At 40.8% G+C, this 57,671-nt stretch carries 43 protein-coding genes (1 of these 43 running past the window's edge); 20 read left to right on the top strand and 23 right to left on the bottom strand.

The genetic code is table 11. The annotated features are described in order from the left end of the window. From Q0954_RS12000 to Q0954_RS11980, 5 genes are all read left to right on the top strand, one after another. Positions 1-795: the 3' portion of a hypothetical protein gene (locus Q0954_RS12000; RefSeq protein WP_299457093.1), read on the top strand. 45 nt of this gene lie to the left of the window's left edge; the window shows 795 of its 840 coding nt (coding positions 46-840); its start codon lies off the left edge, out of view; it ends in the stop codon at positions 793-795. A gap of 633 nt (positions 796-1,428) precedes the next feature. Beyond that, positions 1,429-1,743, top strand: a complete 315-nt coding sequence (locus tag Q0954_RS11995) for a hypothetical protein (protein WP_299457091.1) — start codon at positions 1,429-1,431, stop codon at positions 1,741-1,743. A 37-nt stretch (positions 1,744-1,780) separates the two neighbouring features. Further along, entirely contained in the window at positions 1,781-2,209 is a 429-nt protein-coding gene (locus Q0954_RS11990) for a hypothetical protein (protein WP_299457089.1), read from the top strand. Positions 2,210-2,269: 60 nt separating this feature from the next. Next, positions 2,270-3,739: a hypothetical protein gene (locus tag Q0954_RS11985; RefSeq protein ID WP_299457087.1), complete on the top strand. Its 1,470-nt coding sequence runs from the start codon at positions 2,270-2,272 to the stop codon at positions 3,737-3,739. Positions 3,740-3,771: 32 nt separating this feature from the next. Then, complete coding sequence (locus Q0954_RS11980; protein WP_299457085.1) at positions 3,772-4,839, top strand: hypothetical protein; 1,068 nt, start codon at positions 3,772-3,774, stop codon at positions 4,837-4,839. Positions 4,840-4,913: 74 nt separating this feature from the next. Here Q0954_RS11980 and Q0954_RS11975 read toward each other — a convergent pair whose 3' ends face one another. From Q0954_RS11975 to Q0954_RS11915, 13 genes are all read right to left on the bottom strand, one after another. Next, entirely contained in the window at positions 4,914-8,246 is a 3,333-nt protein-coding gene (locus tag Q0954_RS11975; RefSeq protein WP_299457083.1) for a SpoIIE family protein phosphatase, read from the bottom strand. A gap of 996 nt (positions 8,247-9,242) precedes the next feature. Continuing rightward, positions 9,243-10,421, bottom strand: coding sequence for a phytase (locus tag Q0954_RS11970; RefSeq protein ID WP_299457081.1), 1,179 nt, complete (start codon positions 10,419-10,421; stop codon positions 9,243-9,245). An 80-nt stretch (positions 10,422-10,501) separates the two neighbouring features. Continuing rightward, a complete protein-coding gene (locus tag Q0954_RS11965) occupies positions 10,502-13,306 on the bottom strand; it encodes a TonB-dependent receptor (RefSeq protein WP_299457079.1) in 2,805 nt (934 codons plus the stop codon). A gap of 458 nt (positions 13,307-13,764) precedes the next feature. Beyond that, complete coding sequence (locus Q0954_RS11960) at positions 13,765-14,064, bottom strand: rhodanese-like domain-containing protein (RefSeq protein ID WP_299457078.1); 300 nt, start codon at positions 14,062-14,064, stop codon at positions 13,765-13,767. 178 nt (positions 14,065-14,242) lie between these two features. Then, entirely contained in the window at positions 14,243-16,162 is a 1,920-nt protein-coding gene (locus Q0954_RS11955; protein ID WP_299457077.1) for a T9SS type A sorting domain-containing protein, read from the bottom strand. 183 nt (positions 16,163-16,345) lie between these two features. Further along, a complete protein-coding gene (locus Q0954_RS11950; RefSeq protein WP_299457075.1) occupies positions 16,346-17,530 on the bottom strand; it encodes a D-alanine--D-alanine ligase family protein in 1,185 nt (394 codons plus the stop codon). A 159-nt stretch (positions 17,531-17,689) separates the two neighbouring features. Continuing rightward, positions 17,690-18,388, bottom strand: a complete 699-nt coding sequence (locus Q0954_RS11945) for a LytTR family DNA-binding domain-containing protein (protein ID WP_299457074.1) — start codon at positions 18,386-18,388, stop codon at positions 17,690-17,692. Positions 18,389-18,560: 172 nt separating this feature from the next. Next, complete coding sequence (locus tag Q0954_RS11940; protein WP_299457073.1) at positions 18,561-20,294, bottom strand: histidine kinase; 1,734 nt, start codon at positions 20,292-20,294, stop codon at positions 18,561-18,563. A 40-nt stretch (positions 20,295-20,334) separates the two neighbouring features. Further along, positions 20,335-20,739 carry a hypothetical protein gene (locus Q0954_RS11935; protein WP_299457072.1) on the bottom strand — a complete coding sequence of 135 codons (405 nt, stop codon included), beginning with the start codon at positions 20,737-20,739 and terminating at the stop codon, positions 20,335-20,337. 21 nt (positions 20,740-20,760) lie between these two features. Next, positions 20,761-22,047, bottom strand: coding sequence for an adenylosuccinate synthase (locus Q0954_RS11930; protein ID WP_299457071.1), 1,287 nt, complete (start codon positions 22,045-22,047; stop codon positions 20,761-20,763). Positions 22,048-22,143: 96 nt separating this feature from the next. After that, the gene (locus Q0954_RS11925) at positions 22,144-22,497 is read right to left on the bottom strand and encodes an STAS domain-containing protein (protein WP_002704923.1); all 354 of its coding nucleotides are present in this window, start codon (positions 22,495-22,497) and stop codon (positions 22,144-22,146) included. Between the two features lie 368 nt (positions 22,498-22,865). Next, on the bottom strand, positions 22,866-23,351 hold the full coding sequence (locus Q0954_RS11920) for a Fur family transcriptional regulator (protein WP_002704921.1): 486 nt from the start codon (positions 23,349-23,351) through the stop codon (positions 22,866-22,868). A 366-nt stretch (positions 23,352-23,717) separates the two neighbouring features. Beyond that, on the bottom strand, positions 23,718-25,994 hold the full coding sequence (locus Q0954_RS11915; RefSeq protein ID WP_299457064.1) for a bifunctional (p)ppGpp synthetase/guanosine-3',5'-bis(diphosphate) 3'-pyrophosphohydrolase: 2,277 nt from the start codon (positions 25,992-25,994) through the stop codon (positions 23,718-23,720). Positions 25,995-26,503: 509 nt separating this feature from the next. On the opposite strand from Q0954_RS11915, the gene Q0954_RS11910 reads away from it, so the two are divergent. Both Q0954_RS11910 and Q0954_RS11905 read left to right on the top strand, forming a co-directional pair. Further along, positions 26,504-28,630 (top strand): caspase domain-containing protein, encoded by a 2,127-nt coding sequence (locus tag Q0954_RS11910; protein ID WP_299457061.1) that lies wholly within the window; start codon positions 26,504-26,506, stop codon positions 28,628-28,630. A gap of 247 nt (positions 28,631-28,877) precedes the next feature. Beyond that, entirely contained in the window at positions 28,878-30,278 is a 1,401-nt protein-coding gene (locus tag Q0954_RS11905; RefSeq protein WP_299457060.1) for a C1 family peptidase, read from the top strand. 398 nt (positions 30,279-30,676) lie between these two features. Here Q0954_RS11905 and Q0954_RS11900 read toward each other — a convergent pair whose 3' ends face one another. Continuing rightward, positions 30,677-31,630: a DnaJ domain-containing protein gene (locus Q0954_RS11900; RefSeq protein ID WP_299457058.1), complete on the bottom strand. Its 954-nt coding sequence runs from the start codon at positions 31,628-31,630 to the stop codon at positions 30,677-30,679. Between the two features lie 19 nt (positions 31,631-31,649). Continuing rightward, a complete protein-coding gene (dprA, locus tag Q0954_RS11895; RefSeq protein ID WP_299457057.1) occupies positions 31,650-32,765 on the bottom strand; it encodes a DNA-processing protein DprA in 1,116 nt (371 codons plus the stop codon). A 188-nt stretch (positions 32,766-32,953) separates the two neighbouring features. On the opposite strand from dprA, the gene Q0954_RS11890 reads away from it, so the two are divergent. Further along, entirely contained in the window at positions 32,954-33,838 is an 885-nt protein-coding gene (locus tag Q0954_RS11890) for a hypothetical protein (RefSeq protein ID WP_299457056.1), read from the top strand. Between the two features lie 3 nt (positions 33,839-33,841). Then, on the top strand, positions 33,842-34,252 hold the full coding sequence (locus Q0954_RS11885; protein WP_299457055.1) for a hypothetical protein: 411 nt from the start codon (positions 33,842-33,844) through the stop codon (positions 34,250-34,252). A 20-nt stretch (positions 34,253-34,272) separates the two neighbouring features. Here Q0954_RS11885 and Q0954_RS11880 read toward each other — a convergent pair whose 3' ends face one another. After that, positions 34,273-34,959, bottom strand: coding sequence for a hypothetical protein (locus tag Q0954_RS11880; RefSeq protein WP_299457054.1), 687 nt, complete (start codon positions 34,957-34,959; stop codon positions 34,273-34,275). Between the two features lie 483 nt (positions 34,960-35,442). On the opposite strand from Q0954_RS11880, the gene Q0954_RS11875 reads away from it, so the two are divergent. The 9 genes from Q0954_RS11875 to Q0954_RS11835 all read left to right on the top strand — a co-directional run bounded on the left by Q0954_RS11875 (position 35,443) and on the right by Q0954_RS11835 (position 46,209). Then, positions 35,443-39,504, top strand: a complete 4,062-nt coding sequence (locus Q0954_RS11875) for a hypothetical protein (protein ID WP_299457053.1) — start codon at positions 35,443-35,445, stop codon at positions 39,502-39,504. Between the two features lie 14 nt (positions 39,505-39,518). Next, entirely contained in the window at positions 39,519-40,379 is an 861-nt protein-coding gene (locus Q0954_RS11870) for a hypothetical protein (protein ID WP_002706123.1), read from the top strand. 228 nt (positions 40,380-40,607) lie between these two features. Next, positions 40,608-41,117: a hypothetical protein gene (locus Q0954_RS11865; RefSeq protein WP_299457052.1), complete on the top strand. Its 510-nt coding sequence runs from the start codon at positions 40,608-40,610 to the stop codon at positions 41,115-41,117. A gap of 211 nt (positions 41,118-41,328) precedes the next feature. After that, positions 41,329-41,556 (top strand): hypothetical protein, encoded by a 228-nt coding sequence (locus Q0954_RS11860; RefSeq protein WP_299457051.1) that lies wholly within the window; start codon positions 41,329-41,331, stop codon positions 41,554-41,556. 56 nt (positions 41,557-41,612) lie between these two features. After that, positions 41,613-41,744: a hypothetical protein gene (locus tag Q0954_RS11855; RefSeq protein WP_299457050.1), complete on the top strand. Its 132-nt coding sequence runs from the start codon at positions 41,613-41,615 to the stop codon at positions 41,742-41,744. Beyond that, positions 41,737-43,098, top strand: a complete 1,362-nt coding sequence (locus Q0954_RS11850) for a tetrahydrofolate dehydrogenase/cyclohydrolase catalytic domain-containing protein (protein WP_299457048.1) — start codon at positions 41,737-41,739, stop codon at positions 43,096-43,098. The genes Q0954_RS11855 and Q0954_RS11850 overlap by 8 nt, the downstream gene beginning before the upstream one ends. A 7-nt stretch (positions 43,099-43,105) precedes the next feature. After that, positions 43,106-43,609 carry a hypothetical protein gene (locus Q0954_RS11845; protein ID WP_299457047.1) on the top strand — a complete coding sequence of 168 codons (504 nt, stop codon included), beginning with the start codon at positions 43,106-43,108 and terminating at the stop codon, positions 43,607-43,609. Positions 43,610-43,631: 22 nt separating this feature from the next. Then, positions 43,632-44,723, top strand: a complete 1,092-nt coding sequence (locus tag Q0954_RS11840) for a hypothetical protein (RefSeq protein ID WP_299457046.1) — start codon at positions 43,632-43,634, stop codon at positions 44,721-44,723. Positions 44,724-44,730: 7 nt separating this feature from the next. Further along, entirely contained in the window at positions 44,731-46,209 is a 1,479-nt protein-coding gene (locus Q0954_RS11835; protein WP_299457045.1) for a leucine-rich repeat domain-containing protein, read from the top strand. Here Q0954_RS11835 and Q0954_RS11830 read toward each other — a convergent pair. From Q0954_RS11830 to Q0954_RS11820, 3 genes are all read right to left on the bottom strand, one after another. After that, positions 46,196-46,414, bottom strand: coding sequence for a hypothetical protein (locus Q0954_RS11830; protein ID WP_299457044.1), 219 nt, complete (start codon positions 46,412-46,414; stop codon positions 46,196-46,198). The two genes, Q0954_RS11835 and Q0954_RS11830, sit on opposite strands and share 14 nt — an antisense overlap. A gap of 76 nt (positions 46,415-46,490) precedes the next feature. Then, a complete protein-coding gene (locus Q0954_RS11825) occupies positions 46,491-49,229 on the bottom strand; it encodes a GAF domain-containing SpoIIE family protein phosphatase (RefSeq protein ID WP_299457043.1) in 2,739 nt (912 codons plus the stop codon). 293 nt (positions 49,230-49,522) lie between these two features. After that, on the bottom strand, positions 49,523-49,945 hold the full coding sequence (locus tag Q0954_RS11820; protein ID WP_299457042.1) for a hypothetical protein: 423 nt from the start codon (positions 49,943-49,945) through the stop codon (positions 49,523-49,525). 150 nt (positions 49,946-50,095) lie between these two features. On the opposite strand from Q0954_RS11820, the gene Q0954_RS11815 reads away from it, so the two are divergent. Together Q0954_RS11815 and Q0954_RS11810 are read left to right on the top strand one after the other, a co-directional pair. Continuing rightward, positions 50,096-50,560 carry a ribonuclease H gene (locus Q0954_RS11815; RefSeq protein ID WP_299457041.1) on the top strand — a complete coding sequence of 155 codons (465 nt, stop codon included), beginning with the start codon at positions 50,096-50,098 and terminating at the stop codon, positions 50,558-50,560. Between the two features lie 951 nt (positions 50,561-51,511). Then, the gene (locus Q0954_RS11810; protein WP_299457040.1) at positions 51,512-53,719 is read left to right on the top strand and encodes a tetratricopeptide repeat protein; all 2,208 of its coding nucleotides are present in this window, start codon (positions 51,512-51,514) and stop codon (positions 53,717-53,719) included. A gap of 33 nt (positions 53,720-53,752) precedes the next feature. Here the strand turns inward: Q0954_RS11810 and Q0954_RS11805 are convergent, their stop codons facing one another. The 4 genes from Q0954_RS11805 to Q0954_RS11790 form a co-directional block, all read right to left on the bottom strand. After that, positions 53,753-54,829 (bottom strand): histidine kinase, encoded by a 1,077-nt coding sequence (locus Q0954_RS11805; protein ID WP_299457039.1) that lies wholly within the window; start codon positions 54,827-54,829, stop codon positions 53,753-53,755. After that, complete coding sequence (locus Q0954_RS11800; RefSeq protein WP_299457038.1) at positions 54,826-55,887, bottom strand: sensor histidine kinase; 1,062 nt, start codon at positions 55,885-55,887, stop codon at positions 54,826-54,828. The genes Q0954_RS11805 and Q0954_RS11800 overlap by 4 nt, the downstream gene beginning before the upstream one ends. A 262-nt stretch (positions 55,888-56,149) precedes the next feature. Beyond that, positions 56,150-56,698 carry a DUF2911 domain-containing protein gene (locus tag Q0954_RS11795; RefSeq protein WP_299457037.1) on the bottom strand — a complete coding sequence of 183 codons (549 nt, stop codon included), beginning with the start codon at positions 56,696-56,698 and terminating at the stop codon, positions 56,150-56,152. Between the two features lie 158 nt (positions 56,699-56,856). Continuing rightward, on the bottom strand, positions 56,857-57,486 hold the full coding sequence (locus Q0954_RS11790) for a TetR/AcrR family transcriptional regulator (protein WP_002701787.1): 630 nt from the start codon (positions 57,484-57,486) through the stop codon (positions 56,857-56,859). Positions 57,487-57,671 lie beyond the last annotated feature (185 nt).

Here is a 57,671-nt window from a genome sequence, read left to right as displayed (position 1 = left end):
ACCAGAGAGTATAGCTTAGGTGGGGAGTTGATACACGAAACAGAAAACAGAAACAATGATTTTGTGAAGACTAAGGCAGACAGGTTAGAAATACAGGACTTTATTGTAAAGGATAGAGTGTACTTTGATTATAATGGTATGACTAATTATCAGGTTTGTCACAATATTAAGTTTTCAAATAAAATAGAGTCTATAAGTAATATTGTGGTTGATAGTGTCAAGCAAGATTTGTATATCGAAAGACCCGTTTTTCCTCAATCTGGGAAATATTACTTACCTATTGAAAAATGGTTGAAAAATAAAAGGAAAGAACACCTTAAATTGATTCTTCCAGATAACTTAAATACTGGAGAGGATGCTTTGAAAAGGCAAGAATATATAGCTTATTTTTCTGAGATAAACCTGATCAGTTATGATGAATTAAGTACTTATAAATGGAGGTTGGTTCATGTCGATGAAAATGGTTACCTGTATGTTTTTGGTTATGATAGCAGCGGCATCATTATGTTAAGAGTATTGTATAATGTGCAGGGAGACATTGTCAATATTTATAAAGGAGAGAAATGTGTTTCTACTGAGCTAGGTTATACAAACAAAAACTATGAGTTAAATAGAAAACTTTCCTGCATTGAAAAGTCGCCACATTTTACAATTTTTCCAGATCAGAATATTTGTCTAGTAAATGAACTGCAATCAAGTAATACCTGGGGAGGAAATACTGAGGAAGGGTTGTTAATGCCAGTAATGGGAGATGATTTTTTTTACATCATCAAATGCTCTCCCCCTCAGATTTAAGGTGTGCTGAGATACGGCATAACCCAAAGTTACTCTTGCTGGGTCAAATCTTCCGCAAGGCGGCTTGGCACGATTAATTAGTAGAAGTCCTCAGCCTGCCCCAAAAGCAAGCCTGGAAACTTGCCTTCATAAAAAGCTTTCAAGTCTCCTTTGGAAGACACTCTTAACAACCGACCCAGATTCCAGCATCTGAGGGTGCTTTTCAGTATCTGTCTGGTTGCTTGTGAAGACACAAGCAACGGCGTAAAAGTAGCGCCAAAACCCATTCAAATGCCTTTTGTAGGGGCAATCCTTTATGGTTGCCCTAGCCTGGTAAATTTCATCGCTTGGCGCCCCTTAGTATTTGGAGAGGTTTTGCTACTCAAGTAAGTTGGAGACTTCCATTCACCCAAGCCTTCTACGGAAAGGGTTTTAACTGTCTGATTGCTTGTGAAGACACAAGCAACGGCGTAGATATTCAATGGCTACAGTCATCTGGTAACAAGTTTCGGGTACAAGAACCTTTTATGGGAAATCTAACCGAAACGGTGACCTCAACATTACCGAGTTCTTTTGAAGTTGCGGCTCACTTGATTACAGAAGCTGTCCTACCAATGCAAGTAAAAGAAGGTAGGTGATAATACCCAAATACTTTTGATGGTTCGTTGCCCTTTCTTGAATGATGAAATCTGCATACTAGATTCAGTTGAAGTAACATTAAAATCAGTTACAAAAACGCACTTTCCTTCTACAAGGCTCTATGAAATAATGTTTTTTAAAAACAATAACCAACAAGTGTTCTTGGGAGATATTCCTTGTAAGTTTGCCTCTAATTTTCTACTCAAACTTAAGGAAGTTCAACTTGAAAGAATGGAGTATACAAATGTTATTGATTCAGAAGAAGATTTGCAATTACAAACAATAGAGGTATTGAGTATGACAAATGAGGGTGGCATGGACATATTTTAAAAAAGAAAGGTGGTAAAAAAACTAGACAATAAAAACAGTGAATAAAATCAGAAAAACCGAAATCCCCCTCAGAAACATGCTTGGGCTAAAGTTTAACTTATACCAGACCGAAAGCTTGGAAAACGATTTTAAAGACTTGTACCAACGCTATTACAATGAAGATATAACACTCTTTGTACCTGATTACCCTCCCATTGAATTGGTTGTTGTAAAAATGGGCTATTTGGACTTGGTATTTGAGCGAAAAAACAATACTGAAGATAAATACCTGCACGTGTTGATGACAAGCGAAAATGCGGGCATTCACTTCTTTGATGGAGAGCAATCGATCTATAATTTTAGAGATGCACTTGCCAATTGGGAAAAGGCTTTTGATTCACTCAAAAAACCAGTTGAATTTATAATCAAAGATATTTGTCATACCAATACCAGGCACATCTGGAAAGACAAGTACTTTTATTTGTAATACCCCCTCCTTCCCCACTAATTAACGGCAAAAGTGATTGAAGGTAAAATGTAACAAGCAATGACAGACAATGAGTTTATGATTATAGGTATCACCGCTCACGAAGAGGGAGTCATATTAAATATCCCTTTTTATGTGACCAGAAATATACGCGTATTGTATCCATTTGCGTTGGTTGATGCTGTAATTGAGGAAGTGTTAACTGAAAATAGTCTAGTAAGCCCTCAAAAAAGATTGGAAAAAAGGCAAAAACAAATGCTTGATTATGACTACTACAGCATTTATTACTCATTTATCGAAGACTCGGTAGTGAACTACTTCAGAGTAAGCCACACCACTGCAGAAAATATAAGTACCATATCGCCAGGAAATCACTGGCGAGAACAATTTGAAGAATGGTACACAACACAGAAGCAAAATAACCTATTGGTGAAAGCTGGGCAAAAGAATAATTATTTGATTGCTGCCATTGACGATTTTAATTGCGTGACCATCCCTGATGTGATGATGTCTGTGGCATTGAAAAATAGTCTGGGTATAGAATACTGGTATCTTCCTACTACATTTGAACATATACATTGGAGCGTTGCTATTACCCATGCCTTTAGAACTGGAGAAGCACTTGCCTTTAAAATTGATGAAACAACTAGGGAAGTTATAGCTATAAAGGAGCTAAGGCAAAGACAACGTGATGAGTTGTTGGTAAAAACCAATATTACCCACTTTATTGGGCAAGAGTCGCTAAGCCATGATTATTTCTCTAAAGAACTACAAATATCTGCCATTGATGACTCTTCCAGGTTTGGGACAATAGACCTAAACACTCCAGCATTTTATAGCATCATAACGTTTTTGCTGGAAGCATTTTTTGAAGAAAAAGTTTTTACTGTTTATTTCTTGCCTCCTGTCAAAGAAATAGATGAATTGACCTTTAGTCGGGAAGAATGCAGACAACATGCTAGGGATTATTTTTTATATTATATCAAAGATGAGTTTCACCTATATTGCTCTTGGGAGGACTATACCCATCTAAGTATACAAGAAAAAATAGATTTTTGGCAATTTTTGTTAGGAAACACAGGAAGCATTTTAGATGATTGGGGTTACGATTTTTATGACATGTTTTCTCCTGAAACTTATGCCTTTAGCCTTTCCAAAGAGCCTAAAATTGATTATTATTATCATCAGGTAGCAGAAAGCTATGACTGGGACTTGTCTCGGATAGAGCAAAACATCAACGGAAGGTCAGTAATAAACAAATTGTCTGCCGTTGAAAACAACACTAGAGACCGTATAAATGCTTCATTCATGGCAATGGAAAATGTACTAGTAAAAACCTTTAGCCTAAAAAAGTTTCCCGAAATAAAACTTGAAGTCACATTAATGGGTTGCCAAGATGTATATTACTTTATCCCCAAATACCCTGAGTCTAAGCCTTGGATAATGAAACTCATCCGCGGTTGGCGCGAAAAAGAAACAGTTTCGTTTAGTTATAATGAAGCTACCAGCGAGGTGATGGAGATTTGGTGAGTATCTTTACAAGCAGCTAATCACAAACCAAAATGAGCCTAGACAAAATAGATTTTTTGCATCACAAAGATACCCCCAGGCATTTTGGTGCCCACCAATACAAGGTATTTGCAGAGAAACTGCTCAAACACGTAAAACACACTAAAGACTTTGTGATTGTTGCAGACTGGAAAGATATTCGAGAAAACAGTTTAATTATAACGTATGCACACAAACACCTTCACGACGAATTGGCAAATTTACCCCAACAAAATACTCATGAGTTTTATAGGAGAATATTTGTAATCAATTGGAGTAATACTCTCCCAGAAACACCGCGTGGTTATCAAAATAAAGCTTTTGCAGGACACTTAATCAGTCTTGCCTATCAAATAATTATGGATGAGCGGAAAGCCTTCATACAATATGCAGATTTTTTTGGAGATAGTGCTGCCTTAAATAACTTAAAAGCAGCAGCAAAAAATACAAAGCAACAATGGGGAGTAAAGACGATACGCGAAGCGGGCTTGTATGAGGCTGTTCACTGTGCAATCAATGTATTAAAAGTGTTGGGCATGTACCTTGATGAGTACATGGAAAAATATGATTGGTTGAAAAAGTTAGACCCCTGTGCTACCAATCATGCAAGAACACAACAATCAGCCATTGACATACTCGATGAACATAGCTTAGAAGTGGAAAAACCCAGTAGTTTTGCCCTTAAAATATTGGGCTTGGCTAGTAATGTATTGGCAAAAGGTGGAGTAAGTAATCTGTCAGATGATGATACGTCTAAGATTTTAATGCATTATACCTCAGAAGAAATAGCACTTTGCATAGCTCAATACCAAGAAGACTTACGGAGTCATATCCCTTTGGAAGAAAAGTTATACCTAGATCAAGAAGCATCACTTGTCAAACTCATGGCGTATGCTTACAACACCAACAAAAACCTCATTTTGAGCGAGTACCCTGAGTATATCGCCAAAATGAAAAAACATATAAAAACGCCCGAAGACCTCAAAGAAATAAAGTTTGGGTATCCCAAAATATATTCGTTTATGGCACAAAAAGCATACAAGTTGGGCAAGAGATTGGAGAAGGATTTATTGGGCGAGTAGGGGGTTGTTTTGCCTTCTTTACTGGGTCAAGAAGCTTGGCATAATGAAAGGCAAGTAGCGTTAAAACAACCCTATTATAGTCTCACCCCAATCACCAAAATATCATCACGTTGGTCTACACCTGCTATATGAGTTTCCAGGGCGTACTCCAGGGCTTGTTGTTGTTGGGGCAGTGGCTGGTGCGCCTGTGAAGCCAATAATTCTTGAAAACGTTGTGAACCCAACCTCTTTCTTGCCGCATCGTTCTGATCACAGTATCCATCGGTACTTAAAAATATTAAATCACCGGGTTGTAAAATCAAGCAGTGCTCCTCAAAGTTTCGTGGCTTTGTTCGACGTACCCCAATAGATATTCGGCTACCTTTTAACTCACACAATTCCTGAGACGCATTTCTAAAGTAATACATAGGGCGCTTGGCACCCGCAAACGCCACCTCGGCAGTGTCGTTGGGCAGGTATTGAATGCTGCACACCCCCATGTCCATTCCTGATTGATTGCCGGTTTTTTCTCTTTTCAAGGCGTGTTTTAAATTGGTGCGAAGGCACTCTAATATTGAAGCAGGTCGGGTAATATTTTTTTGATGCACAATTTCGTTGAGCAAAGTGTAGCCCATCATGCTCATAAAAGCCCCTGGTACCCCATGCCCAGTACAATCCACTGCGGCCACTAATTTTATATCCCTTCCATCGTTGGTTTTGTCTACCCAATAAAAGTCACCTGATACAATGTCGCGAGGGCGGAAAAGGACAAAGTAATGCCGAAATATTTCTTGCATTCTGTCTTCAAAGGGTAATATGGCGTCTTGGATAAGTTTGGCGGCTTCAATGCTCTTTCTTACTTGGATATTTTTTTGCTCTATGGCATCACGTTGAGCCGTAATTTCCTCTTGCTGTTGCTGAAGCTCTTTGTTTTGCATAGAAATTTCTTCTTGCTGTTGTTGAAGTTCTTCGTTTTGTTGGGCCACTTTTTCTTGCTTCTGCCTGAGCGCTATAGTACGTTCTTGTACCTTATCTTCCAATCGTTCTTTTTGTTTGATCAACCTCCGGGAGTTAAGGCGCAAAACAACCCACATGAATAGTATAGTACCGCTCACATACAACACATACGCCCACCAGGTGCGATACCAGGGTGGCTCAATCTGAAAACTAAAGCGGGCGGTTTGGCTTAAATCACCATACACGTTTTTACCCCTTACTTCAAACAGGTATTTGCCTTCGGGCAAATTGGTAAAGTTGGCATGGCGCTCTCTACTCCAGGACGACCACTTGTCCTGAAAGCCTTTGAGTCTAAACTGGTATTGATTTTTATGGCTATGCGCATAAAACAGCGCCACATAGTCGAACCGAAGCGTGTTGAAATCATAAGGAAGCGAAACCGCCCGCAGATTGTTTTCATTGAACAGCAAAGAATCGTTATTAATGATTACTTTGCGAATAATGGCAGAGTAAGCAGGTGCTTGTTGCTTAGGCCACAAGGCATTGTATACTACCAAACTTGTACCTTTGTTTATGACAAACTGTCCATCTTTTTCTATAATGGCTAAATATTCTTTATCAGAGGAGATTTGAACATCCATAAATGTTTTTTTTACGAATACATACTCCTTCTTTTTAGTCATTTTTAACATCACCAGTTCAATCGTACTTTTGTCTCCCATTTGTACAAAAATGTGCCCTTGTTGGGTTTCATAGAGGTGATATACCTGTTTGCCTTTTACATAAGGGTTCAATACAGGGTGAGGGTAAAAATACTCTTTTACCTGATCAAAGGCGTATATGCCATTGCTTGTACCAAAAAGTAACTGACCATTTCGAAGTTGAAAAATAAAATTGAGCGTATTAGAAGGCAACCCATTCTGGATGGTATAATGCTCTTGTTTGACTACACTGTCTTTGGCAGCATTGAGCCATACCCTAAAAACCCCAAAACGCGTGTCGGCTGTCCAAAGGCTTTCATCTTTGCCTTCTTTAATCGTGTATATTCTTGGCGATATTTTATAGCCTTTCACCTTTTGTTTTGTCCACCGCCCCTGTTGGTGAGTCATCAAAAACAATCCTTGCTGATAGGTGCCTAATAATAGTTTAGAAGAGTCACTTTTAAAGGCAGTCAATGTGGTGGCTTGAAATTGTTTGACCAGTGGCTTGACTTGTCCGTTATGCACTTCATAAACATCTTCTAACCCTACTGCATACAATTGCCCCTGATGTTTCAAAAAACTTGAAACCCACCCCTGTCTATTAGTCACCTCTTTTATTTTTTCAAAACGCCCTTGTTTGTTTAAATGTAAAAGTTTCTTACTGGTTCCTACATAAAGAGTTTGGTGGCCATACATTATACTAAAGATAGTCTCAGAAGAAACGCCCTGCCTTGTGTCCCAAAACGTACATGGGCTCTGGTTATGCACTTGCCCAATTCCCTGCTCACCCACAGTCCATAAGTTACCTTGTTTGTCTTCCATAAAACTATAAATAGAAATAGTAGGGATGTCTTGGCGGGCTTTGATCATACGTTGTATTTGACCATTTTTATCCAATACTCGAAGGTTATGATAGTCTGATAAGGCAATCATTCCACTTTCTAACACCTTAAAATGCCTATCCTTGAGGTGTTTTTTTGCAAACATCGTGTCCAGTTGAGTCTGAAATACTTTTGTTGCCTTAAACTTCCCTTTTTGCAAATAGAGCCAGCGCATCTGCCTGGTTTTACGATCGTACGCCAATAAGGTATCTTTCCTATAGTTTTTTATAATTGCGATGTTTGCAAGGTGCTTCAAGCCTTGCAACTCGTTGGTCTTCGTAAACCTCGCTCCATTCCACACAAACAGGGACTGCCCAACGACTACATATAAATGTTGGTTAAAGTATAACAAGCGCTTAGGGCTTTTGGCAACCAGTGTAGCTTGTTCTTGCTCATACATAGTCAAGTCCCGATAGTTCACATAAGTGCATTTACCCTGTTGATAAACCCAAACAAACCCACGTGAATTCATAAAAGCGACTCCTTTGTCTAAGGGTAAAATATCGTCAACCCTTCCATTTTTTCTTTGTTTGGGTGGGATCAAATGCATCAGCGATACATACCGACGGTTTTTCCGGGTAGAATCATACCCCAAATAACCAATACTGTTGTGTGTCCCCACAAAAAGAGTATCATTATGAGACCTAACCGCAGTAGCCTGCTCATTAATATTTAACGAGAACTTACGCCATTGTACCCCATCATATTGTAATACACCTACATTGTCGGCTATGTATATCAGCCCTCGCTGATCTTGTGTTGCTCTCCAGCTTTGACCTCCTCCTCCATAATGTTTGGGTAAGTGTTTGGTCACATAAGGGGTTTGTGCCCAAAGGGGGGCAATAATGCTCACAAATAAAATGATTGCCAGTAAGAAGTATTTCATCATAGTAATGTTGCCGAAATAATGTCAGCAAATTTAAGTAAATATTTTTTCGCCTTGTCTAGCGACTAAAATATACAGTTAAAATGGGGAAGTTATTTTGACTGCATTACATAGTAGTAAACCGGTAAGATTTTTTCAAAGAATACTTACACAAAGGATTTATCCATCATCGTCTTCATTGACGACCTTACAAGCTGGTAGAAATCTGGAAACAAATTGTCGTTCAATCTTTACAATTAGAGCTTGTTTAAACAAGCTCTTAGCGGTAAAGTACTTAGCATCAAGTAATTAGCTATAAGCTACAAGTAAAGATAACTCTTTCATAATATGATAGTTACACTTGCATATTAGGTATATTTAATTTTGTCTTGGTACATAATATACAAAATAAACACTTATTAAAAGGCTATCCTGGCTAAATATCTAAAACCACCATATCATCGTGTGGGTCTCCTCCACCTGGCACCCGTTTTAATGCCACCATTTTAGCAACACCAAGCATATATTGACAACATACAAAGCCTAAACTATGTTGTTAAAAAAGACTGCACCACACAAAATAGGCGCATTTTCATTCTTTACACCGCCTGTTCTAAGTAGCAGCAAGCAATCAGCTACAAGCAAAAATAACTCTCTCATAATATGATAGTTATACTTGCATATTAGGTATATTTAATTTTGTCTTGGTACATATCTATAAATATTGGTTTGTCAGTTTCACAGAGTTTGTTCCTTTAAGTGTTCATATATTATCCCGCTACTTTAGATCTTCTGTAGGGCTTTCTTATAAAAAGTGAGAAACCTCTCTGATGCTTGCAAAGCACAAGGTTTCGATCGGGCGTGGAGGCATTGCCCTCCGAGGACAAGCTCGGAGCAGGTGAGGCGGAGTATTTTTCAATAAATGCGGTTCAATAAACATTACCCAGGTACACCAAAAAAAATGGTCACGCAATTTCTTACGTGACCATTTCAAGTTAAGCAGTTAGCAACAAATATAACTTACTTCCGGGGGTTTTGCTTATTGTCCAACATGAACTTACCTTTCGAAGATTGCACAATCTTGTCCCAGGCAACCACCTTAAAATTTTGATTGGCTTTGCCGTCTACCTCGTCGTTGGTGCCATCTTGGGCAATAAAAAAGCCATTGGGAAACTGCTTACCCAAACCAAAGCTCACTACGTCTATACCATCAGTGTCAGAAGTACCATCAATCTTGTCGCCGTTGCCAATGCGAAAGCTGCCCAAGTAAGCGTTGCCTTCACCCCGGTCAAACACCGCATAACTATTGTTGCCCTGGCTTGAAGCAATCAAGTAGCCTTTTTTGTCAGCAGCATAATAAATAGTCAACCCTTCGAGGTCTTCGGCAAGTTGGGATTGGTTGGCAAGATCGACAATCAATTTTCCTTTAGAAGCACTCGGTTCGGCGTTGTACTTCCAAATACCCTTGGTTTCTTCGGCAACGTACAAAAAACCCAACTCATCATCTGCCACCATTCCTTCGGCTTGAGTTTCCAGCTTAAAAGAGCGGACAATTTTACCGTCTATTTTGCCCGCCTTGTCAAACAACTCCCATTGTTCTACTTGTCCGGTTTTGCTCACCACAAAGGCGTAAAACTTTTGGGTTTGGGCGCTTTTATACAAACAAAAGCCATACACTTCTTCTACCTTAGAGGGCAGTTCACGTGCCAGTACTTCTTCCAGTTCCTTGGTTTCAGGGTTTACCTTCCAAACTCCTACACTGTTTTTGCTGCGATTGCTGCCCGCCACAATGTCTACTTTTTTTCCTGCCAAAGGAAACCCATAGCGTACATCTACATTATTGATTTTACCCATTGGGTAAAAGAATAATTCTTTGCCGCTAAGGTCATACACCGCCAAACCCTTTTTTTTGTTGGTGCCTATAATGGTGCTCTCACCACTGTTGTTGGGGTGCACCCATATAGCAGGATCATCAGCAGCATCTTTTGCCGAACTCACGGGTTGAGTTTCCAGGTCTGCCAACACTGTAGGTATGTTGTTGGTTGTTGTTTCTGGCGCATTGTGCACCTTTTGTACATTGTTTTCTGTATCAGGGTTGCTTGCCTCTTGTTGCTGGTTTTGGGTGGTACTGTTGCAAGCATTGAGCGTGAGCATAGCCCCGGCAATGCAGGCGAGGTAAATGTTTTTGGTTACTTTCATATCTAAAAAAGGAGGTAGGTATAAGCCACAAGCGCTTACTTTACTTGTCGCTTGTGGCTTATTACTTGTTGCTTTTCAAATTATTTATACAAATCAAACTTAAGTCCGGCGTTGAAGCGTACATTGTACCACTCGGCTTGCATGGTGCGGTCGCTTCTTCCCTGGAAGTAACGCAACGGTTGGTTGGTCAGGTTGTTTACTTCAAAGAAAAAACGCAGCTTTTTGGTAAACGCATAGGAACCATTCAAGTCTACAAACATTTGGCGGTCGTAGTAGCGATCATAATAAGCGCTCTTACCCAACTCATCTATATATGAATCGGCAAAGTTGAACGAAGCCCGCAATACCAACCTTTTGGTTTCAAACGAAAGAGAGGCATTTACCATGTGAGGTGAGGTACCTGGCAGCCTTACATCGGCAGTGCGGTTGTCACCGCCAAAACCTTCGGTAGTAGACTGGTTATAAGTATAGTTTACATACACTCCCAAGCCTTTGAGCACACCCGGCAAAAAGTCAAGCTGACGCTGAAAACTTACCTCAAAGCCCAACAAGGTAGCACTGTTGCCGTTCAATGGCTTGGTAAAATCCTCAAATGTTTGCCCGCTTACCGGGTCGTTGTAGTTGCTTAGCTCTTGAGTATAAATAAAGTTTTTGATGTCTTTGTAAAACACCCCACCCGATACCAAACCAATAGACTTGAAGTAGTGCTCTGCCATAAAGTCAAAGTTCATAGATGTAGTAGGGTTAAGCAATGGGTTGCCAATAGTCAAGGCATTGTCGTCTGAGTTAATCTCACGGTAAGGCACCAGGTCAAAGAAGTTAGGACGGGCAATGGTATTGGTCCAGGCAGCCCTGAAAATGGTGTTTTTAGATAAGTTATAACGCAAGTGCAATGCAGGCATGTAGTTGGTATAGTTTTGCGAACCGTTTACCTCTCTGATGTCTGCCTCTGACGAAGCGGTTTCTACATCAATCTCAAAACCTTTGCTGATAAGGCTCGTGTTTTCTACCCTTAACCCGGCAATGAAAGAAAATTTGCGCCCAATGTTTTGGGTATACATCAAGTAACCCGCCGTAATGTTTTCGGTAGAGCGGTAATTGCCTGGTACATACTCGTCCAGTTTATCAGTACGATCAAACAAAGCTGTGTTATACAGGTTTAAGCTCCCCAAATACTCAGGCGAAGTATACAAGCCCGCCTTGTATTGCTCACCCGCCAAAAAATCACGGGTCACATCAATCACATGAGCGTCGCTCATTGTTTCAAAACCTGCCACCCTTGCTTCATACTCATCAAAACGGTTGTCCCTTACTTTTTCTTTGTTGCGAAACCTTGCCCCTACCTTCAAGCTGCTTTGGTTGGCTCCCGATAATATAGGCAACTCAAGATCTATTCTACCTGCTACATCGTTTTGGTAAGTAAACTGGTTTTCTTCCAGCATTTCGTTAAACTGATAACGACCAGGGGTTAAGTCGCCCGCATTCATTGGAGTGCTAATCGGAAAACGAGGGTTGGTCACATCTACATTTACCATTACGTCTTCTACCTCATAGCGAATGTAACGTTCGTGGGGGCGTTGCTCCGAAGCCCTCGATACAGAGGCATCCCAGGTAAGCTTTACCTTGCTGCCCAATAGGTGTTGCCCTGACAACATAAGGCTTGCCTGACGCTGGTCTTCCAAACGACGGTTTTGCACCCGGTCGTTGTTGATTCCCCCTTTGGTTTGTTTTCTAAACCTGGCGGTATACATTCCCGTCATGTTGCCGTTAGCGTCTAGCTCAGGGTCAATGGTTACATCAGCGCGGTAGCGGTTTTCCCAGTCATCGCGCCAGTTGTAAATTCCTTTAAGAAAAATGGTATGGTTAGGGGCAATCTTATAGTCCAGCGCCAACGAAGTACTGCGGCGAATGCGTTGTACATCATAAGTTCTTTGTTGAAACTCAGCAAGGTAGTCTTCACCATTGTCCGTTTTTTCCCACTCTGCCTCTATATTGTCTGAACCAAAATTGTGGTTATTGTACGAAGCACTCAATATCACCCCTAATTTATTGTTGAAGAAACGGTTGCCCACAATCAAAGAACCTGTCCAGATAGGTTTTTCAGACAAAAAATTATAGCCACTTGCCACTGTACCCGAAATACGCAGTCCATTAGGCGCCGCGCGGGTTACCAGGTTTACGGCTCCCCCAATGGCATCACCGTCCATATCAGGCGTTACGGCTTTGCTTACCTCAATGGTTTGAATCATATCTGCCGGAATCAAGTCCATTTGTACCCGGCGGTTGTTGCCCTCTGCCGAAGGAATACGTACCCCATTGAGCATTACTGAGTTGAGCTGAGGCGCTAAACCACGAATGATGATATCGCGCGCTTCACCCTGATCGTTTTGCATGGTTATTCCAGGAATACGCTTCATAGCATCGCCAATATTGGCATCAGGAAAACGCCCAATCTGGTCGGCAGCCACTATATTAGTAATGTTATAGTTGGTGCGTTGCTGATTCAAGGCTTTGGCTTGCCCCTTGAGGCGGTCGCCCATAATCACCACCTCTTGCCCAACGCTTACCCTGGCTTTCATTGATAGGCGCCCCAGCGACGCAGTTTGTCCGGCAGTTACGTTTATTTGTTGGGTAACGGACTCATAACCTATATAAGACACTGTTACGGTGTGGTTGCCTGCTGGCACATTGAGCAATACAAAGTGCCCTGCATTGTCAGAGGCTGTACCCAGCATCAAAGACTCTATATAAATACTTGCCCCCGGCAAAGACAAATTGTCTTCATCAGTAATTTTACCGCTTATGGCACCTTTTTGCGCCCAGGCATGACCGCAAAAAAGTGTAGCTATCAGTAATAGCACATTTAGTAAAAATAGCTTTTTCATTTCCTTGTTTTCGGGTTTTATATTTTTGTATCAAAAAAAATGATGCACAAATAAAGGAGGAGATGTAGGCAAATTGCAATTTTTGAAAGGCAGCAAAAAGGCAACAACGGAGAAAACCACCGTATACAGAAAGGCAACAATAACAATTAATTAATATTATAAAGCATTGTTTGTGAACAGCTTATGAACTAGAGCGTCGTATATCAATGCAGTATTTTATATAATTGTGTAGTAAGGGAAGCTTCAGTGATTTGATGGCTCAAAAAGTAATTAGGCAAACGTTGGAGGGACTTTTTGTGGGTGGTTAGCTTTGGTTGTTTGCCCTCTGTTGCGTATGCCAACGTAACGAATCACAAGTAAACAATGTCAGCTATTAAAATAAACAAAACCCACTGAACAAATAATTGGGTACTTGTTCAGTGGGTTGTATGATTGATTGTTATACCAAGCGCTGGAGTTTATGATTGCGAAAATTCGTCCATTCCGCCCAATAGATTGCGTACTTTGCTAAAGCCCTGCCCTGTCATATATTGCTTGGCACGTCCGCTGCGTCCACCCGACTTGCAATGTACAATTACCTCTTCACCCTTCAGGTTATCCAACTCGCTCAAACGGGTAGGCAAGTCACCCAGGGGAATCAAAGTACTACCTTCGATGTTGGCTTCCTCATGTTCCCAGTCTTCGCGTACATCTACAATGTGTAAGCTTTCGCCTTTGGCTATACGCTCTTTCAGTTCGTCTACTCTGATATCATCCATAATCTTTTGTCTGTTTAAAAGGTGTGGACAAAAAATAACGCTTTACTTGTGAAACGAATGCTTTACCCTTGAACCAAAACTAACTTATCGCAAGGGCAATCTCCCATCCAAAGCAAGTAGTTTATTTTTAAACCACCCCTCATTTACTAAGTCTTATTAAAAATCAAAAATAGACGGATTACTTCAAAATCACAACCCTTTTTGCCACTGCCCGGTTTTGGCGATCACGGCAATGCAACAAATAAGTGCCTGGGGGCAAATCGTCAATATCCATTACATACCTTTGCGAAGCATTTTGTTTGAGTAAAAGTGTTTTCACTACTTGCCCTTGTAGCGTAAGCACGTGTATTTGCTTAAGCACCAAACCCTCTATGTGCAACCTCCCCTCATGGTTGGGGTTAGGGTAAATATTTACTTGTTTGGGGTCTATTTTGGGGGCAAGTCCTACCACCTCTACTTTACCAAATACCGGGCGCACCATCAAGCTACCCAGCGTATCGGTATTTTGAATCCATTCGCCTGATAGGTTAGAGTAAATCTGATTTGACGATTCAGTATTTTTATCCAGCCCTACCGTTAACATATCGTCGTTGGTTTGTTGCCAGCCCACAAACACCGTATCAGTCACCTTAATTGGTATAAACTTATCAAAGGCTTTTTCAAGGGCTGCTTTTACGCTTACAAACTCATTGATATTAGGCGCATAAATATCAGTAACGCTTACAATTTTTTGTAACAAAACCGAGTCAGGTTCGCCATTTTTGTTGCTCCACACCTTAAAAATGAACGTTTGTCCAGTAAGATCTTTGTTCAAGCGTGCCACATACATTTGTACATCGGTCAGCGTATCTGGCTCATTTACCACATAACGGTAAGCTACTTGCCCCCGGTTTTGGTTTACTCCCGCCAAAAACTCCGCCGAGCCGTCATCATACGCATAATAGTCTGTTAAAACCGTTACCCGCGAAATTGTATCATTTTGGTCAATGTCGTTGCGATTGCTCGCCTCCAGGTAAGATCTAAAGGTATATTTAAGTTTTACCCCGGCAGCATTATTTTTAAAAGGATCGAGCAACGTAGGGCTAATACTAGCCTCCATTTGTTGCGAAGCTCCTGCATTGAGCAATGGAGCAGGTACTACGCTTACCAAAGTACTGATAAAAGTATTGGATTGGGTATCTTCTAAAACACAGTCGTAGTTGTGCAGGGTAAACCCCGAACCATTGAGGTTGGTGGCTTTAGTGCTGATAGTAGCGGCTGTTTCATCCGCTGCATTTGCCAGGTATTGGCTAAACGGCATCGCACTATAGCGTTTTAAAAACGAATTTGGTATTTCACTGATTACAATATCGCTTTGCCCAAAGTCGTTAATGTGTCGGTTTTTGTCCAAAAACACATAGTCAAGGTTCCAGGTATCATAGCTGCCCGACGTACGGGCAAAGGCTATAAACCTGAACTGGAAATTATTATGAAAATATTTGGGGTCGCTTATCGCGAAAATTTCTTGTTTAAACTGCTTGGTATAATCAGTAGGTAGGTTGGTGAGATTATCGCCCCCCATTTGCGACCAAATACTTACCCAATCGCCGTTTACGTCCTTTAATTGTAGTTGTAGCGAATCTTCATTGTCAGGAAACTCGCCCAAGCCTTGAGCCTGCCAATAAAAACTCAGGTAAATATTGTCAGTGGGGGTTTGTATTGATAAATCTATAGGGCACGACACCAACGTATCGGCTCCACCCTGACTGGTACTGCTGCTAATGTCGTAAGGAATGCCGCTACCGTCTACCCCGTCAAAACTTGCCACTCCTATAGTAGGAGGTTTAATTCCCAGGGTGTTATTAATGAATACTCCCACATTTTTCTGCCATACCGTATCGGTTTTTTTGCTACTGGTAAAATCATCCAGAAAGGGCAAAGTTAAGGTGGTGGTTTGGGTAGTGCGCAGGTTTGCCCTGGATAATTGGGTTTTGCTTGCTCTTGAGGCATAATGGGGCTTTACCGTAAGCTGGCTCCAGCCATTGGCAATACAGCTCATACTTAGTAACAATACTATCCACAGGCGATGTATTTGTATATTTTGGGTGTTTTTTTTCATTGGTGGTCGTTTTTTCAACTGCCAAATATAATTGAATTTTGTCTTGCATACAGGCTTTGACACTTTTCATCTATACGGGCAAAGGCAAGCTAAAATGGAGAAATGAGGTAAAGGAATAGGTAGGCACAAGGATGGCTTTAAGCCTAAAAACCATCCTTGTAAAACCAACACAATGACGTTGGTTTAGCTCTTCGACAACTTCATGCCCCCACCTTTGCCGCTCATGCTAAATATGTTGGTTTCTTCGTAGCTAAACGTTAAGTTGTTCTTTTCGCGGTAGTTTTTAAAGGCCGTATCAATCAAGTCATTCACCAATTGTCCGAAGTTTTTATCGGTGGCTTCCCACAAATAAAAAGACAACGACCCTGGAATGGTATTGATCTCGTTTACATACACCTCGTTGGTGGCTTGGTCTAGCAAAAAGTCGATGCGTGATACCCCAGCACAGCCCAAAACCTGAAAAGTATCTACTGCCAATTGTTGTATCTTGTCTGACATTTCGGTAGGTATTTCGGCAGGCAATTTGCGTTTGGTGCCGCTCATTCCTTTGTTGCCGCCTTTGGTGACATACTTGTCCTGGTAGCTCAATATCTCGCCACTCATGAGGGGCTCTTCGCAGGTAGACGCCTGCGCATTTTCATAATTGCCCAATACCGAACAGTTAATCTCCTTAAGATCTACTATAGTTTGTTCTACCAGTAACTTATGCGAAAAACCCGCCGCATAGTCAATGGCTTCTTCCAGCTCTTCGCGGTTGGCGGCTTTTTTTATCCCCACACTAGAGCCCAGGTTGGCAGGTTTTACTATTACCGGGTAACCCAGGGTTTGCTCTACCTTGTCTATATGACTGGCAGTATCTTGTTGCCAGTTTTTGCTATAAAACCAAACATATTTTACTACAGGCAAGCCCGATTCTTTAAGCACCATTTTCATCATAATTTTGTCCATGCCCACAGCCGAAGACAACACATCGCAACCAATGTAAGGAATACCCATCAGTTCAAACAAACCTTGCATAGCACCATCTTCGCCAAACGACCCGTGCAATACTGGAAAAGCAATGTCTATTTTACCCTTCAATGGCTTTTTGAACAAACCCTTGGCTCCACTTTCTACAAAAGAGTAATCTTCAAAGTTGGGAGACATCATAATTTTGGTGCTATTGTTTAGCAACTCATCCAGTTTGCGGTAATTCTCCACATCCAACAATTGCTCTCCAGTATACCATTGCCCCGCTTTGCTTATATATATAGGCGTTACGTCATAACGGCTATGGTCTATAGCCTGAATTGCCTGCAAAGCAGAAATAACCGATATTTCGTGCTCTACCGAGCGTCCGCCAAAAAAAACACCAATGTTTGCTTTCATTTCTCTATATCTAAAAAATCAGGTTGCTAATTCAATCCAGCAAAATTAAAAACTTTTGGGAGTTTTCTTGAGTGGGCAGTCCGTAGTTTTTTATGTGGGTATCTATCCATCAGTCAAAACTTCAGAACCAGATACCTTGCCATCGTCTTGTGTCACCGATCAATTCCATTGTTCTTTCAACTGTTTATAATAGGTACGCCCAATCGGAATAATGACTTCGTTGCCAAGCACAGCTTCATATTTGCTGCCTTGATGAATGAGAATATTTTTTATTTGATGAATGTCTACCATATACGATTTATGAATACGAATAAACTCTGGTGGTAGTATCATTTGCAACTTGTCTAATGATTTGTCGTGTAACTCTTGTTCACCGTTTTTCAAATGCAACGTAGCATACACGTTGGCGGCTTTTATGTACAATACCTCGTTTATGTCTACCAGTTTGATTTTCCCCTTTGACCGGATCGCCAGCTTTTTGGTGGGATGAGGCGCTCGTTTTTCTGATAAGTTCCAACGTTCAAAAGCCTTTTGGAGCCTTTCTTTGGTAAACGGTTTGGGGATAAAATCAAGCACGCCGTGTTCAAATGCTTCAATAGCCCGGTGCTTATTGGCAGATATAATAATGGTATGAAAAGAGGTGGCTACCAACTCCTGTAAAATACCAAAACCATCTTCCCCGTTCAGGTTCAAATCTAGCAAGAGCAAGTCTATAGTGTGGGTGTCGAGGTAGTATAAAGCACTGACCAAGTCTGGAATAATCTTAGTGGCGGTTACTTTATCGCCCAATATGGCTGTTGTAACCTTTTCTATGTATTGGGCTATTTTAGCCTCGTCTTCTACAATGAGTATTTTCATATATTATTTGGTAGTACTTCACAGGGGCAAGCTTTAAGCAACAAGTCACAAGCTTTCTACCTGTTCTGCGGGTAGTTGTCAAGGTTGTAAGGTTGTTTATTTTCAACTGCCTGCAACTTTGATAGTTAGGAAGAACTTGCGACTTGTCGTTTGTTACTTGAGGCTATTAAAGCTACCGACTGCCCACCCCTGTCTCCCGATTATAAATAAAAAACTCGGTTTGCCACCCTCCTTCAATCGGTTTCGACAACAGTTGCCAACGGTTTGGAAAACTTTCCTGCAAACGAGCCTCCATATACTTTAGTCCGGTACCCCCGGTTTTTTTAGCCACAGTTTTTCGGTGTACCCCTACCGACATCAGCGTGTAATGCCTTTGGTAGCGGTTTTGTGCAAAGCTCAAATAAAACGCCATTTTACCATCTTTATCGTGGTTGTGGGTAATGCCGTTTTCTATAGCCGTATGGATCAATGCTGGAGGGATCAAATCATCGGGCTTGACCCCTACTGTATATAAGGTATAATTTACCTCTTTGCGCAAACTCATTACCTCAAGGTAAGATTCACAAAGTTCTACTTCCCGCTGTAGTGGAATGAGTTTTTTGCTCGATACATCAATCAAAATCTCTAACTCTTCGGCAAGTGCTGCAATAAAACGTGTACCTACTGCCGGGTCGTCATCGATCCAGGCAATGATAGACGTCAGCGAGTTCATCAGAAAATGAGGCTGGATATTTTTTTTTAGAATCTCCAGCTCTAGCCGGCTCGAATGCACCAACGATGCTTCATACTCTTGACGCTGTTTGCGCATTTGAATAGACAATGACAAAAGCATAAAAATAATGAGGAAACCAAACCCCAAAAATAACTTCAGATCATAATTATCTAACCATACAAACGCAATGAAAAATACCACAATACCCAACAACGCCTCGGCGCTGCCCTCGATGCGTTGCTGCATGGCACGCAACACCAAAAACAACGACACCCCAAACGACACCAACATAGTATAACTTGTCTTGGGGTCTATGCCCTGGGCAAAAATCCAGATAGGTAAGATCATTGCCAGCATTGCTCCAATCACCCGCAGCTTGTACTTAAACGGAAACCGATGCATAAAAAACAAGGGCAACAATACTGATATACTCAGGGTAAGTAAGGCAATGATAACCAGGCGGGTGTAATGAAAGGTAAAGTGATAATAGTAATAAAAACGCAAATGCTCTACGATAAGTAAGGCAAAAAACGACATACAGATAATGGCAAATAACAAAAAACGAAGATGCCGATTGCTTACTATAAATATAAAAAAATAATATAAGCCAATGACCAGAAAAACCCCCGCTATAATATGAACATACGCCGTACTGATGAGGTTGTCTTGTGCCAAAGCCAGGTAGTTGCCCACGTTCAAGTCGGTATAGTCGCTCTCTAACAAGTGAGGGCTTTTGCCATAATTTTTAAAATATCTGACCCGCAAAGCCACTTCATGCCTGCCTGCTTTGCCCAACGAATCGGGAATAAGAAACAAACCGTGTAAAGGGGCATATTGCACTGTTCGTGTTGTCTTGCGTGGGTTGTAGTTACGCCCCAACAGTTGCCCATCCCAATATACCTCATACACTCCCGTAAAATCTACAGTGATGCCCTGTGGCTCGAAACGTTGGGGTTTTTGGGCAATATTTACCACCAACCTGATCCAAAATACCCCGCTAGAGTCATAAAAGTTACGTTGCCAGTGTGCAGTAGAGTAGGTGGGATTTTTCCACTCAAGCGAATCTCCATAACAAAACCGCACCTCAGTAGCTTTGTAGGTAGCTGGTGCTTGGTTAAGCGTTGACAATAGCGTAATAATGACAACACCTGCTACAAACATACCCAGCGAGAGGTAAGAAAAGCGGTAGTTCATGTTTTTAACATTCTTTGGTCAATGGTCCTTATTTACTAGACTACACAGGCAAATCAAGCGGTTTTTTCTCTAAGTAGCGTGCTGAAGCAGCCAGCTGTTTGAAAAACGACACCCCATAAGCCCTCACATTGATGGCCTTGACATGGGCAAGTATATCCATTTCAGTAACCCCATTTTTGCTGGCTTTGCGCAAAGCAATTAAAGCATTGGCACATCGCTGGTAATTGCTTTCGTTGATCGCAACATCGTACGCCTTAAAAGCTTCATCTACTTGTTGTTGAATGTAGGCAAGGCGGTGGTTGCCTTTAAACTCTTTGGCCATTTGAGCAAGAGCCGCTGATTTTGACACACGCGCTTGCTTTTGGGGCTTCGACGAACAGGCAACGAGACCCAAATACAAAAAAATTACCCAGAAGCCGTAGCTCCTGAGTAATGTTGATATCATTGAATAATTTTGCATGCCTCATTAATTTAATGCCAGCTCTCCTTTATGAATGGTTTGCTTACGGTCGGGCCCGGTAGACACCAAAGTAATAGGTACTCCAGTTTGTTCCTCTATGTAAGCTACATACTCCAGTACCGCTGCAGGCAAGGCATCAAAAGTAGTAATCCCCTCAAGGCTTTGGTTCCAGCCTTTGAAAGTTTTGTATACTGGTGCTGCCACTTCTTCGGTCAGGTCATAAGGCAGTTGATCGGTCAATTCGCCATTTTTGAGTTTGTAATGGGTACAAACTTTTATTTCGTCAAAATCGTTCAACACGTCTGCCTTCATCATAAGCAATTGGGTTACCCCATTGATCATGACGGTGTATTTGAGGGCAGGAAGGTCTAACCAACCACAACGACGGGGTCTGCCAGTAGTAGCGCCAAACTCGTTGCCTACTTTAGCCAATTGTTTGCCGTCTTCGTCAAACAATTCGGTAGGGAAAGGGCCACTGCCTACCCTGGTACAGTAAGCTTTAAAAATACCGTATACTTCGCCAATATGCTTGGGGGCTACTCCCAAGCCAGTACAAGCCCCTGCTACCATCGTATGCGAGCTCGTAACAAAAGGGTAAGACCCAAAGTCAATGTCAAGTAATGAACCTTGCGCACCTTCGGCAAGAATGGGTTCGTTGGCTGCAATAGATGCATTGATCATATACTCGCTATCAACAAAAGTAAATTGCTTGAGGTATTCTACCGCTTCAAAAAACTCTTTTTCCATCTCCGACGGGTCACACTCATACTCAAGAAACTCAAGCAACTTGACGTGTCGGGCGAGGTGTTCTCTGTATTTTTCTTCAAAATTACCGCTTACCAAATCTCCTATCCTTAACCCGTTGCGTCCGGTTTTATCTTGGTAAGTAGGTCCAATGCCACGCAAGGTAGAACCAATTTTTTTGTCCCCTTTGGCTTGCTCATAAGCCGCGTCGAGCAACTTATGGGCGGGTAAAATAATATGCGCTTTTTTAGATATAAAAAGATTGCTCTTTAAATCGAGGTTGTATTTTGCCAACGCTTCAATCTCTTTTTTTAGTACAATAGGGTCAAGCACCAGACCATTGCCAATAATATTTTTGGTTTCAGCCCTGAAAATACCCGAAGGAATCTGGTGTAACACATGCTTGATTCCGTCAAACTCCAAAGTATGCCCGGCATTGGGTCCTCCCTGAAAGCGTGCCACTACATTATACTGAGGAGCCAGAAAATCTACGACCTTTCCTTTACCTTCATCGCCCCACTGTAATCCTAATAAGATATTTACACTCATGTTTATATATTTGAAATCATAGACAATTTTCAGTTTATCAATTTATACACGAGGCTTACCTCGTGCAATAGTTGTACATACCACGTGTGTATGTTGTCAGGCAGAGGCTTCCTCTTCGAGCAGTCTTATGGCCTCTTCTTTGGTTTTGGTAATCGTAAATATGGCCGATAACTTAGTGATAATCAAAAGCTTTTTGATTTGCTCAGAGGGGTTAATCAGTACTACCTCGCCGCCTCGGTTACGAAACTTGGTAAGTACCAGTATCAGCGTATTGATTCCGGTGCTGTTCATGTAACGCAACTTTGAAATTTCGATGGCACATAGTTTAATATCCTGCTCGAGGGCATCTTCTATTACCTCTATCAACTTGGTATCGCGAGGAATTTCAATCAGGTCACCCTCAAAATTCAGGATCAGTATATTGTTTTCAATCGAATGGCTAAAATTCATGGTAAAAATGTTTAATCCAAAGACAGTAAGCACTTAGCAAGTAGCAGCAAGCAATTAGCTATAAGCCACAAGTAAAGATAACTCTCTCATAATATGATAGTTACACTTGCATATTAGGTATATTTAATTTTGTCTTGGTACATAAAATGGAAAAAATAAAGTAATCCAAAAGAAGGCAGTACCTGTTTGCTGAACTAGTTTTTTGGAGAAGCACAACGATCAGAGACAACGTTCGGTGGAGTAGGTTATTTTTGTAGTTTTAAGTAGCAGCAAGCAATTAGCTATAAGCTACAAGTAAAGATAACTCTCTCACAATATGATAGTTATACTTGCATATTAGGTATATTTAATTTTGTCTTGGTACTTACTTACCCCGCCTTTTTAATTTCTAACTCTTCTTTATTTTTACAGTCGGGTTTATTGCATTTGCCATAAAACACCAACGAATGATGCATAATATCAAACTTCAGAAGGTCGCCTACCATGTTCTGAATATTCTGAATGCGAGGGTCACAAAACTCTACTACAGTATGGCAGTCGGTACAAATCAAATGATCGTGCTGTTTGTACCCATAGGCTTTTTCGTATTGTGCCAGGTTTTTACCAAATTGGTGCTTAATCACCAGGTCACAGTCTACCAAAATATCCAGCGTATTGTACACTGTAGCCCGGCTTACCCGGTAATTTTTGTTTTTCATGCTTATATAAAGCGACTCTACGTCAAAATGCCCACCTCTTGTATAAATTTCTTCAAGTATAGCAAAACGTTCGGGGGTTTTTCGCAAAGACTTATTTTCCAGATAAGCAACAAAAATACTTTTTACCTTATCAAATTCTTCATTATTCAATGCCATAATTTCTGCTTTTTGTTTTGTAGTGGTAGCACCTCTTCTCCGCTTTTTTGCACAACGTTTTTCTGCGCAAAGATAGAATAAATTTATTAGTCCAAAAGCTTTATTATAATTGTTACATTTAAACAAAAATGGTTTTGGGGACAGGTTTTGATCAATTGCCTGAATACCAACATTAATCAACCGAAGCTACAGCTTGCTGTGCTCTGCTTCAGCTAATCCTGTAAATCCTAAAACCGAGTCTGCAGCTTGCTGTGACGAGCTCACCGCAGGTAATCACTTTCATCTTAGTATACATTATAACATCGCTCGATTATTAACTGGCTTTATTGTTTTGGCAAGGCTACCTGTATAACAAAGCCGTTGATATTACTCGTCAGTATCACACCTTTTGGTACCTACAATACCCTCTACCTGCATGAGTTCCTCTTTGAGCATTTCTAAATGCTGAGTATCGTATACAAAAACCTTGATAGTACCCTCAAAAATGCCCTCATCAGTCAATCCTATATTCAACGACTTGATGTTTACCTGCAAGTCTCCCGAAATTACCTGAGTGACATCTTTTACCAGTCCTATACGGTCAGTGCCCTTGACCTTTAGAATAGCCAAAAACGCTGATTCGCGTTGCGACTTCCACTGAGCCCGTATAATACGGTCGCCGTGTTGTGCCATCGCCTTGACCATTTGTGGGCAGTCGGTACGATGTATTTTTATACCATCATGAATAGTAATAAACCCAAACACATCATCGCCCGGCAGAGGGTTGCAACACTTGGCCAAAGTATATTCGATCTGAGATTCTCCACCAATAAACAGGGTTTCTATTTTCGATTTTTTCTTCCCAACTGCTTCTTTTTGAGGAGCTTCAGCCATTCTTTTTTGCTCTTCATCACGTTTTTTCTTCCATCCTTTAAACTTGTTGATATGCTGAGGAGTAATATACCCCTTGCCTATAGCATGCAACAAGTCATACGACTTTTTTAGTTCGAGAAATATTTTGATCTGGTCGAGCAAAGTTTCGTTGTAAGTAAGCCCCAGGTCTGCCAATTTCTTTTTCAAAATATTCAGCCCTTTGTTTACCGTGATTTCTTTTTGCCCCTTGAGATAATCTTTGATACCCGCTTTGGCTTTAGAGGTTTGTACAAAACGTAACCAGTCAGCACTTGGCTTTTGCTTTTTCGAGGTGATAATTTCTACCTGATCGCCGTTTGTCAATTGGTAGTTTAGTGGTACCAGCTTTTGATTTACTTTGGCTCCCAGGCAACGATAGCCTATTTCGGTGTGTACATGAAAGGCAAAATCAAGGGCAGTGGCTCCATTTGCCAAAGTGAGCAATTCGCCTTTGGGTGTAAACACAAAAACCTCTTTCTCAAAGAAGTTTTGCCTAAAATCATTGATAAACTCGGTGGCGGTTAGCTCACCATTCTGACTTTTTTCGCGCAAATCTCTGATCAGACTCAACCAGGCATCTAAGCCTGAATTATCGCTGCGTTTTCCGTTTTTCTTAGACGATTTCTTACCGTTTTTGCCTTGCTCTTTGTATTTCCAGTGGGCAGCAAACCCTTTCTCGGCAATTTCGTCCATTCTTTCTGTCCTAATCTGCACCTCTACCCACTTACCATCGGGCCCCATTACGGTAGTGTGCAACGACTCGTATCCATTGGCACGTGGGGTACTTATCCAATCGCGCAGACGGTCGGGGTTGGGATTGTAAGAGTCGGTTACCAGCGAGTATACCCGCCAACAATCCGGTTTTTCGTTTTCGTAGTCTACATCTATGATTATTCTAATGGCAAACAAATCGTACACCTTCTCGAAGGGGATATTTTGTACCTTCATTTTGCTCCAGATAGAATAAATAGACTTGGGGCGTCCCAAAATACGCGCCTTAAAACCCGCGCTTGTAATAGAAGCACGCAAAGGCGCAATAAAGTCTTCGATAAAAGCATCACGCTTTACCTTGGTTTCGTTCAGTTTTTGGGCAATGTCACGGTAAGCTTCCTGATGAGTGTATTTAAGGTAGAGGTCTTCCAGCTCCGACTTGATCTTGTACAAGCCCAGGCGGTGCGCCAAAGGAGCATAAATGTAGATGGTTTCAGAGGCAATTTTGAGTTGTTTGTGGCGAGCCATACTATCCAGGGTGCGCATATTGTGCAGCCGGTCGGCAATCTTCACCATAATCACCCTTACATCGTCTGAAAGGGTCAACAACATTTTACGAAAGTTTTCTGCCTGCTGTGAGATGTTTCGGTCAAACTCAAAGTCGTTGACATCGGTAGACGATATTTTGGTCACTCCGTCTACAATTTTGGCAATCTTCTCGCCAAACTCCCTTTCAATTTCTTCAATGGTTACCTCAGTATCTTCTACCACGTCGTGTAGCAGTGCCGCTGCAATGGCGGTGGGTCCCAAATTAATTTCTCCTACTACAATCTGTGCCACCGCTATAGGATGATAGATATAAGGTTCTCCCGTTTTGCGGCGCATTTCTATGTGCCCGTCTGCCGCAGTTTTAAATGCCTTTTTAATTAGTTTAGCGTCCCCGTCTTTCAGAAAAGGACTAGCCGTTTTTAGCAAGTGGCGATATCTTCTTAAAATTTCTCTTTTTTCTTCTTCAGTCTGGTTATCAATCTTGTGCGCCATTTTTTCTAACATTGATGATCTTAATGGTTATTTACTTACCATTGGGTATATTATAAATTTAAAAATCACAAGTGATTTATTAAAATCCTGATGCTTAAAATGCTGCTTCAAACCTTGTATTGTCTGATAGCGTATGCATAACATAAACCTGCTATGCAATTGGTATTGATTGTCTGACAATGATACAATGCCAGGTATAAAGCTTTTGAACTATGATATACATTTACAAATTGTTGATTATAAAACACTTAGTCACATTTATAAGGCTACTAATTTAAGTTGTAAAACAGATGATTTGATAACTTACCTGAGCAGTATTTTGTAATGATCCTAAAAATTCAATATACTCATTTTTTAAGAAAAAAGGAAATGATTTAAGTAAGATTAAAAAAATCAATCCAGGCAATTTTATAAACAACTTGTTTGTTTTGTCACTGTTACACCAAATATCAATGAGTTTTGTGGCTCATTGCACCAACTAATTGAAAAAAATCAAGTACCCAACAACTATGATGTCAACAAAACCGTTCTCACGCCTACTACACTGGCAGGTAGTAGCCGTTTTTATTTTTTTATTATTGTACACTTTCCCTACCCAAGCCCAAAATAAGTGGGCATTGGTCATGTCAAAATACACACGGTACTCACAACAAGTCTGGTTTCATAAATCCTACTTCCCGCGTGAGTCTATCAAAAAATACTGGAAAATGGGCTACAAAATTACCAGTGTGTCGTATGGAGAGCGCAAGTGGGCAGTGGTGATGTCAAAGGGTGCCAACTACGGGCAACAGTCATGGGCAACCCGCACCTCGTTTCCACGCGAAAAAATCAACGACTATTGGCGTCGGGGTTATACTGTTACAAGCCTGGCTTATGGCAATGGTTTGTGGGCAATAGTAGGCACCAAAAGCAGTGGGCTTACCCGCCAATACTGGACACTCAATGCCAGTTTTCCTGGCAACCGCATCAGCGAATACTGGCGCAAGGGTTATGCAGTCACCAACATGTTTTATGGACAAGGCAAGTGGGCAGTGGTTATGTCGCGAAGTTCAGGCTATGGTAGTCAAACCTGGATCAAAAGCAGTAGTTTTCCTGCCACCCGCATTCGCCAAAAGTGGAGCCAGGGCTACTCAGTCACCAACCTGGGTTATGGCAATGGCGAATGGGTAGTGATGCTGACCAAAAACACCGGATACATTCAATCTTGGGCATTGCGCGACTATTATCCCAAGCAAAGAATTAGCACCTATTGGAACAAAAGATATGCGGTTACCAGCCTGACATACGGTGCAAGCAAGGTAAAAAACAATAACTCGGTAGTGACTACGATCAAACCCAAACCCGTCATTCGCTGGAACGCCCCCCTAAGGTCACTCACCAGCTCCCGCCAACAACTTTACCCTATTGATGTATGCATCAAGTCTTCGTCTGCCCTGCGCAGTGTCAAAGTATATGTAAACGGCCAGTTGCAAATTAACCGTGGATTTGAGGTAGTGGCTACTGGAGGTTGTGCCCAAACCATTCGCAAATCGGTAGCGCTGTCAGAGGGTACCAACAATGTAAAGGTAGTGGCTATCAATGCTGGCGGCTCGGTGAGTTCCAGCCGCAGCATACGCTATACTGCCCGACAGGTAGAAAATACAGTAGTAAAGGCTACAGTAAACTGGAATGCACCCAGCAACTTTTCTGTCAATACCACCGACAAAAATTACACACTCAATGCCTGTATCAAGTCACCTTCAAGGGTGCGGTTTGTCAAGGTATACGTCAACGGCATTGCCCAAAACACCCGAGGGTTTGAGGTAGTGACTGCCGAAAACTGCACCAAAAGTTTAAGAAAGACCGTTGCCTTACGAAAAGGCGCCAATAATATATCGGTAGTAGTAAGCAATGCGGCGGGTACTGTTACATCGCGTCGTACTGTTACCTACCAAAGCCCAGTGGCAAATAATACTGTAGCAGGCAAGCGGGTAGCGTTAATTATTGGCAATGCTGACTATACCAATGCTCCGTTAAAAAATCCAGCAAACGACGCCAGGGCAATGGCCAAGTCTTTACGTGACTTAGGCTTTGATGTAATGGAGCACATCAATGTAAACCAGGAAACGATGGAAACCGCCATTACTCAATTTGGCAATAAGATTAAAAGCGGAAGTGTAGGGCTTTTTTATTTTGCCGGACACGGGCTACAGGTAAAAGGTGAAAATTACCTCATTCCGGTAAAAGCAAAAATAGATAAAGAACAACAAGTGAGGTACCGCTCAGTAAACCTGGGGCTGGTACTTGCCGAAATGGACGCCGCAAGCAATCCAATGAATATTGTTATTTTAGATGCTTGCCGCAATAACCCTTTCAAAACCAGTTCACGTTCAAGTACCCGTGGATTGGCCAGCACTACTGCCCCTACCGGAACTTTTATAGCCTATGCTACAGCACCAGGCTCGGTAGCTGCCGACGGTGAGGGAGCCAATGGTTTGTACACTCAAGAGTTGCTCAAAATGCTGCAAGTACCTGGGCTTACTATAGAGCAAGTGTTTAAGAAAGTAAGAGCAAAGGTGTTGCAATACACAGGTGGCAAACAAACGCCTTGGGAGAACTCATCTATTATCGGAGATTTTTACTTCAGAAAACGATAAGGTAGCCAGCTGGTAAAGACACACAGCCAAGGCGATGATGGTATTTAACTCGACAAAGTGATGCTAAGAACTTGCCCCCTGTCGGGGCTTCTAACTATCAAAGTTGTAAACAGTTGAAGATAAGTGTTTTACAAACTTGATAGTTACCTGTGGAACAGGGTGTACCTAACACCTTGCACCTAGAACCTTGTCGGGGCTTCTAACTATGAAAAACTAAACAAAAATTTACATACCTAATAATTAAAATATGAAACACTATTCTCACTATTGGTTTACATTTTTGCTGGCAATGATGAGTGTTGCCGGATTTGCTCAGGAATATAGCCTGGGTATGGAAATGGATGATGAAAAATACAAAGCCACTCCGATGAAAGCCATGCTCATGACCCGCGACTATGTAAGCGTACCAGCCAAATCGTCGCTCAAAAAATGGTGTCCTACCCCCAAAAGCCAGGGAAGGTATGGCACCTGTGTAGGTTGGTCATCGGCGTATGCTGCCCGTACCATTGTAGAGGCAAAAAGCAATGGTTGGACGAATAAACAAAAAATTACCAGTAATACGTATTCTCCTGGTTTTTTGTACAAACTAATTAAATACAAAACCGATGCGGGTTGCAAACGTGGCTCACACATTTCAGATGCCATGCAAGTAATGGTAAACCGGGGAGTGCCCAAGTATGCCGAGTTTCCTATTAGCTGTGTTACCAGTATACCAAGCAATATTTTTAGCAAAGCAAAACCTCATAAAATACAAGATTACGCCCGTTTGTTTGACCGAAAATATGGCAAAAATTTCAAGATCAGGGCAATGAAAAAATCGTTGGCATCGGGGCACCCGGTAGTAATAGGTATGAAATGCCCTCGATCGTTTTTTAAGGCAAAGGGTTTCTGGAAACCCAGCGAAAACCCCAACATGCGTTATGGAGGACACGCCATGTGTGTAATTGGCTATGATGACAACAAGTATGGTGGGGCATTTGAGATTATGAACAGTTGGGGCACCAAGTGGGGCAATGAGGGGTTTATCTGGATCAAATACGACGACTTTGCCAACTTTACCAAGTATGCTTATGAGGTCATTGCTTTTCCTAAGACGCTGCCACACGAAGCCGACCTATCGGGGGAGCTTAAGTTTATACTGGCATCGGGCAATCAAATGGAAGCCGACTATGTGCGTAAAACCAACAAAGTGGGCTATTATAAAATGAAAAAACCTTATGCATCGGGCACCCAGTTTCGTATCCATATCTCTAACAATGAGCCCGCTTTTGTGTATGCCATTGGCTCCGACCTGAGCGAAAAAACTTTCATGATTTTCCCACACAAACGCAGCATTAGTCCTGCGCTCAACTATAAGTCGAACAATGTGGCCATTCCAAATGAGGATTATTATATCAAAATGGATAATAACATTGGTACTGACTACATGTGCGTGCTATATTCTAAGAAAAAACTCAATATTCGGTCTATACGCAAGCAACTAAGCAGGTACAAAGGTTCGTTTGTAGACCGCATAGAAAAGGTAATGGCAGCAGACTTGGTAAGCAGTAAAAATGCCCAGTTTAGCAGCGACAAAATCAACTTTAAGGCGGCAAGTTCGGGCAAATCGGTCGTAGCAATGGTGGTGGAAATTACACACGTGCGGTAAGCTTTTAGTAGTAATACCAAATAAAAACGACAAGTAGGACTTTATTTATCAAGTACTTATTTGTCGTTTTTTTATGCGTTGTTTTGCAAACATTAAGTAGCTACAAGCATGGCTATATTTCATGCTGCCTCACGGCTGGCGCACGCATCCCGTGTGTGTTCCTAACACATCAAGATCAAGTAACTTTAAAAGGAGCTTATTTTTAATTGAAGGTATTGTTTAGTAAAGCGGAAAAAATAAGGTGTGCCAATAAAACAAAATATTTGTTGAGTGGGCGAGTCAAAAAAACTTTGCATAGCCTAAGCTATGGAACTGTTTTTTGAGGAAGTCCATTCGGCAAAGATACCGTTTTATGGCTCAGATTATTTTTGTAGATTTACTTATCAGTAATTTAAATACTAAAAATCCAGCCCTTGGCTCAAACCAATATTTTGGATGGCACCTGGTGCTATGCTTTCGCAAAAAAACAAGTGTAGGCGGTGGGCTCCTTTTACTCCCTCTTCTTTGGCAGCAGTCAAGTCATTACAAATCGCGGCTTTGTGGTAAGGGTTTACATAATATTGGGCTTGAGCCCGAAAAAAATGAGCTTGAGCTGAATACTGATTTCCTTCGGGATTGTCTGAAATGGTTTGGCTAAAGTCATTGATTGCCCGGCGGTATTTTTGAGCCTTAAAAGCCGCCATTCCCCTCAAAAAAAACACATTGGGCGGCAATGCCTCTTCACTGTATTTGATTGCCTCGCTATAGCCTACGTATGCTTCTGCATAGTGCTTAAAAATCCGGTAGCTCAAGTCTGCCCGCAGCATTTGAGCCTCTACCAGCTGAGGGTAAAATATAACCGCATGGTTGAGTTTTTTGAGGGCTTCTTTGTACTTGTGTGCTGCCACCAACACCACGGCTTCTTCGTAACTGTGCCTTGCCGATATGCGGGGAGCCACTTCGTATAGGTATACTCCAAATGCCAACACAGCAACGCCAATCACCACGCTGGCCAACTGTAGCATACGCCTTACCCTGAGCGGAATATGCTCGTATTTATGTCGGGAAGATGCTTGATAATAGGTGCCAGAGGCGCGATAAGTAGTAGATTTTTTTTGGCGAACGGTGGTAGGTTCCGAAGTACGGTAATGAGTAGATTTGGGGTGGGTAGTTGGGTGATCGTAATCGTATTTTTTGGTTTTGTCAGACAATACCTGATAGGCGGCATTGATGCGTTTAAATACTTCTTCGGCGTGGGGATCATTGTTGTTTTTATCAGGGTGATAACGCTTCGCCATATCCTTATAAGCAATTCTTATCTGCTCGGCCGAAGCGGTTCTCTTCAATCCCAATATTTGATAATGATCCAACATCTATGCTTTTACTATATAACTAAATCAAGGTAAACTTTTTGCCGGGCAGAGACTTAAGGTAACCTTGAATTTCGAGGTTGAGTAAGCAAGCGCTTATTTTAGACAAGGGCATTTTAAGTTGCCAGCTTATTTCGTCCAGGCTTAAGGTTTTTTGAGGTTGCTTTTGCAGCAAAACCACTATTTCTTTTTCCTCAGCGTTTTTGGGTAGCTCATTAAATAACAACGATTGCTGTACCGATTTGTTTTTGCCGTTTAACTCCCAGTTCATAATATATGCCACATCTTTAGCCTTGGTCATGAGGTGGGCTTTGTGTTGTTTAATCAGGTTGTTGCAACCCTCCGATGTTTTTCGATGAATATCGCCAGGCACGGCAAACACATCTTTGTGGTAGTCGTTGGCAATATTTGCTGTAATAAGTGCCCCGCCACTGGCTTTGGCTTCTACCACTACTACCGCGTCGGCCAGTGCTGCAATGATCCGATTACGTGCCGGAAACTTTCGTGCGTCAGGTTGTGTACCAAAGCGGGCTTCGGTCATTACTCCCCCTTGTTGCTGCACCATTTGGCGTGCCGTACCCAGGTGGGGGGCAGGGTACACCACATCTATGCCACTGGCCATTACTCCTATAGTAGGCAAACCATACTTGAGGCTTGCCTGGTGAGCGGCAATGTCTATACCATACGCCAAACCACTTACTATCAGGGGTTGGTAGGGTGTAAGCTCTTTGACTAACTCTTCGGTAAAGGCTTTGCCATATTCAGTGGCCGCCCGTGTACCCACAATTGCCACCGCACGCTCGGCATTGAGGTTAACATTCCCTTTGATATAAAATACAAAAGGGGCATCAGCGTATTGCTTAAGTCTGGCGGGGTAGTAAGCATCGGTATAGGCCACAATCTGTACATCTTGTTTTTGGGCTTTTTCCAGCTCAGCTTCGGCTTGCTGCAGAATGTCTTTTTGCATGATCAAAGACACAATCTTATTGCCCACCATGGGTATTTTCAGCAATTTTGCTTTAGGTGTTTTAAATACGGCTTCGGCAGAACCACAATAGCTCAACAGTTGGCGTGCTTTTACCCCTCCTACCTTGTCTATCAGGTTGAGGGCAATGCTATACAAGGAAGAATTGTTCATGCAAAGAGTTGGATTTGAGTAGACAAATATACTTGTTTTTGGGTAAACCAGGGTAATGAAACGAGGGCTTTTGGTAACCTTTGTACAAAGGTGCATTTAACAATACAACCTAAATTAAATGATTAAAAGATTTATAGTATTATTTTGAAAATTTATTTTTGTACTTATTACACAATATAAAGAAACAAATGCAACAAAAAAAGACACAAAACCCATCCTCTATACAAACGACAAATGGCCAGGACAAAAAGAATAAGAAAAAAAAAGCGGCAATTATCCAAGCCAAAGGTTCTGAAGGAAAGCCTCTTCAACCTATTCAAAGCAAACAAGGAAAATTACCAGTCATTCAAGCAAAACAACGCCCAATACAACGCAGCAATGCTGCTAAAAATAACACCCCTATACAAGCTAAATTTGATGATTCTAAGCTTAATACAACCGATAAGCAAGCATTTACAGACAAGATAGATAGTGTAAAACAGAAAAACGCTTATTTTGAAGTTATTCACGATAGATTATCTACTTCTGGCTTTACTTACTACCTACAAATGGGTGGTATCAAGTCAAGAGGTGGGTTTATTCCAGGAAAACAAGGCGGCGGTACTATCGCATTTTATTCAACAGCTGCCCTCAATGATGACTATGCATTCATGGAAGAGTTTTTTCATGCCTACCAATCTGAGCATTATGGCTATGAAAACATGCTTAAAAAACCAGGGGCACAAAATATTCCGGGGGCATCTAATAAAGAATTTGAGGCACGCTTTTTCAAAGCACTCATCAGCATATTAGATGAAACAGGTGCTGGAGAACTACCAGGACAAGAAGGTTTAATGAAGTTTATTTATGGCTTGTTAGATGATGGTCCAGACTTTTCACTTGTTATGAACAAAACTAGTTTTACCCCTGAACAAAAGGCTGAGTATTTGCAACTAGTCGAAAACTTCAGAAAGTATTGGGAAACCCTTAATAAAAAGGATGGAAAAAATAATGTATATGATGACCCAAAAACTAATGAAGGGCCTGAAGCAACTTTTGATATTATTAGAAAAGTTTTAGAAAAGAAAAAATAACCCATGCGTCTACTCATTTTAGCTATCTTCTGCATCCAGTTTGTTAGGGCTACCAGCTTTGCCCAAACAACATCAGTAGGGAGCGAAAACCTGCCCGAAATACGCTTAAAGAACCCAACAAAAGTAGATCAAATCATTCACAAAGTATTGCCTAAAGATGTGTTCGAGCAACTACAGCCAGGTACCTTGTTGCTTGTTACGTTTAAGCTAAAGCCCAAAGGGACAGTGCAATCTCTGCGTTTTATAGCCTTACCCACCAAACTTAAGGCACGCGATGCCTCCCAAACCATTGCTGGTGAATACTTAAAGAAGCTCCGCACTTGCTTTCGCAAAAAATTGCGTTTTGTGATAGATGCAGCTTATAAAGATGACCGAGTAATGAGCAGATCTTTTGTTATAAAACCTCGCAAATAAACTTTACTGTGATTATTGCTCTAAAATACCTTTATATGCTTAAACCTTCCCTTGTATACCAGCACACCGTTGCTATATACCTTAAATACCAACGGAAACTTTACTCCTTTGCCTATATTTACATACTCCAGTTCATCGGCCAGCACCTCATATTCACCATTTTTTGGGTTGGGCATACCAGTAGTTAATATTTTACCACTGGCTGCTACAAATAAGTCCAGGCGATGAGTAGCATCTGACGCTTTTACAATGGCCACCTTTTGGTTTTGGTAAGTAGTTTCTTTGCGCCACTGCCACTGTACTTTTGGATTGGTGAGCATTCCCAAAAAATTGTAAAAAAACACATTGCTGAGCTTATCCGTCTCATCTTCCGACAACAAACGCTTGTGCTTGCCCCTTCCCTCCCACGCTTTGCCCTTTTTATAGTACTGTGTCACCTTTTTTCCTTGGCGGGTAAATGTTTTCTTAAGTCGCTTTCGCTTAAAATGTATCCATACCTCTTCGCTCAACCTGGCTTGCCCTGGCACCCCCATTTCTAAAGTATAACTCAACTTTCGCACTTTTTTTAAGGCTTTTTTACCCCCTAAAAACTGGATGATTTGTTGTTTTATTACCTGTCCTTTTGGTAGGTTTTGAGCAATCGTTACGTTTGCCCATAACAAGCATAGCCATACTACCAAAGTTGTTTTTTTAATTGCCTGCGTCATTATTTCTTCTGTTTACATTAACAATAGTCCATAGCCCCGACAAGGTTCTAGGTATACCTTGTTTAACTCCGTTGAGCTCATCACAGCAAGCTGTAGATTCGGTTCACAAGTAACCACACTTTTATATCACGTTGATTTTTAGCAACTTATAAAAAGCGTAGTTAATAGTATTTATCGATAATCGTTCACCTTGTTAAATACTGTAAACCAGTGGCGTATATTCAAATTGCGTACTCACTTTATTTTTAAAAGTGTTTCGGCTTTACGCCTAAACACCCCATTAAATAGTTTTTAAATTCATCAATAACTGATCACCAGCAAACAACTTTGACTAAAATCACTACGGAGCATTGCATTAAGGAACGTGATCGTTGGTGACAGTGAGAAAGCCACCATCGGATATTAAAATAATTATATCTTTTTTTATATGCCTAAAACCATTAAATTCACACAAATCATCAACATTATCGGGGCAGCTTCACTATGGAACACAAAAAACGCTATAGCCACCTGACGGGCAAAGAAAAAAAGAAAAACGAGCAAGAAGAAATTTCACCCGAAGAGTTTTGGCAACGTTTTGATTTTTATAAGAAAAAGTACGAAGACGAGCAAAAAAATACACCACCCGACACGCCTGAGCAAGCCCCTACCTCCAAGCAAAACGAAACCAGTACCACGCCCAAAGACAAGCCCAAAAATGAGCAGGAAAATCAAGGCAATTGGTATACCCAACGCCTGGCTTGGTACCAAAAACGCTACGAGGACGAACAAAAACAACGACAATTGGACAAGGAGGCTAAAGAGCCAGCCCCGGAAAAAGACCCAAAGAAAGACATAGAAAAAACGCTCGAACAAGACCTTAAACAACCAAATAAGACTACTGAAACCTCTGAAGTGTCAAGGCTAAAAGACACTGGCTCGGACAAGGAGACGGTGGATACCCCCTCTAAAAAAACCAAACCTGAGAAAAAAGACCGCGAGGTTACTATCAAATCTGCGACTCAGGCTTCGCCCAATGGCGGCACTGTGCCTCGTTTGCCCAATGGCGATCAACCAAAAGAAAAAGAGGTGCCTACCCAAGGCTCAAACCAAGAACTAAAAGGCGAAGGTGGCAAACGCACCATAGACATTAGTCGCCCCGAACTCTACGGCAAAGAGCAGCTTGTGATAGGTAAGATGACCGAGGAAATGAGTACCTTTAAGGGCGAAAAAGAAGGAGCAACCCAAGCCGGGCTCACCGCCAACGAAAAAAAGACGGTACGAACCCGCGAAGCCGCCAAAAAGAAGGAAGCCGCAGGCACCAAGTCGCGCAAGGCACGCCAAGCCAAACAAGAAACACCCCAAGACAAACTCAACGACGGACGCAAAGCAGGCATAAAAACCCAGATGAACGCCCGCCCTAAAGAAAACTACCGCCAAGACATAGGCGGGGCACAGCAAAAGCTGGCGGAAGAAACCCAGAAAAACATACCAAGCACCAAAGAACAGCTCGAAGATGAGGCGTACATGGAAAAGTTTAACCAAAGTACCATCAAAAGTTTGGAGGGCTTTGGGCAAACCATAGAGGGTGCCGTGGGCGAGGTACGCAACAACCACCTGGTGCAAGAACCTACCGATGTAGACAGTCCTGACCCTGGCACGCCGCTGCGCAACGAAGCCCCTATACAAGCAACCCCCGTGGTAGACCCCAAGGCAATGGAAGTAAAAATCAACGATCAGGACATTGCCTCGATCAAACAGACCAAAGCCGATAGTGTCAATGTATGGAAGGCAGAAGGCATAGGCGAAGGCGAGGAAATTAGCCGAAAGGATGTAGAAGGCGCCGAACCTCTAAAAGCAGCCGAGGCCGCTGACAAAGGCATAGAACAAGGTGCCACCCAAGGACCCGCCAATATAGAAAAAGCCGTCCAAAGCCACAATGCTACGATGGGGCGCCGCCTAAAAAGCAAGGAACAAACCAAGCGAGGCGAAATGCGCAAAAACCGCGACGAGCAACTCAAGGCGAGCCGTGGGCTGCAAGACCGTGCCAAGTCGCAATACGAAATGGAGCGCGCCAGGCTCACCACCGAAATGGACGCGGTGTATACCCGCACCCGCGACACGGTAAACAAAAAGCTGAGCGACCTCGACACCGAAATAAAGCTGCGCTTTAAACGGGTAAAAGACAAGGCAATTGCGGCATTTTCGGAAAATGTAAATACCCGCTTGAGCAAGTTTCATAACGACCGCTACCTCAATACGGGTTGGAACCTGATACCGGGGGCGTTGGTGGTAAACCTGGTGCGCTATGCCTTTGAAGACACCAGCAATTTGCCCGAAGTAATTGCCATTTTTGAGGACGAACGTAAGAAATTTATTGCCACTATAGACCGCGAGGTAAAGCATATCTTGGGCTATGTAAAACGCGAGGTAACGGCGTGCAAGGCGTTGATCAAACAAGCCCACAAAGACTTAGAAAAAATAGTGGCAAAGCAAGGCCCTGCCTTCAAGAAGGTAGCCGAACGTGCCTACGCCGACATTAGCAAAAAACTACAACAGCTCGACCAAAAGGTAAACAAAAAAGCGGCGGAGCTGAAAAAATACCTGGACACTGCCCGCAAAAAGGCCATTGAGGAGGTAGACAAAAAAATAGCCGAAATAAAGGAACGCCTGAAGGGTTTGCTGCACAACCTGGCGAAGTTTCTGGTAGATGCCGCCTACAAGTTCTTTAAGTGGGTACTCTCCAGCAGTGGGTTTAGCACCGAGCAAATCGACCAAATTATTAACCAAGGCAAACAGGTGCTCACCAAGATAGTGACCGATCCGATGGGCTTTTTCCAAAATATGGTCGATGCCGTGGGGCAGGGATTCAACAACTTTGTGGGCAACATTGGCAAGCACCTCAAAAACGGTTTCTTTGCCTGGCTCACGGGGGCAATGGCAGGCACCGGCTTGAACCTGCCCCAACAATGGGATTTGAAGGGCATTTTTTCGGTGGTGTTACAGGTCATGGGGCTCGACTGGACGGTGCTGCGCGCCCGCATTGCCAAAGAGGTGGGCGAAGAAAACCTGGCGCGCGCCGAAGAAGCCGGAGGCGCCGGACTGGAGCTGTTGCAAGCCATCAAGGAGAAGGGTTTTGTGGAGGCAGTATGGGATATGTTGGCAGAAAAAGCCGAGGAGATCAAAACCATGGTGATCAACGAGATTCAGAATTGGTTGATTGTGTCGGTAGTAAAGCAAGCCACCATTAAAATACTCTCGATGCTGAACCCCGCCGGGGCCATTGTGCAAGCCATTTTGATGATTTATGATTTTGCCATGTGGCTCATCAACAACTGGGAACGCATTGTGCAGATTATCCAAAATATTGTATCGTCGGTGGGTAAAATAGCCCTGGGGATGCTGGGCGAAGCCGCCAAGTTTATAGAAGACACCTTAGCCAACTTTGTGCCCCTGTTGCTCGACTTTATGGCGCGCATGATGCGCCTGGGCAATGTAAGCGCCCGCATCAAAAAGATATTGATGCGATTGAAAAAGCCAGTGGATGAGTTGATGGCGAAGGTAATGGCTTGGATTAAGAAGAAGTTGAGAGGGTTTAAGAAGAAAAAGAAGGGTGATAAGGGGAAAGAGAAGGAAGACGTCAAAAAAGACAAAAATAATAAGAATCAAAAAGATCAAGCTCCACCTGCTTCTATCAAAGTGCCCTTCTCAATGAATGGAGAGTCGCATCATGTTCGTGCTATTACTCAAAATAAAGGAGTAAAAATTGTAATGGCGAGTAAAATTGAACGTGAAATTTTCTCAAAAATTCAAGGGCAAATAAAAACCTTAGAGAAAATAGCCAAAAATATTAAGAACTCCCAGGCAGATAGAGATTTGGCAAACCTTGTAAAAGGTAAAATTCAAGATTTAAGGACAAAATTCTTTGATGACGTTCAAGTGGCTCATGGTCAATGGCGTTCTGGGCAGATTGATAAAAAAGCTTACAAAGCCAAGACAGAAAAGTTTTTAAGAACACTGGTAAAACAAATAGTAAAACGTGCTGAACAATATAACCTGAAAGATTTAGCCGAACTTAAAATTCATGAAAACTTCTTGAAGATAGAGCTAAATATAAAAGAACTATACAAAAATGTAGGTAGCTCCACTGCTACAGGTGACGGGCACTCTAACTCAGCGGCGGCAGCAGAAAGGTTTGGCTGGACTTATACAGGCTCTTCAACAAGCCCTTATCATTATGAACGAGCAATAAGAATTCGCGAAGAACTGTCTAAACATACACGAGAAATAGAAATACTGAGTAAAAAATATGGCAAACACTATCTTAAGTATGAAGCATACAAAGAAGGGGTACTGGCAATGAAAGATTGTGGGTTAGCAGTGGATAATCCAAGGCAGTATTTACTAAATATACCTTACAGAAAAGGAGGAACGAGTAAAAAAGATCTTTGGAAAGCATTTTTCCCTGGTATATCCAAGGCACAATTTATGCAAATGCCAGTAGACCCTGGTAATACAAGGCAAAACATTATTAGTAACATACCTTCTGATAAATATGGAGGGTAATTATGCAATAAAACATGTCAAATATTTTTTTTATAGCATTCAAAACTTGGAAGCAAAAAAATCGTGTGGAAGCTTTGAAGCTAATTAACGATCACTTTAAAAACAAATTTGGGAAAAAAGCTTTTCTTGATGAAGATATTACATCTGTTTGTGAGTGGTTTGATGAAAGTGATCCTGCAGATAACCTAGATAGATTTGATGTTGAAGTACGAAACTTCGCCCCTGATAAACTAGAATTACCTTTTGGTATTGTTTTTTGTGAGTTATGGGAATTAAGTCTTGATACTCAGTTACTATTTAAATTAATATATTGTGACCCCTATGACTTAGTGTATGAGCCATTTGCCGAAGATCTAGAAGATGTAATGGAAGGACATCAATTGCACTTAATACCTCCTTTGCTTGTTAAATATGCCCAAAAAGGTTTGATCTCTTGTGAACTAGGGGCAAACGTAGGTGTGGCAACTCTTCATAGAAGAAACATAGAGGAGATGGATGAAGACTTTGAGCCACTTAAGAGTATGCTGCTTGAGCAATTGGCTCCTGTGTTGGAAGCTCGTCCTGCCAATGCCTGGCAATTATTAGTAGACGAAAATCCTTTGCAAGTTTTACAAATCTTTTTGAGAGATCACTTTTTATTGGCGTATGATAATATACCTACAGAAAGATGGGCTATTCAACATAAACAGCATCCAGATTATGTAAAAGCAGTTCTTGATTCTTTAGTGTATGCCATTGAGAAGCACAAGAATAACACCCAATTAACAGAAATGGTACAATTAGATGGAGGATTTTATGGTGTAACTGATGGTAGGACTTGGCTCAAAGGTTTACATAAAGACTTATCTAACGAGGCATTTACTCAGAATTTATAAGGCGAATTTTATCCCAACCAAAAGGTACCTTAGCGTAGGCGAAAGCTTACGCTATCATCTGCTGAAGAAGACCATATTGGTAAATCAAACAAAAGCTGATTTTTCTCAACTCACGGAAGAATCTGCAGGTTCACAAGTTTTACTTAGTGATTTAATAAGTACCCATATGGCTAGTCGTAATATTAGGGTATTACTAGAATTTAAGGATGGAAGTAATATGATATTCTAATGGTAATAGATAAAAAAAATAAGGCAATAGGAGAGTGGTATCTTGAAGGCAGTGATACCTTTTTAAATGTTGATATTTCATTATATGAAAGCATGCTATCAAAGCTTGTAAGCATACTTAACATATTTTATAATGAAAAATTACTTTATCTTGATCATTTAGTTTTGCATGATTGGGTAAAGAATACTCAGCAAGAAACTCTGCCTACATCAAGTACTCAAGAAAGGGTTGTAATAGATGTAAAAAAACTACCTTTTGACCAGGTGAAGTCCACTTTTTTAGATACTTTAAAAATAGAATGCCAAAAAACACAAGCATATCCAATGATGATCGACTGTTTTGGCGATGGCTTGATTGAGGACATAACCAAGCCATATTTTGCCAAAAATCTGATATGGATAAGCATAGATATTATTATGGGGTATGTTTTTACTATTCGTACACAATCTGATGTATCTGGTCTTTCGCACCATTTTCACGAAATATTATTTTTTCAAATTAAAAAATAAGATACTTTATTTTGTGAATTTTCTTTTTAGTACATACTGTTTAATAATGAAGTCTAAAAAATTAGCCTAACCACGTAAAAGTACGACAAAACAGTGTGAATTATGAATTTTCGTTTTTAACCTGAAATAATGTTTTATTGTAGTTGATTGATTTTCAGATACTTATTAAATGCAAGTTTTTAAATAAAGGTGCGAAAGATCAGATGTATGGTTGCCTTATGACATTGAAAGTAATGAACAGTTTGAAGTTTATGAGTTAAACGCCCCTAGATTAGAAAAAGCACTTAGAACTATAGAAGATAATATTGGTTTAGAGATAGAAGTTGATGAGACATCAACAAAGTATGCTATACCTACACATTACGGATTGGAAAATTTTACAAACTCAGACAATGAACCATTAAATGTAGTTCGTTCATTTAATATCAATCTATTGTAAGATACATTTGCTAGTTTATATAAAAAGGGCTTTATGCCCTTTTTTTATTCGATAACTTGCTTGATCCTTATCAAAAACAAGATCAAGGGCTTTGGGAAGAAGGGCAAGAAGAAGAAGGAGACCAAAGACCAGACGAAAAAGGACATGAAGAAGGACCAGGGCAAAGATGGGGTAACGGACGTGGATAGGAAGAGGCATAGGGAAATTTTTGAGGAGATAAAAAAAGAACTTCAAAAACCCGAAAAGAAAAACAATACCTTTAGTAAATTTTATAAGTCTAAAACTCGTCGTGCTAAATTACTGGAAAAGAAGTATCAAAAGAGACTAAAGAAGGGTATAAAACTTAAAATAAGCTTTGGTACACTCGAGAAAGAGAAAAAAGATCAAGATATTGACTTTAGGGTAAAAATTGCTCCTAATAATATCGATGAGGAGTTCCCTGCCAACAATAATGGCAAAGGGGGAGGTAAGGGGATTAAATCTCCTGAAAAACTTCTTGAAGATTTTAAAAAGAAGTTTAAGGAAGAGCTTAAGAAAGATTATAAAGGTGCCGTTCAAGTGTTTGGGGGGGTAACTAGACGTGAAGTGAAGAACAAGTATCGTCCAATATTTGATAAAGCTGAACCAAAGAAAAAGAAAAAAGTAGTTGTAATTACTTGGACTATTGACGAAAGTGATCCTTACTGGGTAAAACACCGAGCATCATTGAGTTCGGCACGAGAGAAAGAGAAGATTTTTGGTAAATTAACTGGAGAAAACTCAGGAAAAAACCTTGGCTTAGGTTTAGAAGCTGAAATGCGCACTTTACCTACTGATATTAGCCAAGTAGAGTTTGCTCGTGTGATAGATTCTCTTAATAAAGATACGAACATAGGAGCTGTTATTGTACAATCTCCTCCCCCTAAGGGATTAGAGAATATTGTAAAAAAATTAAATCCTAAAAAAGATTTAGATGCACTTTCAGGAGACAAGGATAAGCGAATGTTTAAATATCCAGCTACTTCTGAAGGTATCGTACGAATTGTTGAGCCTTTTGCAGAAGCTGGCAAAAAGATCGTAGTATTAGGAGGGGGAGGTTTTATTGGTGAAGGTGTAATTACTATGTTGAGAGAAAAAGGAGTAGAACCTCATATAATAGACCCACGGGTAGTAGATGATTCTGGTTATCAAGGAAAAGATTTGGCATTGATGAAAAAATATGACATCATCATTTCTACCGTAGGCAAAGAGGGCTTAATAAAAGGAAAGGATTTGAAAGGTGATCATACACTCATTGTTGATACAGGGTTTGTTCCTCTAGAAAATGTAGATAAGCTCACCTCCAAAAATGTAAAAGGAGATGTAGACCCTACGGCAAAAAGCAAAACAAAATTTGTAACACCAGTGCCTGGGGGGACAGGTCCTGTAGAAATGGCAGTGTTAATGGAGCGGGTAGCCAAGTTGTTTGGAATTGAAGTACCTTCTTGGAAGGTAGAGGCTGACAATATAGAAAGCAAAGAGGATGGAGCAAGATTGAAACTTAAAGTTGTTTTTGATAAATAAAGTATTGATGGAAAATAAAAAAGTCATAATCTCTGAACAGGATGGTGTTCAGCACCTGAAAACTATTTTCAGATGGATGAACTCTGAGAGTATTCAGGAGCATTGCCTTTTACGACTATTTATCTGGAAAGACACACCAAAAGTGATTGTGGTAATATCAGAGCTCAAGAGTAACGCTGATGGTTCAGGGGTAGCATTAGGTTTTTATGGATTAAGCGAGATGATTATTGAAAGGTTTAGACGATATTTAGCAATAGATAAATGTGAAATAGAGTGGTTTCTACATTATGGTGGTTTTTCGGCTCATGAAAGTCTGGGCAATGAAATTTTGGAGAAAGTGATCCCTGAGATAGTACATGAGTTTGGTTTTGGAAAGCTTCCCGAAACAATCCGTATAAAATCAAACTTCTCAGAGTATTTGTCTGGAATAGAACTTGGCAAAATGCGTCCTATACTCAAAGAACTCAACTGGGAGTTACAAGATGGTTTTGGTGATCCTGAATGGGAATGAGTTTACCACCAAAATAAAAACCATGTTCATTAACTTGGGCAAGGTTTTATTTTATGCCCAAGGTAATAACTTTGCCATGTGGCTCATCAACAATTGGGAACGCATTGTGCAGATTATCCAAAATATTGTATCGTCGGTGGGTAAAATAGCCATGGGGATGCTGGGCGAAGCCGCCAAGTTTATTGAAAACACCCTCGCCAACTTTGTGCCCCTGTTGCTCGACTTTATGGCGCGCATGATGCGCCTGGGCAATGTAAGCGCCCGCATCAAAAAGATATTGATGCGATTGAAGAAGCCTGTGGATGAGTTGATGGCGAAGGTAATGGCTTGGATTAAGAAGAAGTTGAGAGGGTTTAAGAAGAAAAAGAAGGGGGGTAAAGAGAAGGAGAAGAACAAACAGGATGGGAAGGATACTCCTCAGAGTAAAAAGGTTAAAGAAAAAGCCAAACAAGAACTTACTCGTCATCATAATCTAAAAAATGAAGATCAATTTGAAAATATAGCACACAATGTAGAAAAAAAATTAAAACCTGAAGGGCTAAAAGATGTAGCCATAAGAGGAGGAAAGGATAAATGGGAAAAAAAGGTCTATGTAAAAGCCAGTCCAGAACACTTTGCAGCATTGTTATGGGATATTCATGAGCATTTTAATAATCGTGTCAAAGGGATTGTATGGATTGCTTGGGAGTTTGATAATAATCCTCTTTCAATAGATTACGTTCGAAATGTACCTAAAGGTGATCATGCAGAAGAAGTCCTTGCAAAACAATTTCCTGTTTTGCTTGATGAATACAAAAAACAAAATAACGGACAAGACCCAAAAGAGGTAGAGCTTGCCGTAAGAAAGGTTCCTTGCTTAAACAGATGTAACGGAGTGCTTACCAAACTTGCTAGACAATATCCTAATATTGACTTTAGTTTGTATTATTTAGATATTTATGAAGGTAGAGAAGGTGGACAGCTTGAGAACTCTGTGAATTCATTAAAGAAGTTCAAAAAACAAACTGTTTTTCTTAACTTAGATATGTTAGAAAGTGCAGTAAAAGATCCTTTACTCAAAAAAGCAGTAAAGGATTTTTATGCCAAAACGATACAACCTTACCAAAGCCTGTAATACATTTATGAAGGAGCAAGATTTAAGCAATCAATTTTTAAATACATTTCCCCCAGTAAAAGAACTTGTAGGATGGGAATCCATTAAATTAAGTAATAATGACATAAACTCCATACCTAACGATATTGCAGACTTATCCTCTCTTAAAGTACTGCATTTGGATGGAAACGAAATTAAGGAACTTCCTGAGAGTTTTGCTAACCTAACAAACCTAGAAGAATTGATTCTAGGGAGTGTGGTTGGTGGCAATATGTTTATGATATTTCCTTTAGCAATTACTCAACTCGCTAAACTCACTAAGTTATCTTTAGTTGATAATCAACTACAAGAAATCCCAGAGGAAATCAATCAACTGACCCAGTTATGTTTTTTGGATTTGGAAACAAATGAACTAAGTAATATTCCTTTGTCTTTGTCCGAGCTTGGCCTGCTTACTCATTTGAATCTGGGTTACAATAAGTTTACTAGTTTTCCTGAAGAAGTTTTACCTCTTTCTTGCCTTGAGGAACTATACCTGATGCAAAATCAAATAAAAGAAATTCCCAGTAATATTGGGAAACTGACCTCTTTAAAGGTTCTTAATTTAAATAATAATGAGCTAACCATATTACCAGACTCTATAGGGAAGATGGTTAATCTTGAAAAGTTGTACTTGACAAGTAACAATATAAAGGCAATACCTGATGGTGTGGTTTCCTTAAAAAAACTAAAAGAACTTACCCTATTCAAAAATTCATTAAAAAATTGCCCTAAAACAATTGCAACACTTACTAGTTTAGAGGTGCTCGATTTGGCAGCTAACCAAATTGAGGAGCTACCAAATGAATTAGCGCAGCTCCATCGTCTAAAGTTATTAGATTTAAGTAATAATCAACTTAGTCAGTTCCCTGAGTTTATTGGGAACTGTAAATCAATTGAGGAGTTAAACTTGCATCATAACCAAATAGAAAAATTAACAGAAAGCATTGGCAATCTAAAATTATTAAAAAGGTTGTATATGTCTGATAATAAACTTTTAGATATTTCATTAACTTGCGCTTACCTAGACGAGCTTCAAGAAGTGGATTTTTCAGGTAACCTTCTTACTAATTTTCCTGATCACCTTATAGCACTACAAAAGCTTACAAAGCTTAACCTCTCCCGAAATCAACTTAGTAAATTAGATAGCTATACTCAGCTTCCTCCCAATTTGAAAGATTTAACTGTTATGGGAAACAAACTCAAGGAAGTAAAAGGCTTAGGTCAAATAGTTTATCAGTCAATGGAGTCACTTTATTTAAGCTTTAACGAAATATCTTTTTTCCAGATTTCTCCCACACAATTTCCTCATTTACAAATTATAGATTTATCCAATAACAATCTGACAGATATTGACTTTGAAATCCCTCCTAGTATAGAGTATATTAAGTTGAGCAATAACCCCATACATCCTCAAAAACAAAAAAAAATATTAGAGCAATACTCTCAAGTAATTATTGATTTTTAGAAAATATGACTTCCTCGCGCGCATGATGCGCCTGGGCAATGTAAGCGCCCGCATCAAAAAGATATTGATGCGATTGAAGAAGCCTGTGGATGAGTTGATGGCTAAAATCATGCGCTTTATCAAAAACAAGATCAAGGGCTTTGGGAAGAAGGGCAAGGGTAAGCTTTTTACCTACAACTGGGAACACATTGTGCAAATCATCCAAAACATTGTACCATCAGTGGGCAAAATAGCCAGGGGCATGCTGGGTGAAGTCGCCTTCGTTGATAGCAAGCATACATTTAAAACCTCAAGCCGATTACCAAAATATCGTCCATTTGGCGATGCTCGCCTTGCCACTGGCGTAGCTCATGGTACAACATCTCTTTTTGACGCTCCAGGTCAAATTGTTGAATAGTGAGTAAAAAACGTTTAAAGTTTTTGGTCATATACTTTCTGTTATGCGGTCCGCCAAACTGATCGGCGTAACCATCAGAAGCAATGTAAATGGTGTCACCGTTTTGCAATTCTATATCAATTTGGGTAAACTGCTTTTTCTTCTTTTTAGATTTAAAGTTTCCACCAATCGAAAAAGAGTTGCCCTTGTACTCAAGCAATTCGCCTTGGCGCACCAAATACATCGGACGGTAGGCTCCGGCAAAGCTCAGTTTTTTCTCATAAATATTAAGCGCAATCAACCCCAGGTCCATCCCATCGCGTGACTTAGACTTCCCTTCTTGTTGGCGCAAAGCCTCGCTTACTCCAGCATCGAGCTTGGTCAAAATCTCATCGGGTCGTACTGCCCCTTGCTCAATAATGATTTTATTAAGCTGAGAATACCCAATCAACGACATAAAAGCGCCTGGCACCCCGTGCCCGGTACAGTCTACAGCTGCTACAAAGGTATGCTCGTTTTTTTCAGTCATCCAATAGAAATCTCCCGAAACAATGTCTTTGGGGTGGTACAATACAAAATGCTGCAAAAACCCTTTCAACATATCGCTGTTAGGTAAAATAGCTTCTTGAATGCGCTGGGCGTATTCTATACTTGCCGTAATGTCTTTATTTTTCTTTTCGAGTTCTTTTACCAGGCTGGCAATACGGTTGGCTTCTTCGAGCTCTTTTTCGGTTTTTTTACGTTCAGTAATGTCCCTTACCGACAACACCACCATAGTATCTTCATTGTAAGTTACCCGGCGTGCCTGTAGTTCAATCGGAAACGTGTCACCATCTTTACGCAACGCCATCGTTTCGTGCACTGCACGTTTGTCTATAATAGACACTTGCTCTATTTCTACCCGGTACTCTGGGGCAATAAACATCAAATAGTTTTTGCCTTGCAGATCGCTTACCTTATTATAGCCCAACATACGCGACAACACCGGATTGGCATCTTTTACGTCCAGGCTTTCTTCATTCAAAAACAATAAACCTTCTTGGGTTACTTCGGCAAGCTTACGAAAACGCTCTTCAGTCTGCTGAATTGTCAACAAGCTATTTTCGAGTTCTTTTTGGGCTTTTTGCGACTCTAGCAACAAGTGGTTGATTTGAGTCTGGCTACGCAAAGCATTGAGATTTGCCCCAATGGTTTCGCTCAGACGACGTAGCACCTCCAGGTGACGCTCTTCAAAAGCCTCAATACTGGTAAGTTCCAGCACGCCACAAAGTACTTCGTTGTAGATCAACGGCAGAATAAAAATATTTTTCGGATAAATTTCAGAAGTTCCCGAAAGGGTCTCAAAATGACTACTTTCTATGTTTTGTACATAAATGGCTTCACGGCTTTTGGCTACCTGTCCCACCATTGTTTCGCCCAGTTCGAGCTGTTGCCTTACTTCATAAAAATCCTTGGCTACCGCATGTCCTCCCGTAGCAAGCAAGCGTTGTTGCTCTTCGTCAAAGGCATAAATAACCGCCTGAAGCCCATTCACAAAAGGCACCAGGTGAGTAAGCAAGTGGTCGCTCCAACTATACAAATCCTGGTTGTTTTTCCAGTTCATCACCGCCGAAAAATGACTCACTGAATTATCGAAAAAACGGGCAGTTTCCAGCTTTTCGTTCAAACTTATAATTTCTGAGGCTTCTTCTAGCTCTCGGTTTTTCAGCTTTAGTTCGTCGTGCGCCGAGGTCAGTTCCATTTGAGTACGCAACAAGTTGTTGTTAATCTCGGTCAACACCTCCGAGTTTTGCCGAGTACGCTCTTCTTCTTCTTTGAGCGAGTCGTAGGCTTGTTCCAGTTCCTGATTTTTTTGCTGCGATTGACTGGTGGCTTTTTGAATGCCATCGAGGTACAACTGCAAGCGACGCACTACAGGTTGAAATATTTGAAACTCTTGCAAAATAAGGGTAAGAAAGGCAATCAAGAGCAAGCCTATTTGAATGTTGTGCAAACGACGGATAGATGTTTTAGCCTCTTGGTCGTATTGATTGGCTATAGCATCCATTTGTCTGATGTAGTCGTCTTCGTTGAGCAAAATAAACTGTACAGCACGTTTGATGAGCAATCGGTTGATTCGTTTTTTTAAGATGAGGGCATCCAAACGATCGCAGGCGTGGCGCAAGGGCTGGTAATACTTATCGGTTTGTTGATACATTGCCCGTATACTATCACTGTTTTGCACCATTGCCCCTTTGGTAGAGTCGCCATAGTGTAGCTCTGCCTGACGCACCTTCCATACCTTGAGCATTTTCTGAAATAACGCTACCTTGTCTTTACAGTCGCGGGCGCTATTGCAATGTTGAATGAGCAATGCTGTTTTGGCAATTTGTTCACTCAGTAAACGCTGCTTGCCCACATCATTGATCTGTTGGGTATATTTCGATTGATCTCTCAATTCATAACTAATCAACAAATAACTGGTAAGAAACATGAGGGCAGTAATGGTAAGGGCAAAACGATAGCGCTGGGTAAAATGCTGGGTGGGTTTAGGGTCGGTTTTTATTACATCCGATACTGCGTTTATTTGGGTATGTTCCCCATTAGAAGGCAAGGTATTTTGCGTGGAACCATTGGCTTGCACTGGCTTTTCGTGCTTGTCCACTTCACTGTTTATTTTATTCGAGGAAGAGTTCTCCAAAAGACTTTGCTATTAGTTGGGCGATATATTGTGATAAATAGCTACACGCCATTGGATGCCAATATACATCGGAGCAATGAGCTACAAGAAATAGTATGCTTAAAATCTGTCACACCTGTTTGTCAGATGTAGGTTACCTACGCAAAAATAAATGCAGTAGGTGCTAAAATCAAATATAGCCAGCTATCCTTTTATTCACAAGTGAGCGGTTTTATATTTTTGGGTAGTCAACAGCGGGCTACTCACCATACCAGCACTTAGTCTTGTAGATGGGCTGGCAACAAGTCGCTCATATCTTCCCCCTTAAGGCGCATAGCTACTTTGCATTTGTACACGCCCTCTTGTGCTTGTGACTTTAACACCACAAATTGCCCTCCGGCAGCTTTGGCAATTGTTCGGTCAAAACTCATCATTTTATAACAAGCTTCTACGTCGCCCGACCCCTGCAAAGGGCAAGGGGTATGAATTTCGGCATATACCGTACGGGCATCTATTTTGGTAATGGGCACATGCTTCATGCTCGGAAAACCTTGTTGCCACTTTACCCCCAGTTTGCCGGGCGAATCGGTTTTTTGAATATTTTTGGCAATAATGCGGCTCCAAGCCAGTAAATGGTTGAGGGTGTACCCCAAGAAGTTAAGAAATTTATATCGAAACAAAAACGCCTGTACAACAAGCATTGTTTTAACAGTGTATTTGGTGAGTGTTTTTTTGAACTGGGTCATAATGCCGGGAAAATGGATGGTGTTTAAATCATCTGAGTTACAATATACACAATCTGTGGTTTTATCAAAACACTAAACAAACATCCACTTTATAATTCAACACACATGATTTTAACTATATATACCGATGGGGCTTGTCATCCTCCTAGCCAAACGGGTGCCTGGGCAGCTATAATATTTGCTGCCAACAACGAAGAAGACACAGTATTACAGGGCATTGCAACTCATACTACCCACCAACGCATGGAACTAACTGCCGTAATAGAGGCTTTGTGTTATACGGAGAAAAAAGCAACACCTCTCTCTAAAGTAGCTTTGTATACCGATAGCCAGTATGTAGCAGACTTGCCTACCCGACGCAAGAAAATTGTGCAAGAAAATTTTATTACTAAAAAAGGTACTGTGAGACAAAATGCCGATTTACTCAAAGTTTTTTTTGGTCTACTGGATCGGCTTGAGGTAGAATTCTACAAAGTAAAAGCCCACCAAAAGCAGGGCGATTTGCCCAACCACAACCGCAGGGTTGACAAGTGGGTGCGTAAAGTGTTAAGAGAGTATTTGAGAAGCTAACCAACATACTTCATAAACTTACAGCTGGTTTAAAATTAGCCGAAAGGCAAGGGTTGACTCATAACATACGCTAAAAAATTACAACTTTTAACAACCTCGCTTTAGAACCACCCTTAAAAAACAACAAACCGCTCAATAAACTAAAGTTATTGAACGGTTCTGATTTTCTTTCTTCTTTGATAAACTAAATTATTATTTACTAGCGATACTCAGGGCGTGGCGGTGGATTTAGCGGATCGTCTACCCTACCCCTTTTCAATTTACTTTCTTGTAACATTTTACTTTGTGATTTTAATTAATAATTAAACTACGTCTGCTGGTTAAGACAGATCGCAAGCTTCTGAAGCGTGCTCATTGCACTTGATTTGCCTCAGTGAAAGAAAAGATTTTAATATATAGTAATACGAGCTTGTTTAAGGTTTAGCTTCGCTGAGCTTGCCCTAAAGGGCTGCGGTTTTCCAAATGATTCAAAACTAGCTTTTTGATTACATGCTTCGTTGTGTAAATACTGATTTAGCCCTGCTAAACTCCGTCTTACACGCCTCGCCTGAAATCAAAAATTAAAATTTTGCGCTCAAAGCATAAACATTAAACAATGTTCTATACATTAAAAGGGTTGAACAAGAAGTTTTGTAATGATTTATAGAATTATTTTTATAAAGTGCGGGGTTGAAAAAGCTTTGATCACTGCACAACAATTGTTTTTTGATAAGGCAAAGATAAGACATTTGTACCGTAGAAACGGAGATATGTAAGTTTAACTGGTTTATTCTATACAAGAGCTTTTTAGAGTGGTTTTCTTGCATCAAATGCGTATGTTTAGCCCAATGACTGGATTATATGAAGGCAAAGTGTTACTTTTACCATTGCATTTTATGCTTTTTTTATGTTAAATCCTATGTGTTATCACAGTGGGTGACAACAAACCAATCATCAAACATAGCAGTGGGTATGAAAAAACACTTAATAGTTGTGTGTCTGTTGGGAATGTATTGCTATGCATTTGCTCAGCAAAAAGCCAAGGTTGACTCATTGAAAAGGGTACTTATCACCAAGTTGCCGCATAAACAACGAGTAGATACTTATAACCAGCTTGCCCGCCATCTGCAAAAATCTGACACCACTCAAGCTGCCCTTTATTACACCAAAGCGGTTCGCCTGGCCACCCAACACACCTATGCCAAAGGCTTGGCAAACGCCCATTACCTTAGAGGTTGGGCACACCTTGTAAAGCAACGCTATACCCAAGCCGAGGTACTCATGAACAAAGCCCTGCAAGTAGCCCGCAAAGCCCAAAACAAAGCCAGCGAAATGAAAGCATACCAGGGTTTGGCGGCTGTGTATTTTTACAAAGAATCGCCCAAAGAGGCTGAAGCATACTGCCAACAAGTAATTGCACTTGCTCAAGAACTCAAAAAACCTCAGGTAATCCTGTCTACCCGATTTAATATGGCGTTGCTTTACGACCAACTGAAAATTTATGACAAAGCTTTGAGCTATTATACCCAATGCCTAAAGCTAAGCCAACAGTTAAAAGATACCCAAACCACCATGGAGGTGTATGCTTGCCTCGCCGAAATGTACCAAACCAAAAGTGACTATGACAAAGCATTGAAGAGCTATCAAAAGGCATTAGCAATACAGCAAAAGTCCAGAGATAGTATGGGAGTGGCCAATACGTATAACAATGTAGGGATGGTGTACAGCAGTAAAGGCAACTACAAACAGGCTTTTACCATGTATTTTAAAGCATTGGCTATTCAGGAAAAGCTTAAGCCAACCCGCGACAACAAAGAAAGACTCGCCAATACAATCAACAATATAGGGGTGTTGTATTATGAACAAAAAGATTATCCAAAGGCTAAAGAGTATTATGAACGCAACCTAAAGATTAGTCTGGATACCAAAAATGAGGAATCTATAGCGACTGCTTATAATAACCTGGCGTTGATTTTTGAGCATACCCATCAACACTCACAAGCCGAAGCTTATTACAAAAAGTGTATACAGTTGGGCAAAAAAATTGACTACCAACAAATTTTAGGGTGGGCTTACAACGGAATGGCTATCATACGGCAAAAAGCCGGGCAATATACCAAAGCCGAAAAATGGGTCAATCAAGCGATTGATATACGAAAAAAACTGGGAATGAGCGAAGACCTGACCCAGAGTTATAATACCTTGGGCAAAAATTATTTGCTGCAAAAGCAATACAATGAAGCAATGACTTATTACCAAAAAGCGGCTGATATTGGCAAAAAAACAGGCAATCTTCTCAATTACAAAGATGCGCTCAAAGGACTGAGTATTTGTCTGGAAGCAGTGGGCAAACCCACCAAGGCACTGACCAACTACAAGCTATACCACCAAATATCAGATAGTTTGATTAATACAGAAAATATAAGAAAAATGGCTTATCTGGCAGCTACGATTGATTTTAAGAAAGAAAAAACAGCGTTAACGCTTGCCCAACAAAAAGAACGGGCAGCGTTTGCCAAAGATACCAGACAAAGAAAGTATACCCAGCGTGTTACTTATATGGGCTTGGGCGTAGCCCTCATGCTGGTAGTGGTGTTATGGCTGTTTTACTTTAGCAAACAAAAAAGTAACCGTGCACTGACCCTGCTTAATGAACAAATATCGGATGCCAATGAAAGAATTGTACAAGAAACCAATGCTCGCAGGGATACTGAAAAAGAGAAGTTGCAAAGCGAGGTAAAACTCAAAAACCAGCAATTGGCTTCACAAACATTGCATATGCTACAGAAAAACCAGATTCTTAACGATTTGAAAACGCTGGTGGGTGAAGTACGCAAACAGAAAGATTTGAATGATGCCAAGGCTAAGTTTTCACGCCTGGCAAACCTGATTGATCACGGCATTAACCTGGACAAAGACTGGGAGGGTTTTCAACGTATATTTGAGCAACTTCACCCTGAGTTTTACGCCAACCTAAAAAACAGCTATCCAGTGCTTACCTCCAACGACCTGCACTTGTGTGCTTTGCTTAAACTCAACCTGAGTTCGCGCGAAATTTCTGACTTGCTGGGCATTGCCCAGGAAAGCCTCAAGGTAAAACGGTACCGCTTGCGCCAAAAAATGGGGTTAGACTCTGATAAAAATCTCAATGAGTTTATTCTGACTTTTGACGCGGTTTAGCGACATTTTCAACCCAATGTTTTTTAAGCACAACTACCCATCTACTTGTAACAAAGGTAATACTACCTGACTTTGTTTTTTTTGAGTGTGTTCTTGTACTTTTTGTGGGGTATAAAACTGATAAATCTGGTTGAGCTCAACCAACCAATCCTGGGTAATATACTCAGGGGCATGCAGTTTTTTGAGCCCACTATACGTCACTATCAGATTTGCTTCATGGTTGGTGCTTAATATAAGCGTCAGTGGCCGAATAGCATCGTACAGGTGGGTTTCTAAAACCTGCTCAAATACTTTTTGCAATGCTTTGGAAGGTAACAAATACTGAAGCGTATCAGGTGCCAATTGCTGATGCCACTTGAGCATTGCAGGTTTTTTAATATTTATAAGATCAATGTAAATATTGACAAACTCAAGTTCTTCGGCCAGCGTAATTAATTCTTTTTCGCTGTTGGTAATATTGTATCGATAAAACAAGGAGAGTTTTTTGATAAACTTTTCTGACAAATCAGGGTCTTGGTGTACCAGCTGAATCAAAGTTTCAAGGCTGGCAAACCAAAAGCGGGGATGAATCTGGTTTTTGAGAGTTTGTAGTTGGTTCGCCACTGTTTCTTTGTGCAGTTGCTCTGCCTTGAGTTGTGCCACGTGAAAATCCCGGAAAAAACGCCAGCCAAAATACACAATGTTCAACAATACCACCGTAAACCCAAAAGTAGAGTACACCCTTACCTTTTTAATCACTACCGAATGTGCTACATCTTCAAGCTCTTGAAAATGCCTCAAGGTATTGAGCGTAAAACTAGGCATTACTGCATCGACCAAGGCAATCAACCCCACCATTACCCCCAAACTAAACAAACCTTGAATAATTGCCCGTTGCTTAAATTGATGCTTAACAGGCAACCATTGGTCTAACCAGGCTGCTACTGCCCACAAAGTTTCTACAAAAATCCCCATTATAAGCAGGGCATACAAATGATCGGGAATGTGGTAGTTTTGTTGAATAAAATCAAAACTATCGTGAATAAATATGCTGACAAAGTAAGCCAGGTTACCCGCCAATAAAGCCAACAGCAAGCGGTGCTTACGCAAGTATGGGTTCAAACGATTCATGAGGCAACAGGCTTTAAAAGTGGCAACTTGACCATAAACAAGGCTGGAGTTTTGGATACTTCTACTTTTATATCGGTAAAAAAAACATAACGACTCAAAATATTGTTGAGCCCTATATGCAACGAAGCTTCGGGCTGCTGCCGAACCTGTAGGTTATTTTGTACCAACAAAAAATCGCTTTGAGTAGCAATATGTACCCTCAGAGGACGATCTTTAGAAATTTCGTTGTGTTTAATGGCATTTTCTACCAACATTTGCAGCGTAAGCGGAGGAATCATACCAGGAGCTTTGGCAGGGTCTATGGTCATATTCACCTCCAGGTTGCGCCCATAACGTACTTTTAACAAGTAACAATAAGCCTTGGTAAACTCTAGCTCTTGCTGAAGCGAAATCAAATCGCGGTGGCTGTTTTGTAGTACATAATGAAAGATGTCTGAAAGCTTACGGATAAAAACCTCCGATTGTTGGGCATCTTTATGCACCATTGTAGACAAGGCATTGAGGCTATTAAACAAAAAATGAGGACTAATCTGGCTCTTAAGCACCGAAAACTGAGACTGTAGCTGTTGTCGTTCAATACGTTCTGTTTCCAGTAGGGTTTGCTGAAGGCGGGTAAAATAATAGGCGGCCAAACCTCCGGTGTTGTAAGTACTCACAATGAGCAAAATGGCTATAGCCCCCGAAGTACCCCGGTTGTTGTACCAATCGGTAAAAATAGGCCGTAAGGCAAGTCCTTCGGTTTGGGCAAAATGACCAAACATGGCGACATAAACAATAAAGACAGGTATCAACAACGCAAATACAATGAGTAAATGGCTGACAAACTGTACACAAAAAAAACGAATCAAATGATTCTTTCGATCAATGCGCTGCATCAGGTATTGGTTACAATAAACCAAAAGCGGATAAAAAAATGCGCCCAATAAAACGCTCAACAAGGTAATGTCCCACTCTTTTATGATATCTGGCATACGCCCTTCGTTGTTGAACAAAATATATGCCCTCACGATCAACCCCAAAACAGCTCCTATGCTTATATAATAAACTTTCTTTTTCACCTGTTATCCTTTTCTTATAAATATAATAAAGCCTTGGGCTTTTGCCAATAGTTAACCCCTGAGCAAGGATTTTGACCACTCGAGCAGGTATAATCAAGGGTCCAAAGAAAACTAAAAGCAAAGGGTGTTTTGTAGAATAAGGAATGATATAGCAATAGCACTTTATCTTTACACCATCTCATTCTTAAGTAGGTGACATACGCAAAAAGCCCGATCATCTTCACAATGATCAGGCTTTTTATTTGTGTATTGTTATCACAGTTTATTGTTTCTTTACAGGTATGTTTACCTTTAACTTGTCCCAATAAAGGTGAATAACTGCTCCTTGCTTTTCGCCATCTTTTATGTCAATTGTAAAACGCTCAGTCACACTGTCAGTATTATTGGCAGACACTTTTACCCTGGTTACATCCTTTTCTTTGTCATATTGGGTGCCCCAGCTTCGTTGTCCCCAGAAAGTACGGTTGCCACTATTTAAAATAATGGTCCACTCGTTTTCGGTAGGTATAGAAAACAACGCATAAGACCCCGCTTCTACTTTGGCATTGCCTACAGTTACGTCTTGGTTAAAGGTTACTTCGGTTATTTCGTTAGCTCCGGTTCTCCATACTTTGCCATAAGGCACAATATTTCCAAAAATCACTCGGTTCTTTTTAGACGGCTGGCAATATTTTATGTCAATTTTAAGCCCATTCTTGCTGTAGTTTGCGGTAGCATCAGGACTATAACGTTTGGTATAACTGCGTATACCCCAAAAAGCCATCACGAGTACTACTACAATGCCTAAAAGAATAATGAGTACTTTCTTCATAAGTAAAATTTGGTATATATAAAAAAGCTTGTTTTTTTCACAAGATTACTTAATGTCTTGGAAACCTGCTATTTATTTGACTGATTTGTCGTAACTAGAACATTCAAAATTAGTGAAAAGTTTAATAAAAAGAGCAATTATTGTATGTTATTGAAAAGTTAAATGGCTTCTGCTTTTCGGGCAGCCTGTAGCTTGGCTTTATGATATTCTCTCAGTTTTTGCAAGCCATGCATGGTACAAAGCCCCTTGAGGTAAGGCAATAACATACTGTTGTACAAAGGCTCATAGTTTTGTTTATACTTGCCCTGAAGGTCTTTATGCTCTATCATGGCCCTTATCAACAACACGATGGTATCTACTGCCAGCTCTACGTCAAGGTTTTTATGAAAAAGACCTTGCTTAATTCCCCTCATCATCAAGCCTTTGGTATACTTAAAGTCAAAGTAACTCTCGGTTTCCCATATCTCAGGATAATAAAAGGCAATGTCATTGAAATATGCAGGATCTATCTGGACCACTTCACCCAAAAAGGCATCATGAATGCTGATAATAGCATCCAGTACATTTTCATCTTTTTCGTCAATAATGCGTTGCGCCATTTCACTCATTTGGTACTTGTGTAACCTAATACAGGTAAGCACCAAGCCGGTTTTGCCGTCAAACATTTTATAAAGCGTTTTGCTGGATACGTTCAAAGCTTGTGTTACCTCGCTCATGGTCACGTTTTTGATTCCTTTTTGCAAAAATAAGTGTAATGTTTTCTCGATGTATAATTGCTTTTTATCCATAATTAAAGTACCCGTTAGGGTTTAAAAGGTGTGAATACACAAAATTAGGAAAATATATTGAAAGGAATATTTTATTCAAAAGTTGCTTTTCCCCCAAGGTTAGATTATTTAGGAATGGTACCAAAATAAATTTACATTCTTAACCTCATCTTTTGAGGCTATACTTTGTTAAAAAATAGCCGAAT

Origin of the sequence: uncultured Microscilla sp., assembly GCF_947493425.1 — a bacterium.
Classification (GTDB): Bacteria; Bacteroidota; Bacteroidia; order Cytophagales; family Microscillaceae; genus Microscilla.
Note: the sequence above shows the minus strand (reverse complement) of the source record. Positions and strands in the feature narration are given on the sequence as shown.

What these genes read in the sequence shown, in the direction of transcription:
- Q0954_RS11985 (WP_299457087.1), top strand. Translation starts at nt 2,270, where the DNA reads ATGACAGACAATGAGTTTATGATTATAGGTATCACCGCTCACGAAGAG.
- Q0954_RS11980 (WP_299457085.1), top strand. Translation starts at nt 3,772, where the DNA reads ATGAGCCTAGACAAAATAGATTTTTTGCATCACAAAGATACCCCCAGG.
- Q0954_RS11975 (WP_299457083.1), bottom strand. Translation starts at nt 8,246, where the DNA reads ATGATGAAATACTTCTTACTGGCAATCATTTTATTTGTGAGCATTATT.
- Q0954_RS11970 (WP_299457081.1), bottom strand. Translation starts at nt 10,421, where the DNA reads ATGAAAGTAACCAAAAACATTTACCTCGCCTGCATTGCCGGGGCTATG.
- Q0954_RS11965 (WP_299457079.1), bottom strand. Translation starts at nt 13,306, where the DNA reads ATGAAAAAGCTATTTTTACTAAATGTGCTATTACTGATAGCTACACTT.
- Q0954_RS11960 (WP_299457078.1), bottom strand. Translation starts at nt 14,064, where the DNA reads ATGGATGATATCAGAGTAGACGAACTGAAAGAGCGTATAGCCAAAGGC.
- Q0954_RS11955 (WP_299457077.1), bottom strand. Translation starts at nt 16,162, where the DNA reads ATGAAAAAAAACACCCAAAATATACAAATACATCGCCTGTGGATAGTA.
- Q0954_RS11950 (WP_299457075.1), bottom strand. Translation starts at nt 17,530, where the DNA reads ATGAAAGCAAACATTGGTGTTTTTTTTGGCGGACGCTCGGTAGAGCAC.
- Q0954_RS11945 (WP_299457074.1), bottom strand. Translation starts at nt 18,388, where the DNA reads ATGAAAATACTCATTGTAGAAGACGAGGCTAAAATAGCCCAATACATA.
- Q0954_RS11940 (WP_299457073.1), bottom strand. Translation starts at nt 20,294, where the DNA reads ATGAACTACCGCTTTTCTTACCTCTCGCTGGGTATGTTTGTAGCAGGT.
- Q0954_RS11935 (WP_299457072.1), bottom strand. Translation starts at nt 20,739, where the DNA reads ATGATATCAACATTACTCAGGAGCTACGGCTTCTGGGTAATTTTTTTG.
- Q0954_RS11930 (WP_299457071.1), bottom strand. Translation starts at nt 22,047, where the DNA reads ATGAGTGTAAATATCTTATTAGGATTACAGTGGGGCGATGAAGGTAAA.
- Q0954_RS11925 (WP_002704923.1), bottom strand. Translation starts at nt 22,497, where the DNA reads ATGAATTTTAGCCATTCGATTGAAAACAATATACTGATCCTGAATTTT.
- Q0954_RS11920 (WP_002704921.1), bottom strand. Translation starts at nt 23,351, where the DNA reads ATGGCATTGAATAATGAAGAATTTGATAAGGTAAAAAGTATTTTTGTT.
- Q0954_RS11915 (WP_299457064.1), bottom strand. Translation starts at nt 25,994, where the DNA reads ATGGCGCACAAGATTGATAACCAGACTGAAGAAGAAAAAAGAGAAATT.
- Q0954_RS11910 (WP_299457061.1), top strand. Translation starts at nt 26,504, where the DNA reads ATGATGTCAACAAAACCGTTCTCACGCCTACTACACTGGCAGGTAGTA.
- Q0954_RS11905 (WP_299457060.1), top strand. Translation starts at nt 28,878, where the DNA reads ATGAAACACTATTCTCACTATTGGTTTACATTTTTGCTGGCAATGATG.
- Q0954_RS11900 (WP_299457058.1), bottom strand. Translation starts at nt 31,630, where the DNA reads ATGTTGGATCATTATCAAATATTGGGATTGAAGAGAACCGCTTCGGCC.
- dprA (WP_299457057.1), bottom strand. Translation starts at nt 32,765, where the DNA reads ATGAACAATTCTTCCTTGTATAGCATTGCCCTCAACCTGATAGACAAG.
- Q0954_RS11890 (WP_299457056.1), top strand. Translation starts at nt 32,954, where the DNA reads ATGCAACAAAAAAAGACACAAAACCCATCCTCTATACAAACGACAAAT.
- Q0954_RS11885 (WP_299457055.1), top strand. Translation starts at nt 33,842, where the DNA reads ATGCGTCTACTCATTTTAGCTATCTTCTGCATCCAGTTTGTTAGGGCT.
- Q0954_RS11880 (WP_299457054.1), bottom strand. Translation starts at nt 34,959, where the DNA reads ATGACGCAGGCAATTAAAAAAACAACTTTGGTAGTATGGCTATGCTTG.
- Q0954_RS11875 (WP_299457053.1), top strand. Translation starts at nt 35,443, where the DNA reads ATGGAACACAAAAAACGCTATAGCCACCTGACGGGCAAAGAAAAAAAG.
- Q0954_RS11870 (WP_002706123.1), top strand. Translation starts at nt 39,519, where the DNA reads ATGTCAAATATTTTTTTTATAGCATTCAAAACTTGGAAGCAAAAAAAT.
- Q0954_RS11865 (WP_299457052.1), top strand. Translation starts at nt 40,608, where the DNA reads ATGGTAATAGATAAAAAAAATAAGGCAATAGGAGAGTGGTATCTTGAA.
- Q0954_RS11845 (WP_299457047.1), top strand. Translation starts at nt 43,106, where the DNA reads ATGGAAAATAAAAAAGTCATAATCTCTGAACAGGATGGTGTTCAGCAC.
- Q0954_RS11840 (WP_299457046.1), top strand. Translation starts at nt 43,632, where the DNA reads ATGTTCATTAACTTGGGCAAGGTTTTATTTTATGCCCAAGGTAATAAC.
- Q0954_RS11835 (WP_299457045.1), top strand. Translation starts at nt 44,731, where the DNA reads ATGAAGGAGCAAGATTTAAGCAATCAATTTTTAAATACATTTCCCCCA.
- Q0954_RS11820 (WP_299457042.1), bottom strand. Translation starts at nt 49,945, where the DNA reads ATGCTTGTTGTACAGGCGTTTTTGTTTCGATATAAATTTCTTAACTTC.
- Q0954_RS11815 (WP_299457041.1), top strand. Translation starts at nt 50,096, where the DNA reads ATGATTTTAACTATATATACCGATGGGGCTTGTCATCCTCCTAGCCAA.
- Q0954_RS11810 (WP_299457040.1), top strand. Translation starts at nt 51,512, where the DNA reads ATGAAAAAACACTTAATAGTTGTGTGTCTGTTGGGAATGTATTGCTAT.
- Q0954_RS11805 (WP_299457039.1), bottom strand. Translation starts at nt 54,829, where the DNA reads ATGAATCGTTTGAACCCATACTTGCGTAAGCACCGCTTGCTGTTGGCT.
- Q0954_RS11795 (WP_299457037.1), bottom strand. Translation starts at nt 56,698, where the DNA reads ATGAAGAAAGTACTCATTATTCTTTTAGGCATTGTAGTAGTACTCGTG.
- Q0954_RS11790 (WP_002701787.1), bottom strand. Translation starts at nt 57,486, where the DNA reads ATGGATAAAAAGCAATTATACATCGAGAAAACATTACACTTATTTTTG.